Annotated in this window: 55 protein-coding genes and 19 tRNA genes (1 of these 74 running past the window's edge); 7 read left to right on the top strand and 67 right to left on the bottom strand. The window is 46.1% G+C overall.

Features of this window, described 5'->3' with window-relative positions:
• Together rnjA and DCM90_RS00365 are read left to right on the top strand one after the other, a co-directional pair.
• Positions 1-492: the 3' end of a ribonuclease J1 gene (rnjA, locus tag DCM90_RS00370; protein WP_165815161.1), read on the top strand. Its footprint begins 1,293 nt before the window's first position; only the last 492 of its 1,785 coding nucleotides appear in the window; its start codon lies beyond the left edge, outside the window; its stop codon occupies positions 490-492.
• Between the two features lie 225 nt (positions 493-717).
• Complete coding sequence (locus DCM90_RS00365) at positions 718-1,677, top strand: diacylglycerol/lipid kinase family protein (protein ID WP_109249377.1); 960 nt, start codon at positions 718-720, stop codon at positions 1,675-1,677.
• A gap of 100 nt (positions 1,678-1,777) precedes the next feature.
• Here DCM90_RS00365 and DCM90_RS00360 read toward each other — a convergent pair whose 3' ends face one another.
• The 36 genes from DCM90_RS00360 to DCM90_RS00185 form a co-directional block, all read right to left on the bottom strand.
• Positions 1,778-1,993 (bottom strand): hypothetical protein, encoded by a 216-nt coding sequence (locus DCM90_RS00360; protein WP_306419280.1) that lies wholly within the window; start codon positions 1,991-1,993, stop codon positions 1,778-1,780.
• 281 nt (positions 1,994-2,274) lie between these two features.
• Entirely contained in the window at positions 2,275-3,342 is a 1,068-nt protein-coding gene (locus DCM90_RS00355; RefSeq protein ID WP_109249375.1) for a DUF1002 domain-containing protein, read from the bottom strand.
• 209 nt (positions 3,343-3,551) lie between these two features.
• Positions 3,552-4,907, bottom strand: a complete 1,356-nt coding sequence (gene fucP, locus DCM90_RS00350; protein WP_109249374.1) for an L-fucose:H+ symporter permease — start codon at positions 4,905-4,907, stop codon at positions 3,552-3,554.
• 18 nt (positions 4,908-4,925) lie between these two features.
• Entirely contained in the window at positions 4,926-5,321 is a 396-nt protein-coding gene (gene rbsD, locus DCM90_RS00345) for a D-ribose pyranase (protein WP_109249373.1), read from the bottom strand.
• Between the two features lie 10 nt (positions 5,322-5,331).
• Positions 5,332-6,255, bottom strand: coding sequence for a ribokinase (gene rbsK / locus DCM90_RS00340; protein WP_109249372.1), 924 nt, complete (start codon positions 6,253-6,255; stop codon positions 5,332-5,334).
• Between the two features lie 155 nt (positions 6,256-6,410).
• Positions 6,411-7,418: a ribose utilization transcriptional repressor RbsR gene (gene rbsR, locus DCM90_RS00335; RefSeq protein ID WP_109249371.1), complete on the bottom strand. Its 1,008-nt coding sequence runs from the start codon at positions 7,416-7,418 to the stop codon at positions 6,411-6,413.
• Positions 7,419-7,531: 113 nt separating this feature from the next.
• Positions 7,532-8,521: an aldo/keto reductase gene (locus DCM90_RS00330; protein WP_109249370.1), complete on the bottom strand. Its 990-nt coding sequence runs from the start codon at positions 8,519-8,521 to the stop codon at positions 7,532-7,534.
• 72 nt (positions 8,522-8,593) lie between these two features.
• On the bottom strand, positions 8,594-9,520 hold the full coding sequence (murQ, locus tag DCM90_RS00325; RefSeq protein ID WP_109249369.1) for an N-acetylmuramic acid 6-phosphate etherase: 927 nt from the start codon (positions 9,518-9,520) through the stop codon (positions 8,594-8,596).
• Positions 9,521-9,759: 239 nt separating this feature from the next.
• Complete coding sequence (locus tag DCM90_RS00320) at positions 9,760-11,409, bottom strand: peptide ABC transporter substrate-binding protein (RefSeq protein WP_109249368.1); 1,650 nt, start codon at positions 11,407-11,409, stop codon at positions 9,760-9,762.
• Between the two features lie 166 nt (positions 11,410-11,575).
• A complete protein-coding gene (locus DCM90_RS00315) occupies positions 11,576-12,559 on the bottom strand; it encodes a ribose-phosphate diphosphokinase (protein WP_109249367.1) in 984 nt (327 codons plus the stop codon).
• 146 nt (positions 12,560-12,705) lie between these two features.
• Positions 12,706-15,210 carry an SF1B family DNA helicase RecD2 gene (gene recD2 / locus DCM90_RS00310; protein WP_109249817.1) on the bottom strand — a complete coding sequence of 835 codons (2,505 nt, stop codon included), beginning with the start codon at positions 15,208-15,210 and terminating at the stop codon, positions 12,706-12,708.
• 24 nt (positions 15,211-15,234) lie between these two features.
• Positions 15,235-15,900 carry a tetratricopeptide repeat protein gene (locus tag DCM90_RS00305; protein ID WP_109249366.1) on the bottom strand — a complete coding sequence of 222 codons (666 nt, stop codon included), beginning with the start codon at positions 15,898-15,900 and terminating at the stop codon, positions 15,235-15,237.
• A gap of 12 nt (positions 15,901-15,912) precedes the next feature.
• Positions 15,913-16,575 carry a histidine phosphatase family protein gene (locus DCM90_RS00300; protein ID WP_109249365.1) on the bottom strand — a complete coding sequence of 221 codons (663 nt, stop codon included), beginning with the start codon at positions 16,573-16,575 and terminating at the stop codon, positions 15,913-15,915.
• Positions 16,576-16,780: 205 nt separating this feature from the next.
• The gene (gene mnmA / locus DCM90_RS00295) at positions 16,781-17,908 is read right to left on the bottom strand and encodes a tRNA 2-thiouridine(34) synthase MnmA (RefSeq protein ID WP_109249364.1); all 1,128 of its coding nucleotides are present in this window, start codon (positions 17,906-17,908) and stop codon (positions 16,781-16,783) included.
• A 121-nt stretch (positions 17,909-18,029) separates the two neighbouring features.
• Positions 18,030-18,374, bottom strand: coding sequence for a DUF1831 domain-containing protein (locus DCM90_RS00290; RefSeq protein WP_109249363.1), 345 nt, complete (start codon positions 18,372-18,374; stop codon positions 18,030-18,032).
• Entirely contained in the window at positions 18,374-19,540 is a 1,167-nt protein-coding gene (locus DCM90_RS00285; protein WP_109249362.1) for a cysteine desulfurase family protein, read from the bottom strand. The genes DCM90_RS00290 and DCM90_RS00285 overlap by 1 nt, the downstream gene beginning before the upstream one ends.
• Before the next feature lie 39 nt (positions 19,541-19,579).
• Positions 19,580-20,269: a 5'-methylthioadenosine/adenosylhomocysteine nucleosidase gene (locus tag DCM90_RS00280; RefSeq protein ID WP_109249361.1), complete on the bottom strand. Its 690-nt coding sequence runs from the start codon at positions 20,267-20,269 to the stop codon at positions 19,580-19,582.
• A 40-nt stretch (positions 20,270-20,309) separates the two neighbouring features.
• Positions 20,310-20,612, bottom strand: coding sequence for a hypothetical protein (locus tag DCM90_RS00275; protein ID WP_109249360.1), 303 nt, complete (start codon positions 20,610-20,612; stop codon positions 20,310-20,312).
• 12 nt (positions 20,613-20,624) lie between these two features.
• On the bottom strand, positions 20,625-21,182 hold the full coding sequence (locus DCM90_RS00270) for an NUDIX hydrolase (protein WP_109249816.1): 558 nt from the start codon (positions 21,180-21,182) through the stop codon (positions 20,625-20,627).
• A 29-nt stretch (positions 21,183-21,211) separates the two neighbouring features.
• Positions 21,212-21,448 carry a cold-shock protein gene (locus DCM90_RS00265; protein WP_109249359.1) on the bottom strand — a complete coding sequence of 79 codons (237 nt, stop codon included), beginning with the start codon at positions 21,446-21,448 and terminating at the stop codon, positions 21,212-21,214.
• A gap of 166 nt (positions 21,449-21,614) precedes the next feature.
• Positions 21,615-24,431 carry an isoleucine--tRNA ligase gene (gene ileS, locus DCM90_RS00260; protein ID WP_109249358.1) on the bottom strand — a complete coding sequence of 939 codons (2,817 nt, stop codon included), beginning with the start codon at positions 24,429-24,431 and terminating at the stop codon, positions 21,615-21,617.
• Positions 24,432-24,750: 319 nt separating this feature from the next.
• Positions 24,751-25,467, bottom strand: a complete 717-nt coding sequence (locus tag DCM90_RS00255; protein WP_109249357.1) for a DivIVA domain-containing protein — start codon at positions 25,465-25,467, stop codon at positions 24,751-24,753.
• Between the two features lie 20 nt (positions 25,468-25,487).
• Complete coding sequence (locus DCM90_RS00250) at positions 25,488-26,273, bottom strand: YlmH family RNA-binding protein (RefSeq protein WP_109249356.1); 786 nt, start codon at positions 26,271-26,273, stop codon at positions 25,488-25,490.
• Between the two features lie 18 nt (positions 26,274-26,291).
• Positions 26,292-26,573: a YggT family protein gene (locus DCM90_RS00245; RefSeq protein WP_109249355.1), complete on the bottom strand. Its 282-nt coding sequence runs from the start codon at positions 26,571-26,573 to the stop codon at positions 26,292-26,294.
• Positions 26,574-26,589: 16 nt separating this feature from the next.
• Entirely contained in the window at positions 26,590-27,018 is a 429-nt protein-coding gene (locus DCM90_RS00240) for a cell division protein SepF (RefSeq protein WP_109249354.1), read from the bottom strand.
• A gap of 63 nt (positions 27,019-27,081) precedes the next feature.
• Positions 27,082-28,344, bottom strand: coding sequence for a cell division protein FtsZ (gene ftsZ / locus DCM90_RS00235; protein WP_109249353.1), 1,263 nt, complete (start codon positions 28,342-28,344; stop codon positions 27,082-27,084).
• A 25-nt stretch (positions 28,345-28,369) separates the two neighbouring features.
• Entirely contained in the window at positions 28,370-29,710 is a 1,341-nt protein-coding gene (gene ftsA / locus DCM90_RS00230; protein WP_109249352.1) for a cell division protein FtsA, read from the bottom strand.
• Positions 29,711-29,851: 141 nt separating this feature from the next.
• Entirely contained in the window at positions 29,852-30,700 is an 849-nt protein-coding gene (locus tag DCM90_RS00225) for a cell division protein FtsQ/DivIB (protein WP_109249351.1), read from the bottom strand.
• Positions 30,701-30,718: 18 nt separating this feature from the next.
• On the bottom strand, positions 30,719-31,813 hold the full coding sequence (gene murG / locus DCM90_RS00220) for an undecaprenyldiphospho-muramoylpentapeptide beta-N-acetylglucosaminyltransferase (protein WP_109249350.1): 1,095 nt from the start codon (positions 31,811-31,813) through the stop codon (positions 30,719-30,721).
• A complete protein-coding gene (gene murD / locus DCM90_RS00215) occupies positions 31,813-33,192 on the bottom strand; it encodes a UDP-N-acetylmuramoyl-L-alanine--D-glutamate ligase (RefSeq protein ID WP_109249349.1) in 1,380 nt (459 codons plus the stop codon). The genes murG and murD overlap by 1 nt, the downstream gene beginning before the upstream one ends.
• Positions 33,193-33,241: 49 nt before the next feature.
• Positions 33,242-34,204, bottom strand: a complete 963-nt coding sequence (gene mraY / locus DCM90_RS00210) for a phospho-N-acetylmuramoyl-pentapeptide-transferase (protein ID WP_109249348.1) — start codon at positions 34,202-34,204, stop codon at positions 33,242-33,244.
• 27 nt (positions 34,205-34,231) lie between these two features.
• Positions 34,232-36,388, bottom strand: a complete 2,157-nt coding sequence (locus DCM90_RS00205; RefSeq protein ID WP_109249347.1) for a penicillin-binding transpeptidase domain-containing protein — start codon at positions 36,386-36,388, stop codon at positions 34,232-34,234.
• Positions 36,385-36,768: a cell division protein FtsL gene (gene ftsL, locus DCM90_RS00200; protein WP_109249346.1), complete on the bottom strand. Its 384-nt coding sequence runs from the start codon at positions 36,766-36,768 to the stop codon at positions 36,385-36,387. The genes DCM90_RS00205 and ftsL overlap by 4 nt, the downstream gene beginning before the upstream one ends.
• A gap of 42 nt (positions 36,769-36,810) precedes the next feature.
• Complete coding sequence (gene rsmH / locus DCM90_RS00195) at positions 36,811-37,755, bottom strand: 16S rRNA (cytosine(1402)-N(4))-methyltransferase RsmH (protein ID WP_109249345.1); 945 nt, start codon at positions 37,753-37,755, stop codon at positions 36,811-36,813.
• A gap of 23 nt (positions 37,756-37,778) precedes the next feature.
• Positions 37,779-38,204: a division/cell wall cluster transcriptional repressor MraZ gene (gene mraZ / locus DCM90_RS00190; RefSeq protein ID WP_109249344.1), complete on the bottom strand. Its 426-nt coding sequence runs from the start codon at positions 38,202-38,204 to the stop codon at positions 37,779-37,781.
• Positions 38,205-38,415: 211 nt separating this feature from the next.
• Positions 38,416-38,766, bottom strand: a complete 351-nt coding sequence (locus DCM90_RS00185) for a DUF3397 family protein (protein WP_165815160.1) — start codon at positions 38,764-38,766, stop codon at positions 38,416-38,418.
• A 145-nt stretch (positions 38,767-38,911) separates the two neighbouring features.
• Between DCM90_RS00185 and DCM90_RS00180 the strand changes: the two genes are divergently transcribed.
• Positions 38,912-39,037 carry a DUF4044 domain-containing protein gene (locus DCM90_RS00180; RefSeq protein ID WP_109249815.1) on the top strand — a complete coding sequence of 42 codons (126 nt, stop codon included), beginning with the start codon at positions 38,912-38,914 and terminating at the stop codon, positions 39,035-39,037.
• A gap of 57 nt (positions 39,038-39,094) precedes the next feature.
• Here DCM90_RS00180 and DCM90_RS00175 read toward each other — a convergent pair whose 3' ends face one another.
• The 4 genes from DCM90_RS00175 to DCM90_RS00160 all read right to left on the bottom strand — a co-directional run bounded on the left by DCM90_RS00175 (position 39,095) and on the right by DCM90_RS00160 (position 44,168).
• The gene (locus DCM90_RS00175) at positions 39,095-41,458 is read right to left on the bottom strand and encodes a DNA translocase FtsK (protein WP_109249342.1); all 2,364 of its coding nucleotides are present in this window, start codon (positions 41,456-41,458) and stop codon (positions 39,095-39,097) included.
• Positions 41,459-41,488: 30 nt separating this feature from the next.
• Positions 41,489-42,001, bottom strand: a complete 513-nt coding sequence (locus tag DCM90_RS00170) for a tRNA (cytidine(34)-2'-O)-methyltransferase (RefSeq protein WP_109249341.1) — start codon at positions 41,999-42,001, stop codon at positions 41,489-41,491.
• A 143-nt stretch (positions 42,002-42,144) separates the two neighbouring features.
• Entirely contained in the window at positions 42,145-42,996 is an 852-nt protein-coding gene (locus tag DCM90_RS00165) for a methyltransferase domain-containing protein (protein ID WP_109249340.1), read from the bottom strand.
• Positions 42,993-44,168 (bottom strand): AI-2E family transporter, encoded by a 1,176-nt coding sequence (locus DCM90_RS00160; RefSeq protein ID WP_109249339.1) that lies wholly within the window; start codon positions 44,166-44,168, stop codon positions 42,993-42,995. Before DCM90_RS00160 ends, DCM90_RS00165 begins: the two co-directional genes overlap by 4 nt.
• Positions 44,169-44,246: 78 nt before the next feature.
• On the opposite strand from DCM90_RS00160, the gene DCM90_RS00155 reads away from it, so the two are divergent.
• Complete coding sequence (locus tag DCM90_RS00155; protein WP_109249338.1) at positions 44,247-44,876, top strand: copper homeostasis protein CutC; 630 nt, start codon at positions 44,247-44,249, stop codon at positions 44,874-44,876.
• 158 nt (positions 44,877-45,034) lie between these two features.
• On the opposite strand, the gene DCM90_RS00150 is transcribed toward DCM90_RS00155, so the two are convergent.
• The 3 genes from DCM90_RS00150 to yjbM are packed head-to-tail and all read right to left on the bottom strand — an operon-like array spanning position 45,035 to position 47,414.
• Complete coding sequence (locus DCM90_RS00150) at positions 45,035-45,946, bottom strand: RluA family pseudouridine synthase (RefSeq protein ID WP_109249337.1); 912 nt, start codon at positions 45,944-45,946, stop codon at positions 45,035-45,037.
• On the bottom strand, positions 45,943-46,749 hold the full coding sequence (locus DCM90_RS00145; protein ID WP_109249336.1) for an NAD kinase: 807 nt from the start codon (positions 46,747-46,749) through the stop codon (positions 45,943-45,945). The genes DCM90_RS00150 and DCM90_RS00145 overlap by 4 nt, the downstream gene beginning before the upstream one ends.
• 2 nt (positions 46,750-46,751) lie before the next feature.
• Entirely contained in the window at positions 46,752-47,414 is a 663-nt protein-coding gene (yjbM, locus tag DCM90_RS00140) for a GTP diphosphokinase (RefSeq protein ID WP_109249335.1), read from the bottom strand.
• A 379-nt stretch (positions 47,415-47,793) separates the two neighbouring features.
• Between yjbM and DCM90_RS00135 the strand changes: the two genes are divergently transcribed.
• Positions 47,794-48,447, top strand: a complete 654-nt coding sequence (locus tag DCM90_RS00135; RefSeq protein WP_109249334.1) for a DsbA family protein — start codon at positions 47,794-47,796, stop codon at positions 48,445-48,447.
• A 38-nt stretch (positions 48,448-48,485) separates the two neighbouring features.
• Here DCM90_RS00135 and pepF read toward each other — a convergent pair whose 3' ends face one another.
• The 5 genes from pepF to DCM90_RS00110 all read right to left on the bottom strand — a co-directional run bounded on the left by pepF (position 48,486) and on the right by DCM90_RS00110 (position 53,899).
• Entirely contained in the window at positions 48,486-50,297 is a 1,812-nt protein-coding gene (gene pepF, locus DCM90_RS00130; protein ID WP_109249333.1) for an oligoendopeptidase F, read from the bottom strand.
• Positions 50,298-50,365: 68 nt separating this feature from the next.
• Positions 50,366-51,472: a competence protein CoiA gene (locus DCM90_RS00125; RefSeq protein WP_109249332.1), complete on the bottom strand. Its 1,107-nt coding sequence runs from the start codon at positions 51,470-51,472 to the stop codon at positions 50,366-50,368.
• Positions 51,473-51,588: 116 nt separating this feature from the next.
• Positions 51,589-52,296, bottom strand: a complete 708-nt coding sequence (locus DCM90_RS00120) for an adaptor protein MecA (RefSeq protein ID WP_109249331.1) — start codon at positions 52,294-52,296, stop codon at positions 51,589-51,591.
• 226 nt (positions 52,297-52,522) lie between these two features.
• A complete protein-coding gene (spxA, locus tag DCM90_RS00115; protein WP_109249330.1) occupies positions 52,523-52,927 on the bottom strand; it encodes a transcriptional regulator SpxA in 405 nt (134 codons plus the stop codon).
• Between the two features lie 228 nt (positions 52,928-53,155).
• The gene (locus DCM90_RS00110) at positions 53,156-53,899 is read right to left on the bottom strand and encodes an MBL fold metallo-hydrolase (RefSeq protein WP_109249329.1); all 744 of its coding nucleotides are present in this window, start codon (positions 53,897-53,899) and stop codon (positions 53,156-53,158) included.
• Between the two features lie 127 nt (positions 53,900-54,026).
• Here DCM90_RS00110 and DCM90_RS00105 point away from each other — a divergent pair, with 127 nt between their 5' ends.
• Complete coding sequence (locus DCM90_RS00105) at positions 54,027-54,524, top strand: hypothetical protein (RefSeq protein WP_109249328.1); 498 nt, start codon at positions 54,027-54,029, stop codon at positions 54,522-54,524.
• A 111-nt stretch (positions 54,525-54,635) separates the two neighbouring features.
• Complete coding sequence (locus tag DCM90_RS00100) at positions 54,636-55,862, top strand: DUF2075 domain-containing protein (protein WP_109249327.1); 1,227 nt, start codon at positions 54,636-54,638, stop codon at positions 55,860-55,862.
• An 84-nt stretch (positions 55,863-55,946) separates the two neighbouring features.
• Here the strand turns inward: DCM90_RS00100 and DCM90_RS00095 are convergent.
• The 19 genes from DCM90_RS00095 to DCM90_RS00005 form a co-directional block, all read right to left on the bottom strand.
• A tRNA-Asp gene (locus DCM90_RS00095) sits at positions 55,947-56,021 on the bottom strand.
• A gap of 2 nt (positions 56,022-56,023) precedes the next feature.
• Positions 56,024-56,097, bottom strand: a tRNA-Met gene (locus DCM90_RS00090).
• A 36-nt stretch (positions 56,098-56,133) separates the two neighbouring features.
• Positions 56,134-56,205 (bottom strand) — tRNA-Glu (locus DCM90_RS00085).
• An 8-nt stretch (positions 56,206-56,213) separates the two neighbouring features.
• Positions 56,214-56,301: transfer RNA gene (locus DCM90_RS00080), tRNA-Ser, on the bottom strand.
• 12 nt (positions 56,302-56,313) lie between these two features.
• Positions 56,314-56,387: transfer RNA gene (locus DCM90_RS00075), tRNA-Ile, on the bottom strand.
• A 10-nt stretch (positions 56,388-56,397) separates the two neighbouring features.
• A tRNA-Gly gene (locus DCM90_RS00070) sits at positions 56,398-56,468 on the bottom strand.
• Positions 56,469-56,487: 19 nt separating this feature from the next.
• Positions 56,488-56,560 (bottom strand) — tRNA-Phe (locus DCM90_RS00065).
• A gap of 4 nt (positions 56,561-56,564) precedes the next feature.
• A tRNA-Asp gene (locus DCM90_RS00060) sits at positions 56,565-56,639 on the bottom strand.
• A gap of 2 nt (positions 56,640-56,641) precedes the next feature.
• Positions 56,642-56,715, bottom strand: a tRNA-Met gene (locus DCM90_RS00055).
• A gap of 9 nt (positions 56,716-56,724) precedes the next feature.
• A tRNA-Ser gene (locus tag DCM90_RS00050) sits at positions 56,725-56,814 on the bottom strand.
• A gap of 30 nt (positions 56,815-56,844) precedes the next feature.
• Positions 56,845-56,918 (bottom strand) — tRNA-Ile (locus DCM90_RS00045).
• An 18-nt stretch (positions 56,919-56,936) separates the two neighbouring features.
• Positions 56,937-57,010 (bottom strand) — tRNA-Met (locus DCM90_RS00040).
• 28 nt (positions 57,011-57,038) lie between these two features.
• Positions 57,039-57,112 (bottom strand) — tRNA-Pro (locus tag DCM90_RS00035).
• Between the two features lie 4 nt (positions 57,113-57,116).
• Positions 57,117-57,190, bottom strand: a tRNA-Arg gene (locus tag DCM90_RS00030).
• Positions 57,191-57,204: 14 nt separating this feature from the next.
• A tRNA-Leu gene (locus DCM90_RS00025) sits at positions 57,205-57,290 on the bottom strand.
• 10 nt (positions 57,291-57,300) lie between these two features.
• Positions 57,301-57,372: transfer RNA gene (locus DCM90_RS00020), tRNA-Gly, on the bottom strand.
• A 12-nt stretch (positions 57,373-57,384) separates the two neighbouring features.
• Positions 57,385-57,457 (bottom strand) — tRNA-Thr (locus DCM90_RS00015).
• A gap of 38 nt (positions 57,458-57,495) precedes the next feature.
• Positions 57,496-57,568: transfer RNA gene (locus DCM90_RS00010), tRNA-Lys, on the bottom strand.
• A gap of 3 nt (positions 57,569-57,571) precedes the next feature.
• Positions 57,572-57,644: transfer RNA gene (locus DCM90_RS00005), tRNA-Val, on the bottom strand.
• Positions 57,645-57,671: the final 27 nt, after the last annotated feature.

Genomic DNA, 57,671 nt, shown 5'->3' with positions numbered 1-57,671 from the left:
GCCCGGGTTGCCGGCCACTTCACTGCCGGTGACGTTTACGTTGATGGTACGGGCGTTGGCGATATTGGCAACGTTGTATTACGCGACCGCCAACTCCTTTCACAGGAAGGATTAGTCGTTGTGGTTGCAACAATTGACCTTAAGAAGCAGGAAATTCAAGCCGGCCCAGATATTCTATCAAGGGGCTTTGTCTACATGCGCGAATCCGGTGAACTTCTTAGCGAGGGTCGTCGCCGAGTCTTCCGCGCCATCCGTCGGGCAATGCGAAATAAAAAGGCTAACGAAGCTTCCATTCGGAACGCAGTCATTGATGACCTGCAAAGCTTCCTGTTTGAAAAAACGGAACGCCATCCGATGATCCTGCCAATGTTTATCATGACGGGCGACCAGACAAACTCAGAGGGGCAGACCCCTAAGAGGGACGTGACACCCGCTAAAAAGCGGCGGAACCGTTCCGAAAAAAAGGCTACCCCAGCTGAAAACTCAAATTAACTTCATTAGCGAAGTTTAACTAAGTGTTGAACTTTGGCCTAACTAAAACGATTCCCAATTCGGATTTTTAATCGAATTTGGGAATCGTTTTTTTGGGGTTAATATTATTAATTGTATTTACTGGAAATTCTAATTATTACAATTAATTTGCTGACTGGTTTCAAAACTTTATTTCCGGTATAATTGAAGAAGTTATTTTTAAAAGTATCGAGAGGAGAGCCCCCATTGAGTGTCAATTACAATATCATTTTAAATGAACATGCTGGCAGTGGACGCTCCGGTCAAATTTGGCCGCAAATCAAGGCGGAACTTGATGCCCAGCATGTTGCCTACTCCGTAATCTCGACTGACTATCCTAACCACGCAATGTTACTCGGCGAACAGTTGGCCAAAAAGACGCCGGATACGGCAAACGCAAATACCGTGGCCCTTGCTATTGGTGGCGATGGTACCCTACATGAAGTCTTATCCGGCATAAAAAAGGTCGTGCGCCGTTACCCCATTCCAGTCGCCTACGTTCCAGTTGGATCGGGTGATGATCTAGCCCGTGGTATCCAGATGTCTTTGGATTGGAAAAAAGCGTTGACCCAAATTCTTCAGTGTCAACGCCCCCACCTTTATAACATTGGAACATACGATGAAACAATTAAGCATCAGCGGGGGATTTTTACAAATAACTTTGGGATTGGGTTAGACGCCGCAATTATCACTAAAGCCAATCAATCAAAGACTAAAGTTTGGCTAAACCAACACCATATGGGGTCCCTATCCTACCTCGCTTCCGCCATCGGGGTACTGTACAACCAGGGCGGGTTTAACCTCATGGTTCATGTCAACCAGCAACGGGATATTTACCAAAAGGCCTTACTCGTTACCACTACAAACCATCCCTACTTTGGTGGTGGGGTACAAATTGCCCCACCGGCTACCATGTTAGACGATCAGCTTCACTTAGTGGTGATTGAAAAGCCGAACTTCTTTAAACTACTCTGGTTAGTTTTTCTTTTGGCCACGCATAAACACTTAAAGTCCCGGTTTGTCCATTACTATTCCGCCAAGAAAATTCATTTAATCGTTAACTCCATTGAATTTGGCCAGGTCGATGGTGAAGAACTGGGGGGTCGATACTACGACCTCTATATGAACGTTGACCAGTACCCCTTCTGGATTGATACCTCAGTTTAAAGAAAAGAACGCCATCACGACCGTGATGGCGTTCTTTTCTTTAAACATTAACTCAGTTAGCGCTTTAAAATGACTTAATTTCTGGATATCTTGATAGACTCTAATCTTCAGAAGCTTCCATCGCTTCAAGAATCATGTCAAGCTGAGCGCATTTGCTTGAAAGTTGGTTCATTTGCTTACCATACCGCGGTTGAATTGTAATGGTCTGGTTAGTTGGCTGAACCTCCTGAGCCTCCTGGTGTTTTAATCGTGACAGCTCCGTTGTCGCCTCACGATATTCCTCCAGAATTTCAAACCGGTTACTCACCTCAAACATCTCCCTTTCACGAAATTTATATTTTCTCGATAGAACAACACGAGAAATCATACCACTTCGGTTTACCTTTGTTAACCCCTTTTTCAAAAGTAAATCATTAAGTTCCCTTCGCCAATTTGAGCGTTAGCCATATCACCAAGTTGCGCCCTACACGTTGGCTTTTTAACCGCCTTCTTTAACACTATGTATGGGCCCCAATTGACCTTACCTAGATAATAGCATTATTTATCGTAAACGGTTCACTTTTTATTAAAAATTTTTAGCAACTCCGGTCGCTTCGCTTAGAGGCCCGTAGAAGCAACGAGACTTACCATCAACCAATAAAAAAGCCCCTGAAAGAAGTCAACAATTCGATCCCAAATAGAAGCGAACCAATTTTCGGCCTTCTTAGCATCGGCACTATTGGCGTAATCTTTTAAGCTGGCCATTTTGTCACCAACACTATCCTTTAAGTTATTAGCAACGTTCGACGCATTTTTGACGTAGTTTTTTGAAAGTGAAACGGGTGAATTTTGAACGTTCTTTAACGAGATCACAATGTTATTAATGGTGGTGTTAGAGGTTTGGCTTTCAATGCCCTCCTTCTTTAGCGCTGCTCTGAGCATCACCTCAATTTGAGTGTTTGACGTTGTCTGTCCACTTGATTGACGGTCCTCAGCCAGCTGTGATGACACATCCCCCACGGCTGACATCAGCTTTCCTGGGTAACTTTTATCGTCACTATTTTGGTCAATCGCCGACTGGGTGGCATCTAGAACGCCATTAGCAGCCTTCGTATTTTCGGCATCCATTGTTAGCCCATCGTTCGCTAGCGCCTTATATACGCCCGTTAAGGCCGATTCGCCGGAAACAGCCTTATCCGCCGTAACCGTAATAATCACGTCTTTGACCCCCGCCATAGTGGCAACCATCGCATACTGTTGGGAGGTCACCTTCGTAATGTTATCCTGGCCATCGTAATTAACAATGTTAACTTTAACTCCAGATCCGGGATCCGCAGGGGCCAAAGAAACGCAGCTAATCATTGAGGCATTAGAGGTTCCGTTGGCGTTTAAATATTTAGCGTAATCATCACCATCGACCGTTAAAGCCGTGTAATTTGATTTAACCCCTAGAGCATCCGCAACCTTCGCCTTATCCTCGCTGGCCAGCCCGGTTCCGTACACCACGTAAGCCTTACTTAGCGCCTTAGTTTGTGTGGTATCAGAACTGGACTGCGATTCAGAAGATGTCATGACTGATGAGTCACTGGCCTGGTCGTCTGCCAGAGCCCGATTAGAAGTTGCTGCCATACTGCCACCCGTTAATAACGCAATTGCGATAACCGGGATGATAAATTTCTTAGTCATTTATACCCACTCCTTTTAAGTGGTTTTATTATACCATGACTCAAAATATCCCGATTTTTATCCCATTAGTTCTTATTTATTTCTTGATAAAAGATTAATACAAAATCAAAGGGGTTTAAAACTAAAAACAAACCCCATAACCGAGGTTTCCGTTCGGTAATGGGGTTCGTTTTAATTAAATATGGATGATGTCTCGATAACCCAGTCGATTAATATTCGTCAACTAATTCTGGGTGCTTTTGATCGTAACGATATTCAAAGAAGAAGTAGACCGTTACAATCACGAAACAAAGTGCTGGAACGATGAATGAGAATTGCATGGTTGTCAGATCAGAAATCAATCCTTGGACTGCTGGAATCACAGCTCCCCCAACAATTGCCATCACAATGAAGGCCCCCGCAGTTTCCGTATACTTCTTATCCGTAACGGTATCGAGCGTATGGGCGTAAATCGTTGGCCATTCAGGACCGAAGAAGAAACTCGTCGCAATGGCAAGCCAAACGGCCGTCATATTTGGAATTAAAGTGGTTCCAATTAAAGTGAGGGTTCCTAACGCTGAGTAAACGGTTAAAACCTTAGTGATTGAGAAGTGGTTCATGAAGAAGTTAGCCACAACCTTACCCAGGAACCAGGCAACGTAACTATAAATCATGAAGGTTGAAGCAGCACTATCCGTTAATTGGTGGTTCACATTTAGAGCTAACCGAATCGTGAAGGACCAGACCGTCGTTTGCATCCCAACGTAGAAGAACTGAGCCATGACCCCCTTCTTAAACCGGGTATTGTGAGCCAGGTAACGGAAGGTTTCTTTTAGGCCCGGTTTTTCAACCTTTTCACCCGTCGCGGTGTCTTCCATCGCCTTCGCTGCTGGCATCGGGGTAAAGGCCAAGATAACTAAAATAATGACGAGGACGGCTAATAAGTACTTGTATGGCTGCAGGGTCAATTGCAGCATTTTTTCTCCGTAAGCGATCCGAGCAGCCCCGTGCATATGACTCATCTTTTCCGAAAGATTATCTACAGATCCAAAGATAAGGTACTTTCCTAAGACAATCCCTAGAATATCTCCTAACGGCGTTAAAGCCCCCGAAAAGTTAATCCGGGCGTTCGCCGTCTTTTGAGGCCCCATCATTGAACTATAGGTCTCACACGAAGTTTCAAGGAAGCTTAACCCAATGGCAATGGCAAAAATTGCCGCTAGGAACATTCCGTAGGTCGCCACGCGAGAGGCGGGAAAGAACAGGCCACACCCTACAATGTACGCAATAAGGCCCACCATAATGGCAAATTTATAGGACGTTTTCTTAATCACAAGTGAAGCTGGAATGGCAATTAAGAAGTAGCCCCCGTAAAATGCACTTTGAACAAACGCAGTGGCCACATCGTTTAACATGAAAACAGTCTTAAACTGGGTAATTAAAATATCGTTTAAACTGGCGGCTGCCCCCCAAAGTGGGAAAATCATGGAAACCAGTAAAAATTGGAACATTGGGGTTTTACTTAAGTACCCGTCTGATAGTTGCACGTACCCGTGCTTGTTTGTTGCCGTTTCGGTTGAATCCATTTTATTGTCTTCCTTCCGTTAGAAAGTAACGCCACTTTCTAAAATAATGTTTGAGAACGGAGTCATTTCTCCGGTTCGGACAAAGCCATGGGTCTGACTTAAATCCTGCTTAAGTTCAGTGTGTGGCACATAAGTAACTTCCACGTTGGGTAGGAGTTCAAGAATTGCCTTTAATTGCTCTGGATTTTCAGTCTTAATTTCATCCGCCAAGTAAATCCGTTGAACCTCCATTTCAGCCAACACATTCTTGAGGACATCGATAAAGCTAGGGAGCTGCTTTGTCACCGCTAAATCAATCTTTTTGGTTCCCATGGGCACTGGCATTCCAGCATCGCCGATGGCCATCCAGTCCATATGACCCATTCCAGCAATCAAACTGGATAATTCCGTATTAATCACGGTTGTCTTTTTCATGTGGTCCTCCTTATTGGTGATTAGCTTCCTTAACTTCAGCAATTGTTGGGATCGATGGCATTGCTCCAAGTCGTTGAACGGTAAGCGAACTAGCTCGTTGTGCAAACGTTAAAGCTTCTTCAACGTTACTCAAATCGGGGTTTAACTGCGAACTAAGGGCTCCGATAAACGTATCCCCGGCAGCGGTTGTATCAACGGCCTTTACCTTAAAGGCTGGCACAAACCCATGGCCGGCATTCTCCGTATTGTAGTAGGCTCCCTTATCACCAACGGTAATAATCAGGTTCTTAGCCCCCATTTCACGGAACTTAGCGGCATTTTCGTCCATTGAAGCTTCATCCGTTACATCAATTCCCGTTAATAAGGCACTTTCAGTTTCGTTAGGGATGACTAAGTCCGTTAAACTCAAGAGCTCGGAATCGATCGTCGTTGCCGGTGCTGGGTTTAAAATAGTAACGACACCGTTCTTCTTGGCCGTTTCAAAGGCCACCTTAGCCGTCTCCTGAGGCGTCTCAAACTGCGTAATCAAAAAATCCGATGCCGCAATGGTTTGCTCGGCAGCCGAAACCTCAGTCTCGGTTACCCGTTGGTTGGCACCACCGTACACTAAGATACTGTTTTGCCCGTTTGAATCCAGCAGGATCGTGGCACTCCCCGTCCCCGCCTTCGCATCAACAGCAATTGCAGCCGTATCGATTCCGTCAACCTTTAAGGCGTTAATCATCATTTCGCCTTCGCCATCTTGGCCAACCTTACCAATAAAGGCCGTTTTGGCACCGGCACGGACGGCAGCAACGGCTTGATTCGCTCCCTTCCCCCCCGCAGCGTTTGATTTTTCATTGGCTGAAAGTGTTTCACCGGGTTTTGGATTTCGTTCAATTTGTAAAATTGTATCTACGTTTAAACTTCCAAGAACAGTTACACGATTTGTCATATGGATTCCTCCTAAAATTTAACCTGTTAACATCTTGTAAAACGTTTTACAAGATGGCCAAAAAATAAAAACCTACCTGTAAAATAGGTTTCACTTTTGGCAACGTTTGAAATCATATCATATTTTGAAAGGGCATTCAACCCCTTTTCGTGAATTTAGTCACTTATTTCTCGTCGACGAGTACTCTGCCGAACGACCAGCGAAACGGGCAGCATCAAAGATTCATAGGGAGCGTCCGGTTGATGAATCCGATCCACCAGAAGTTTAGCCGCCTCGACTCCCATCTCGTAAATCGGCTGGTGAATGGTTGTGAGCATTGGTGTAACGTAGGCGCCCATTTCAACATCGTCATAGCCAATGACAGAAACCTGTTCAGGAACCGATACTTTGGCGTCCTTTAGCCCCTTCATCAGGCCAATTGCCATTTCATCATTAATGGCAAAGACAGCGGAAACCCCGAGTTTTCGAACCGTATCAGCAGCTGAGTATCCTGCCTGAGGTGTCATATCAGACAGGACTGTCTTGGGTAGTTCGCCAATCTTTTGAAATTCCGCACAAAAACCGGTGTAACGGGCCTGAATATTTAGCGTTGCCTGCTTAGGCATCATAATGGCGACTTGCCGGTGCCCGAGTTCAATGAGGTGTTGTGCGGCTAATCGCCCACCCTCATGTTCATTAATATCAACCCGATCACCACTTGTTAACGTATTTTGATCAAATAATATGTAAGGAATATGATTAGGCTTTAATAAGTTATCAATCGTATCCGATGTAATTGCCGCACTCGAAATAATAATTCCGTTGGCCGTTCTCTGAACGAGTTCCTGGACGTAATCCCGTTCTAACTCTTCATTCCGATTCGTCTCTAAAATTAGCGGAACGAATTGATCGACCTTTGCACGGGTTTGAATTCCCCGAATAAAGGACGTAAAAAAAGCGTTACTCAAGTCTGGCACAAGAACCCCAATGGTCCTTGTGGACTGGGAAACCAGGTTTCTAGCGTTGTAATTAGGCACATACCCTAAGTTTTGTTGAGCCTGCTTCACCCGCTCCTGAGTCTCGGGTGTAAATCGTTCCCCCTTCCCATTTAAAATTTGTGAAACGGTTGTTACCGATACGCCGGCAATTGCGGCCACATCCCGAATGGTTACTTTCCCTGCCATTTCTCATCTCTCCATGTCATCAATTATCATTACTTAACGTTTATTATACGTCACCTATTAGGCAAAGAAAAAGAGCATCCGACAAAAACCTGTCGAAAGCTCCCCGATTATGTTTATCCTTGAACGATCTTATCAATTGCGTCCAATTCATCCTGAGTAAAGTTAAGGTTATCGAGTGCCTTAAGATTATCATCCAGATGATCTGGATTGGTCGTCCCGGTAATCACACTGGTGACAACGGGATCATGCAGCAACCACGCCATCGCCATCTGGGACAGAGTTTGGTTCCGCCCCTCCGCAATTTGGTTTAACTCATTAATTTTTTTCGTTAGGGCTTCAGTGCCGCCATCTAGCAGATACTTGCTGGTAAAGTGAAGTGGAAAATCTTGTGGAACGCCGGTTAAATATTTATCCGTCAACAGTCCCTCAGCAAGTGGTCCATAAGCCATCATGCCAACGTTATCGTTTCGGAGTTCAGTCAGTAATCCGTCTTCCTCAACGCTACGGTTCAGCATATTATAGGAAACCTGATTAATGACAAACGGCGTTTTTAATTCCCGGAAAACTTTAACCATTGCGGCCGTTTGCTTAGCATCGTAGTTAGAGATCCCCGCATACAAAGCCTTGCCTTGCCGAACCACATGGTCCAAAGCCTGGGCAGTCTCCTCGGGCGCGGTGTTAGGATCGGGACGGTGACTATAATAGATATCAACGTAGTCTAACCCCATGTTGATTAAACTTCGATCAAGTGAGGCAACTAAGGTTTTACGTGAACTCATTTCCCCGTAAGGCCCTGGCCACATGTGGTAACCGGCCTTAGTCGAAATGACTAATTCATCCCGGTAGGGTTTTAAATCAGAGGCATAAACTTCCCCGAATAGTTTTTCAGCTGCACCGGAACCCGGACCGTAGTTGGCCGCTAAATCAAAACTAAAGATTCCAGCATCAAACGCGTGCAATAAAATCGTTCGGGTCGCCGCATAGTTGGCGGTATCGCCAAACCCATGCCACATCCCAAACGAAATGGCGGGTAACTGAAAGCCCGTATTGCCTGCGCGTCGGATGGGGATTTTGTTGTAACGATTTTCATCTGCAGAATACATTTCAACAACACTCCTCGTGATTAATAGATACAGCTAAATTTTATAAGACATCGCAGCTTGCGTCAAGAAAGGTTAATGACTGGCTGGCACCTGTTGGGCTTCATGGCTGAGCTTAACGGCTAAACTGACCCGCCCCCCGGCCGCCGCTAACATTTTTCTGGCTTCTGCAATGGTCCCCTTGGTTTCAATCAGCACAATAGCTAAGGGGACATCATTATTGACCCGATGAAGGGCACGCTCTGCTACCAGCGGCGTGGTTTGGGTGGCCTCAGCGATAATACGTTTCGCCCGGTCAAAGGTCTTCTCATTGGTTGGAACGACGTTAATCATCAAATTCTGATAGACCTTACCCGATTTAATCATAATTCCCGTTGAAAGCATATTTAATACCATTTTTTCAGCCGTTCCCGCCTTCATTAGGGTGGCACCAGTAATCACTTCCGGTCCAACAACGGGAGTAATGGGATAGTCGCAATTCTGTTCAATTGGGCTTTCAGCCACACAGGAAAAACCAATTCGTAATGTTCCTACCTGACCAGCATACTTTAGGCCCGCAACGGTATACGGGGTCTGCCCACTGGCTGCCATAGCAATTAAAATGTCCTGATCCGTTAACTTAATTTTTTGAAGGTCCTGTTCCGCCAGTTCCTCTGAGTCTTCCGCATCTTGAACGGTATGATCCATGGCTTCTGAACCACCAGCGATCAGCCCAAACGTCTGATCATCAGCTAAGCCGTACGTGGGTACGAGCTCAGTTGCATCCATGACCCCTAATCGGCCGGATGTCCCGGCGCCAATGTAAATTATGCGTCCCCCGTTGTCAAATTTAGGGTAAGCCGCATCAATCGCGTCCGCAATTTGTGGGAGTTGTTTTTGAACTGCTCTTGCAACCCGTTGGTCTTCATGATTCATGGTAGAAACCATTTCAAGCGTCGTTTCCCGGTCAATGTGAGTTGATCGGTGATTCCGTTGTTCCGTTAAAAGATCATCAATCTTCATTTTAACTTACCTCCTAATCAAAAATAACTGGTCTGATAGGACTTATTTCCCAGCCCAGCAGTTATGTATTCGCTTTCATTAACTACTTTAGGTATACCATTATTTTGCACATTTTTCAATTAAATTTTGTCCCCCGCCCGAAAATCATTCTAAATTATCATTATTCTCTCATTCCGTTGGGAGATTATTGCCAACCAACAAAAAAAAGCGGAAGCCTTCGCTTCCGCTTACACCGTTATTTACTTGGTGATATAAATTGACTTCCAGTCACGACTCATCCCGGCTGGATTCCAAATGTAGCCCTTAACGTGCTGATTCCACATTTCCACCGTTGCTGGCTGATAGAGGGGAATTAATCCCTGCTGGTTCATTAACTGTTTTTCAGCGTTAACCAGATCGGTATAGCGAGCGTCCTTATTATTGGCATCCTCACCCTCGGCCTTATCCAACAACTGATTATAAGTTGAATCGTTAAAGTCGCCGGCGTTGTTGCTGTTGCCCTTCTGCATTAAATCCAAGAAGTTAATGGGGTCAGCAAAATCGGCGCCCCAACTGGAAAGGACCATATCAAAGTCGCCCGAGGTTGAACGGGCTAACCGGGTCTTGTAAGTCGTATCCACAATGTTTACCTTAACGTTAGGCAACTTCTGCAGTTGGGATTGAACGTACTGCGCGGTTGTTTTATCAACGTCGGTATTGTCCGTCAATAAGTCAAAGGAGAGTGACGATTTGCCACTTTCCTTAAGCCCAGTCTTCAGCAAAGTTTTAGCCTTAGCTAAATCATATGATACCCCATCCTTAACGTAGGCGTCCTTAGCAAAATCCGTCTTCGTCTTGGGATTTTGGAAAAAGTTTTCTGAAACAAACCCGAGGGGCGCCTTTGAGCCGTTCCGGAGAACATTTTTAGCGAGCGACTCCTTATTGATGGCCAGACTTAGGGCCTGCCGAATCTTCACGTTCTTAAAGGCATCAACCTTCTTTTGGTTAAATTGCAGGTAGACCGTTGACCCGCCCACATAAGTTTTCATATCAGGGTTATTCTTTAACGACGGAATTTGAGTTCCGGAGAGCGGCGTTGAGTCTAACTTACCTGACTGGTATAAGTTAAGCCCAGTTGAGGCATCCTTAACCACTTCTAGGTTAATGGCATTTAGATGAACCCCCTTCTTATCCCAATAGTTTGAGTTCTTGGCTAGTTTCCAGTTATCGTTCGTTCCCGTCCAATTTTTCATGGTAAATGGACCATCGTAAGCCGTCGTTTCACTGGACAACCCATTCTTGCTGCCGTACTTTTCCACGGCTGATTGTTCCTGAGGAAAGAACACCGGAAAGGCCAGTAACAGCTTGAAATAAGGGACCGGTTTTTCTAGTGTGACCACTAACTTGTCGTTACCAACGGCCTTAATCCCTAAAGTATCTGGATTCATCGTGCCCTTTTGAATGGCACCATAGTTTTTAACGCCGTCAAATAGGTAAGCGTAGCTACTAGCGGTCTTAGGATTTACGGTTCGCCGCCAAGAATAAACGAAGTCCTTGGCCGTTACTGGCCTACCATCATTCCACTTATTGTTTTTCCGAAGGGTAAACGTGTAGGTTTTACCATCGGAACTGACCTTCGTGCTGGTCGCTAAAGCATTTTCAACCTTTTCCTTTTTCCCTAGTCGATACAACCCCTCTTGGGTGTGATACAACTGGGTTAAACTAATTGAATCAGCAGCCTTGGAGATATCCATACTGGTTACTTCAGACGTTGTGGATAGATTTAATACCTGTTTGTCGCTTAACTGATGACTCTCCCCGTTTTTTGATGACTGATTGGAGCAAGCCGCTAGGACTACCGCTGCTAGTGCAACCGTCCCAACCGTTATTATCCGCTTTAACCGACTCATCTTAACCTCTCCCTTTCCCATACTTACAAAAAGTAAAATCACTACGCTTATTTTACCATGCTCACCCTGATATTTCCGCCGTAAACCTTAAAAAAACGTAAATAAAGGGTTGTACCCTCAGAGTATCATCTCTCCGTAAGTACAACCCTTTATTTACAATAATGAGTTACTTCTTAATTGATTTATCAACCATCTTTTGAAAGAGGGAATCCACTGGTTCGTCATGGTAAATCAGGTCAATTGCTCGGCCAAATAACTCACCAACGGAAACAATCTGAAGTTTCTCAAACTGTTTATCCTCGGGGACGGGAATGGTATCCGTCACTAACACGTTGGTCAGTGGTGAATTCTGTAGGCGTTCGGTAGCTCCCGCTGAAAAAACAGCGTGGGTTGCCATCGCATAGATATCATTCGCACCCGCATTTTTGAGGGTTTCAGCCGAAGCGGCCATCCGCATTCCGGTATCAATGATATCGTCCGTTAAAATTGCCGTCTTTCCCTTAACGTCACCAATCACAGCTTCCGCCTGAGTCCGACTTTCATTTTCATCACGATTATCAATAATTGCGATGGGTGCATCCAGCAGTCCGGCTAATTCACGAGCCCGTGAAACCCCAGCATGGTCGGGTGCAACAATCACGAGGTCTTGGCTTTGGTTATGGTTAACAAAGTATTGAGCTAGTAAGGCAAGGCTCTGTAAATGGTCTACCGGAATATCGAAGAATCCTTGTAATTGCGCCGCATGTAAGTCAAGCGTAATTAACCGGTCTACCCCATCCTTTTCCATAATCGTCGCAACTAACTTAGCGGTAATGGGTTCTCTAGACCGCGCCTTCCGGTCAGCACGGGAATATCCGTAGTAGGGCATCACAACGTTAATCGTTCTAGCGCTTGCCCGCCGTGCAGCATCAATAAAGATGAGCAATTCCATTAAATTAGTATTAACGGGATCTGAAACGGATTGAATGACAAACACATCGGCCCCACGAATACTTTCATCAATCTTAATCTGAATTTCTCCGTCGCTAAAATGTTTAACGGTCCGCTTCCCTAATGGAATTCCCGCTGCCTTAGCAATTTTTTCAGCAAGTGGCATATTTGAATTCAACGCGAACAGTTTTAGTTCGCTACCCTCGGTTTTTTCGTCCATGACGGCCTCCTGGTTCCTTTTCGTCAACAATAATACTCATATTATTACAATTATTAAAAAAAATCGCAAGTAACGGTCGCGCTCACCAATTAAATGAAATCGGATCCAACCGCTATAACAGAACGGTTTAACCCACTAAAATTTATTTAATCACGACCGGCCGGCGTCATAAAATCACTTGGTTTAATATTACTCATTCCGATCATTGGATCAATCCGTTGGCTTAAGATCAGGTCCGCCGTTAAAATTTTGGGTCCCTCCGCCGTAATTTCAGGATCTGGTTCAGTTGCCTGGATGGGTTCATCCTGAGTAATTTCTTGTTCGTTTGCCGCTAATGCCCCGTTAGTTTCAGTAGGAGCCTGCCCCTGAATAACCTGGGCTAGCCGCTGCCGCAACGTCGTCTTCCGGTTAATCGAGACGTTGTCGACGCTAGCCTGAAAGGCCTGCTGATCACCTAGCATAATCAACATTTGCGAGGCCCGCGTAATTGCGGTATAAAGTAAGTTTCGCTGTAACATTCGGGAATACTGCATGACCATTGGAAGGATCACCATGGTAAACTCGGAACCCTGCGATTTATGAATCGACATGCAGTAGGCCAGCGTTAAACGATTCCAGTCATTCCGGCTATAGGTGACTTCCGTTTGTTCAAATGCAATGGTAAGCTTATCCGTTTTATCCTTGTTGCCCTTATCCTTAGCCAACTCGATTCCGACCACCTGACCAATATCCCCGTTAAACACGTTATTTTCGGGACTATTTACTAGGTGTAAAACCTTATCACCAATCCGAAAGTGTTGGTCATGGAATAAGACGTCCTTTTGGCGGGGCGAAGTTAATGGGTTCATAATCTCTTGGATAACGGCATTTAACCGGTTAATCCCAGCGGCCCCCCGATAAATCGGGGCTAAGACTTGAATCTGCTGAGCCGTAAAGCCCTTAGCCTTTGCCCGTTCAATAATTTGGCGAATAACGGGTTCGATTTGGTTTAAATTACACGAAATAAACGACCGATCCCGTTGGTTCATACTAAAATCAGCCGGTAACTGCCCCTCCTTAATTGCGTGGGCTAAGGGAATAATTGAGGAACCGTCACCCTGCCGATAAATGGTCGAGAGTTCAATGGCGGGCACCGACTTGGAGGCCAATAAATCCGAAAAGACTTGCCCTGGCCCAACGGACGGTAGTTGGTCTTTATCGCCCACCAATATCACCTGCATACCGCTTGGAATTGCCTTTAAAAGGGAGCGAAACAGAAAAACGTCCACCATCGACATTTCGTCGATGATCAACAGTCCGCCCTCTAAGTCGTTCGTTGTTGCTTCCGCTTCATTTTTTTCACGGCCCGTTAGTCCGAGTAACCGGTGGATGGTACTGGCCGGTAAGTTCGTCGTCTCGCTCATTCGTTTTGCGGCCCGACCGGTTGGGGCTGCAAGTAGCACGGGGAAGGGTTGGTCCTTATATTCGTTGACGTCTAGTGACACCCCATGTAATTTGGCAAATAAGGCGACCAGGCCCCGAATGATCGTCGTTTTTCCGGTTCCCGGCCCCCCAGTCAGCAGAAAAACCTGGGAGCTAATGGCCGCCGATAGCGCCTGCTTTTGCGAGTCATCATAGGTAATTCCCAGTTGCTTTTCAACTATCCGAATCTGTTTGTCAATCGCGTCCGGGGAGTACCGTTGTGTCTGTTCGGGGATATCCTTTAATAGGCGGTTAAGGTGTTCCGCAATGCCCCACTCGGCATCGTATAATTTCTTCAGGTAGATTCGGTCCTGATCCCCGACGACCTTCTGCTCCTTAGCCAATTCAATGAGCTGAGTGGCCACCGCATCAGGGGCGATTTGGGTTGGCCGTGCGGATTCTAACAGTCCCAGCGTTTGATTCATCAGGGGCTTCGCACTGGTATAGATATCCCCGTTGGCCATCGATAGATCCGTTAGGGTTTGCAGCAAGCCTGCGCGAATTCGTTCGGGAGCTGTATCTTGAAACCCCAGGTCCTTGGCAATTTGATCGGCCCGTTTAAAGCTAATATGGTCAATATCTTCCGCAAGCTGGTAGGGATTTTCATGAATGACGTCTAACGTCTTACCCTGATACTTATCGTAAATGGCTGCGGCCAGTTGACTCCCAAATCCGTAGCCGTTCAACCCAATAATTATCTGTTCCATCCCGTTATTTGCCTGCAGGGTTTCCACAATCATTTTTTGCGTGGGGGCCTTCAGGTTTAAGGGCGCTAACACCTGGGGGTTACTTAAAATCTCATCAATCGCATCTAGGCCTAAAAGATCAACAATTCGCTCGGCCGTTTTCTTTCCGACCCCGGGAAACTCATCCCCGGATAAATACGAAATAAGGCCAGATCTAGAGGTTGGGACCGCAGCTTGATAGTTTTGCGCCTGGAATTGAGTGCCGTACTTAGGGTGATCCACCTTTTTTCCCGTAAAGGTATACGTGACTTCCTCTTTAACGTCCGCAAAGTTCCCAGTCACTACGAGTTCGTCTTCATGCCAATCTAAGCTAGTTTCCGACACCTTAACCAGCAAAACCTTATAAAAACTGTCGGGGCTGCTGAAAAAAATGGCAGAAATTTTTCCGGTCACCGTATCTGCCGTTGGTTCTTGGTTTACTGAGTCCTCAGCAAATAAATCCATGGATTCTGCCACATTTACCCTCCTCTATTTCCGACCGTCCTTTGCCTGTAAGAACCGTTCAATCTCTGCTAATCGTTGTTGACCCGCTTCAAAATACTGGGGATCCGTTTGTTCAGCCATCTTAAAGTAGGCCTCAAAGGGTTCGCCTAACACCATCGCCGTAATTCCCCGATCAAAGTTGGCTTTGCCATTTTGTGGGTCCACGGTTAACACCCGGTCGTAAAAATCCGCTGCCTCTTGATTATGACCGAGGGCCAATAAATTATCAGCAACGAGTTGATTGGCCTCAGCGTCCTGCTGGCGGTGAGCCTGCGCCGTTAGTGCAAAAACTAGGGCTTGTTTATGGTTACCCTGTGCCATATAACTTTGGGCTAACATCATATACGCATCCGACTGTAAGTTTTGGTCTTTTATCTGCTGAAATTGGCGGATTGCTTTGTCAAATTCTTCTGCCGCGTAGTAAACGTTCCCTAAACCATAAATCAAGGCATTTTTAGCCTCTTCGTCCTGATCAAACATGCCCAGGGCCTTCATAAATAATTCTTCTGCCTGAGCGTAACTTTTAACTTGAACTAGGAGTGTCCCCAGATCGTAGTAGTGGTGCCAATTAGTTGGTTCCTGATCAATCGCTAAAACCAATTCATGAAGGGCCTGATTCATTTGGTCTTCTTGTTCGTGTGTATCACTCATTTTTTCGCCTGCCTAAATGGTGTCTGTCTTCGTTGGCTGAGCCCGTAAAAAGCCGGTCTCATTCCAAACGTTTAACGTAAATGTTTTCCCGTTATCAACGGTTTCTAAAACGGTTAAACTAGTATTACTTAGGCCGCCCCGCTTTCTTAACTCCGCCAGCGGGACGCCGAGAAGTGCGTTAATTTCTGCATTCAGGGCTGCCCCGTGACTCACAACCATCACGTTATCAGTCTCGCCGGGATTAGCCGCAATAATTTGTTGAATCCCCGGTGTCATCCGGTGAATGACGTCGGTAAAACTCTCGCCCCCAACTTCAGCGGCCTGATACTGATCGGGATGATTTCGAAATGCGTCAAAGGCCTTAGGAAACCGTCGCTCAACTTCCGCAAACGTCTTTCCTTCCATCTGGCCGAGATCAAATTCTTGCAATCGGTTCATCAGGGTCAAGGGCACCTGAGGTTGATCAATTCGTTGCTTAATTCGGCCCGCGGTAATTCGAGCCCGCTTAATTGGACTCGAATAAATATGGGCAAACGGCGTTGACTTTAAAAAGTCCCCAATTTCGTCCATTTGCTGAAAGCTTTCGGGAAGCAAGGGAGAATCTCCCCCGGACCCTTGATACCGGGACTCTAAGTTCCACTGCGTCTTACCATGACGAATAAAGTAAAGTTTCAACTTTAGCACTCCCTTAGTTTCCCAGTGACGGGTTCAAATAATCTTCATCTATTATGCCAGTTTTAGGGTTAAAATTCAAAACGGCGGTCACCTTTTTACCGGATCTCTATCTCATCGATTAACTAAGTAAGAAACCCAGTACCTTCGACTGAATGTCCGAAGGTACTGGGTTTCTTTTAACGTTGAGAATCTAGCAATCAGCCATCTAAACTAATTGCAGTTCCCGGTCTTTATTGTAAGCCGCATCAATAATGGCACTTCCTAAGCACTCTGCGCCATCGTAGAAGACAACGGCCTGACCCGGCGTAATTGCCCGAGCAGGTTCATCAAACGTCACCGTTACTTTTTGCCGGTCATCGCTCAAATGAACTGCGACTCCGACATCCTTTTGCCGGTACCGGAACTTAGCTGTCACGTGGAAGTCCTGACCCCGATCAAGATCGTTAACCCAGTGAATGTCAGAGGCATCCAAGTGGGTCGCATAGAGGTTAGGATTCTCGTATCCCCGTCCCACATAAAGGACGTTCTTCTCAAGATCCTTCCCAATGACAAACCACGGCTCATTACTTTCCTGATCGCCGCCAATACCTAAGCCTCGCCGCTGTCCAATCGTGTAGTACATCAGGCCAGCGTGCTCGCCCTTCACTTCACCATCTAGCGTCATCATCTGACCCGGTTGAGCCGGTAAGTACTGGGCTAAGAAGTCCTTGAACTGACCCTTTTCACCAATAAAACAAATTCCAACGGAGTCCTTCTTATCGGCGGTTACCAGTCCTGCATCCTGCGCCATCTGACGGACCTCAGGCTTAGTCAAATCCCCAATGGGAAACATGACCCGGTCCAATTGATCCTTGTCTAGCTGACTCAGGAAGTAAGTTTGGTCCTTGTTCTGGTCAACGGCCCGCATTAAATGCATGTGCCCCGCTTCATCACGCTGAAGTTGGGCGTAATGACCCGTAGCATAGTAGTCGGCACCTAAGTCCATCACGTAATCCATAAACGCCCGGAACTTAATTTCCTTGTTACAAATAACGTCCGGATTAGGTGTCCGATCTTTCTTGTACTCCGCTAAGAAGTACGTAAATACACGATCCCAGTACTCTTTTTCAAAGTTGACTGAGTAGTAAGGAATTCCAATTTGTGACGCAACCTTTGCGACATCTTTGTAATCCTCCGTGGCCGTACAAACCCCGTTTTCGTCGGTATCATCCCAATTTTTCATGAATACCCCAACGACATCGTACCCCTGCTGCTTCAGCCGCAAGGCGACGACAGAAGAGTCTACGCCACCACTCATTCCAACAACGACCCGAGTATTGCTGTTATCCTGCATGGTATCACCATCATTTCTGTAAGATTCTGGAGCTCCTACGATTTGAAGGTCGTACAAATCCAGTAAGGACTAGTGTACAGGTTCTTCACCAATTTTGCAACACCCCGGGTGTGTCTTCATCCTAGTTAACCTGACTCAGAATATCACGATCCAACAAATTTTGAATGATGTAATGGTATTGCTCAGCGTGCTCCTCACCCTTGTCACCGGTAAAAATGTTCACCTGATTGTTACCACTCGCCGTCGTCGTAACCATCTTAAACCCGGTCAACTCTTTATTAACCGTTACCTTTAACAAAAAGTTGCGGTTGTACGGAGAAGTCGGATCAACGGAACGTTCCAGTTGGTAATTACCGGCGTTCGTCACCGTAAACCCAGTATCCTTTAAGGCAAACGCCTTAATATTAGGACTCAGCCGATACGTATTAGGATCACCCTTCACGGTCATTTCTGACTTAAATAGCATTAGTGCACCTCATTTTTCTTGGTTAACCGCTGCGTAATTGCCGCAATCGTTTGAACTAACGTTTCAATATCCTCGCTGGTGGTATACCGGCCAAAGGAAACCCGCAAGGACTCCGCAATTCGAGGGCTCTTTTCCCCGTACATCGCCGTCAAGACATGCGAGGGTTCTAAGGATCCCGCTGTACAAGCCGACCCGCCGGAGACGGCAATTCCTGCCAGATCAAGGTTGGTCTGCATAAGGTAGGTGGAAATTCCCTTTAACCAAATGTTAAACACGTGGTTCAACCGGTTTTGACTCATGTCGCCATTAACTTCAAATTCAACCCCAGCCTGGTTTAAACCTGCAACAATCTGCTGCTTAAACCCATAGTATTTGGCTTGCCGGTTCGCCTTTTCTTCCTTCGTTAATCCTTCGGCTGCCTTCGCCATCCCAGCAATACTGGGAATATTTTCGGTCCCAGCCCGGCGCTTCGTTTCCTGGTCGCCGCCCTTCATGAAACTTGGGAAGTTAATGCCGGCTCGCCGGTAAAGAAAGCCGGTGCCCTTTGGCCCGTTAATCTTATGCGCCGAGGTAGAAAGCAGATCAATATGATCACGCTTCACATCAATGTCCTCTAACCCGTAAGCTTGAACAGCATCCGTATGAAACCAGGCCTGGTAATCCTGCAGGAGTGTCCCAATTTCGTGAATCGGATTGAGTGACCCCACCTCATTATTTCCGTACATAATTGACACTAAGATGGTATCCTCACGCAGGGCCGCCTTTAAGTCGGTTAGTGAAATATTTCCTGCCTCATCAACGGGTAAATAGGTCACGTCAAAACCCGCTTCTTCTAGCGCTGCCATCGGCTTCAAAACGGCCTCATGTTCAATCGCGGTGGTAATGATGTGTTTACCTTCGCCCCGTCTGGCCCGGGCCGTCTGCATAATGGCGGTATTGTCGCTTTCTGTTCCTCCCGAGGTAAACACAATTTCATCGACGTCCGCATTGATACTCGTTGCAATCACGTGCCGCGCATCTTCCAATACGGTATGAGCCGTCCGACCATACTGATACAGCGTGGAAGCATTGCCCCATACGTTTGCCAGCTTATCCGTCATCTCGGCCAAAACCTCGGCCGAAATCGGCGTTGTTGCCGCATTATCTAAGTAAATCTCGTTTTTCATTTTTTGTAAAACCCTCCGAAAAATCGCAGGTGTTACGAATCACTCCGCAGCAAAGAGCGCGAGCAACATTTGGGCGCTCTTCTTTCCCGCATCAATAATAAAATCATCAAAATCAACGCCTGAGTTGCCGTCGGCGTTGTCAGACATTGCCCGAACAACAACGTACGGAACCGCAAACTGGTTAGCAACTTGGCCAATCGCAGCCCCTTCCATTTCACTAGTTAGGGCATCCGGGAAGTAGTGCCGAATCCGGTCAATTTCATCCGTACTATTAATAAACTGATCACCGGAAACAATTAATCCCTTTTTCGTCGTTAATCCCGTCCCCTGGGCAGCATCAACAATCTTATTTCCCCAATCTACCGAGGCGTTAAACCGGGCTGGCTGCTGGGGAAGCTGACCGTATTCATAACCAAAGGCCCTGGCATCAGCATCATGGTAGGCGGTTTGGGTCGAAACGACAACGTCCCCGATATTCAGTTCTGGATCAATGGCTCCGGCTGAACCTGAATTAATCACGATATCGACGTTAAATTCAACAATTAATAGGGCCGTGGTCAGTCCGGCCTCAACTTTACCAATTCCGGAACGGACTAAAACCACTTCTTGGCCTGAAATTGTCCCCTGATAAAATTGAATTCCGTTAATAATCTTAATGTCTTCATGTTCTAAATTTTCCGTTAAATCTTTAATTTCCTCTTCCATGGCACAAATGACACCAAATCGCATAATAATTTCCTCGTTTCTCATCTCTTTAAGTTAAAATCACTTAGCCAACAAAAAATAAAATCAAGTAGACGATAACAATTAAGATGCAGACGCCTAAAATTGCCCAGTTTAATTTACGGGCCAGTCGTTTTGATTTTTCGTTTGAGGCTTCCAGTTGTTCGGTGGGGTCGACGTAGGTATCAGTAGTTTGATGCCGTTTCGCATAATCTTTTTCCACCCGAACCCTTTTTTTATCCCGCTCCAAGTCATCCTTTTGTAACTGTTCACGCTGACGGCGGTAATCCGCCCGCGTTAACGGTTCATCAGAATCGGATTGGGGCGTTCGTTTTTCTTCCTCGTTCAAACACTCACCCGCTTACTTTTTGGTCATTAACTGCCAGTACTGAATGGCCATAATGGTCTTCGCATCCTCAATTTGACCATTTTCAATCAGTTGAAGTGCCTCATCCAAGGTCGGCGTTAATACTTCCAGGTTTTCACCTTTGTCCCGGGGGAGTTCGGTAGTTACGGGGGTCAACTCAGTCGCAAGATACAACGTCATGTATTCGTCACTAAACCCCACCGAGCTGTAAAACCCATACAGGCGCTCTAAATGCCCTGGTTGTAACCGAACCTCTTCATTCAACTCACGAATGGCGGCATGTTCGGCGCTATCCCGATCATTTTTATCCCGGGCATCTAACTTTCCCGCTGGAATTTCCAATGTGGTTTGTCCGATCGGAGCCCGCCACTGCCGTTCCAAAATCATTCGATTATCGGTCGTTAACGCCAAAATTCCAATGGCGGGTGCGTGCCGAACAATTTCTCTTGTGGCCGTCTGCCCGTCAGGCAACTGGACCGTCTCCCGTTCGACATCCATAATGTGGCCGTGAAAAATGGGTTCTGTCTTCTCAACCTTTTCTTCAAAGTTCAAAACTAACATCCCTTTTCTACGTTAATTAATCAATCTTCCGTGGCTGCAGACGGACGCTCTGGATCTTCAACCCGGGTGACCTTTGCCGCCTGTGGCCCGTTTTCGCCCTCTGCGATCACAAACTGAACGTGATCACCGACCTCTAATGATTTAAAGCCGGTACTCAAAATGGCCGTGTAATGAACAAAAACGTCACCATCGGTTTTGGTTTTAATAAACCCAAAGCCGTTTTTAGAATTATAACTTTTAACCGTTCCTTCAATCATGATGATCCTCCGTTCTCAATAGTCAAATTATACTCGAATCCAGCATAGGAAGCAAAACGACCCCTGAACAACGTAGGCAGTGCGACCAGCTTCGATTGAAGCCGGCCGCACTGCCTACATTTTATGATCTGGAAATCCATTCCAGACCTTAGTTTATCTCACCAACTTAGTTAGCTGGTTTTTCATCGTTAAAGCCTTCGGTTGCCGTTTCCGGGAACTCAGTTTCCACAATGTGGGCACAACGTTCACAGAACTCTGGGTACGCGGGATTGGCCCCAACGTCCTTCTTAATCAACCGACACCGTTCACAGGTTTCTCCCTCTGCAGGCTTAACCACTAGGGCTAAACTATCCTCGTCAAATTGTTCAGAGTTAGCGGGCGCATCTGCAATGTCAGCCACCTGAAGGTCGGAAACCATTAAGATTTGGCGGACGTCAGCATGGAGCGAATCGAGCATCCTTTGAATTTCTGGGGTGGCGTAAACGTCTAATTCAGCGTCCGCCGACTTCCCAATTAACTTATTATTCCGAGCTTCCTCTAAGGCCTTTAAGACGTGAGTCCGGAATGCCAGGAAGTTCGTCCACTTGTCGTTAATTTCGGCAGCTCCGTCAATCGCCACTGGTTGGGGCATTTCAGCGAGTTGAACGTACTCCTCCGGTTCCTTTAAGAAGTCCCAAATTTCTTCCGCCGTATGCGGTAAAATTGGCGTCATCAGTTTCGTCAACGCCACGGTAATTTGATAAAGTACCGTTTGCATTGACCGTCTGGTATGACTGTTTTGAGCGTCAATGTACAAAACATCCTTGGCGTAGTCCAGGTAGTATGCGGACAGGTCATTAATGATAAAGTTCATTAATTCCTTGTTTACCGTCAAGAAATCATACTGATCATAGTGAGCCGTTAAACTAGCAATCAACTGGTTTAACCGTACCATCATAAATTGATCGCCGGCTTCCAGCTCGTTACTTGGCACCGTCATCGTTTCTGGTTCAAAGTCAGCGGTGTTGGCTAACAGATACCGCATCGTGTTCCGAATTTTCTTGTAAGAATCCGAAACCTTGACAAAGTTTTCGGTTGATACCCGGACATCGGCAGAGGTGTCAACGGTCGTGACCCAAAGCCGGACAATTTCGGCCCCCATTTTATCGATAATGTCGCTGGGTGCAATTGTATTGCCCAAGGACTTGCTCATCTTGTGACCGTTAGCGTCTAGCGTAAAGCCTTGCGAAATCAACTGTTTGTAAGGAGCATGGTTAGCCACAGCGACACTCGTAATTAAGCTGGAGTTAAACCAGCCGCGGTACTGATCAGATCCCTCTAAAACTAAATCAGCGGGATACGTGAGGTATGGCCGGGCTGCTAGGACTCCCTGATGTGAGGTCCCGGAATCAAACCACACGTCCATAATGTCCGTTTCCTTAGTAAACTTACCGTTTGGTGAATGTTCGCTCGTAAACCCATCCGGTAATAAGTCCTTTGCATCCCGGTCAAACCACACGTTTGACCCGTATTGTTCCACTAAGTCAGCAACGTGGTTTACCGTTTCATTCGTAATAATGGCTTCGCCGTCTTCGCCGTAGAAAATTGGCAGCGGCACACCCCAGACCCGCTGACGCGAAATTACCCAGTCACCCCGGTCCCGAATCATGTTGTAAAGCCGGCGTTTACCCCAGTCAGGGCTAAATGAAACGCCATCAATGGCATCCAAAATATTCTGACGAATCTTATCCACCGACGCAAACCACTGAGGGGTTGCCCGGTAAATAACGGGTTTCTTAGTCCGCCAGTCAAACGGATAACTGTGTTCATAAGGCATGTAATTTAACAGTAGCCCCATGGCCTTCAACTTATCCAGTGCAATCTGATTGGCGTCCTCATAAAAGACACCCTCAAAGTCAGGCCCCGCTTCAGCGGTCATAATTCCTTGATCGTTGACCGGAACCAGAATTGGTAACCCGTATTCCATCCCAACGTTGAAGTCATCTTCACCTAACCCAGGAGCCGTATGAACTAGCCCGGTTCCACCGTCAAGCGTAACGAAGTCCCCGAGCATTGTTACCAACTTGCGGTCTGGATAGAAAGGATGTTCAGCCAAAACATGCTCTAAATCGGCCCCCTTAACGGTTTTCAGGGTCTTAACGTTGTGCCAGCCAAACCGATCAGCACTCTGGGCCAATAAAGCCTCAGCAACGACATACTTCTTGTCTTCGCCCTCGGGCTGAACAACCGCATAGTCAAAGTCAGCCCCTAGCGTAATCCCTTCCGATGCTGGAATGGTCCAAGGCGTAGTCGTCCAGACCACCATGTAGGTGTTATCATCTAAAATGCCCTTCCCGTCAACGACATGCTCCGCATAAAAAGCGGATGGAGAGGTAACATCATGATAATCAACTTCAGCTTCCGCCATGGCTGATTCGGATGACCATGACCAATAAACTGGTCGCTTACCCTTATAAATCAGGCCTTCATCGTTCATTTTACCGAAAACCCGAATTTCAGCTGCTTCAAACTTAGGGTCCAGCGTTAAATAGGGATCATCCCATTCTGCTGCCACCCCTAACCGTTTAAACTCGGCCTTTTGCCGCTCAACTTGTTCTAACGCATACTGACGGCAAAGATCCCGAAATTCGGACGTCTTCATCTTTTTACGGTCGTATCCCATCTTGGTCAATTGCTGTTCGATTGGCAATCCGTGGGTATCCCATCCCGGAACGTAAGGGGCCCGAAACCCGTTCATTGATTTGTAACGAACAATGATATCCTTAGAGATTTTATTCATGGCATGGCCCATGTGAATGTCTCCATTGGCATAGGGTGGTCCATCATGAAGGACAAAGGACGGTTTGCCCTCGTTTAATTTTTGGCGTTGTTCATAAACCTTATTTTCCTGCCAAGCTTTCTGCCGGTCAACTTCCTTAACGGGTAAGTTACCACGCATCTTAAACTTAGTTTTGCCAAGGTTAAGTGTGTCTTTAACTCGCATCAAGTTTCCTCCTTAGGTTATGGGTTGGTAGTCATTGGACCAACGAGCTCAACCTAGGGTTTAGGCTCAGCTCATTGGTCCAAAAAAGACCCCGTCCGCAAGGGACGAGGTCTAATCGTGGTACCACCCAAATTCAGAATTCCTGGGAATTCTCTTAGTATGGCGTTAACGGACCACGACCGAATAAACTTACTTTCGTTCACTTTATTCATCACAAAGAGGATCTGCGACTCCGCTAGGGACCATCGACCTTTCACCGGCTGCCGACTCGCTAACGTATAACGAAGTGCTTTCTGTTCTTTGGGGTTGTTAATTGGCTTTACTTGTCGGTTGCGGCTGGTTTTGATTTAGAATTTTTCTTATCTTCGTCATCTGGGAAAATAATAACCGTCTGTCCGCTTGAAACTTTACCGTCATCGGCATCAATAATATCTGCCGATGAACCATTAACCGACTTCTCTGAGTTTACAGCGTTCGCCTCATCATTGTCAAGTTGGTCTCCGATCACCCGTTGAATTTCTTCGTAGCTGGAGGCAGAACCCTCCTTCAACAGATCATCCCAGTCCTTACTGTTAACAACATCTAATTGGCTTTCCAGCATGATTTTCAACCGTTGCCGGAACGAGCGGGTCCGCTTCTTTAAGTCGTCGGTTTCAACGGCTAATTTTTTGGCCCGGTCTGAGGCTTCCGCAATAATGTGGTTCCCCTTATCCGTTGCTTCACTAACAATATCCGAAGCCTGTTTTTGTGCTTCGCGGAGAATGATTTCGGATTCTTTTTGTGAATTAGCCTTAACTTTATCGGCCGCTTCCTGAGCAACTAAGATGGACTGATTCAAGGAATCCTTTAAGTCATTAAAGTACTTCAGCTTTTCGTTAGCTGCATCTAATTGTTGTTGAGCGTCATCCTTTTGGTTAAGCGTAATCTGATAATCCTTAATGATTTGATCTAAAAAATCATTAACCTCATCAACGTTATAACCCCGCATTTTTGTTCCAAATTCTTTATTATGAATATCTTGTGGACTCAGTACCATAATCGTTGTTCCCTCCGAAATCATTTCTTTAATATTGATAACGTAACACGCAATTTATCCTTTTTGGTTTGGCCATCAATTGAATCTAACCGAATTCGACCAAACCCGCGGACGGAAATAATATCTGCTACGGCTAGCTCATAGTCGGGTTTATCAATTTCACCCCAGTTAACCCTAATACGTCCAGCCTCGATTAGCTCCTTAGACCGGTGTCGGGACAGATGGAATCCGGAACCGACGATTGTATCTAACCGGAGCGACGTTAAAAACACCGACTCGGGTTCCCATTCGTTAATGGGCGTTACCACTTGATCGAGTCCCACAGGTTCTAACCGAACCTTAACTTTACCAACGTGAGTAATTTGTGACTCAAAGTAGTCAGCCATACCCGCTTCCGTGATAATCTGCCACGTTTCACCATCCGTTAAAATATCACCTAGAACGTTCCGATCGGTTCCCCCCTCACCTAGGAGGGTTCCCAGAATGGTGCTATGGTGAAGTTCAGCAAACTTAACGGGGTAGTTCACGTTGAGTGCCGCTAGGTTGAAATCTCCCAGGACTGGTTCATAATAATTAGGGTACACTAGGGCCCGTTGCATTTCAGCATTGAAATGACCCCCATTAAATTGAACGTGGACGTCATCATTCCGGTTAATTAAGGTTTTAGCAATATAAACCTGCCGTGGATTTAAAAAATGAGTCAGGACTGGCCGATACTGATCCTCGGCCTCACGAATCCATTCGTCTACGACATCGATAAAATTGGCCTCATCCGACCGAAAATGTTGTCTAACATTATCATTCAATGGTGTCACCCCCTCTTCTTACTGAACTAATTGGAGAAAAATCGTCTGTAAGTAAGTGAGCCCATATTGCACAATGGTTAACACGATGATGGCAACGATGGGACCAAAGCCGAGCACGCCGACGTGAATAAATTCAAAATAATTTAGAAACGGCTGAACAATTTGAACCAGCAGCTGGCCAAACCGAGATTGATATGCCCCGGGGAACCAACTTAGCAAAGCGTAAATGACGATTGCCCAGATATAGACATTGACCAACCAAATTAAGATTTGAAAAAAGTAATAGATCCCAATTCCCACGGTGTCACTTCCTCGTCTAAAGTTTAAATTGTGTCTTAACGTCGGAACCTAACTCACCACTAACCTGAAAGTTGTGCGGTGTGCATAAAAACATTTCGTTTCCAATTCGCTGAATATCGCCATCGATAGCAAAAATGGTCCCGGTTAAAAAATCGACAATGCGTTTAGACTGTGCTTCATCTACGCGAGAAAAATTAATAATTACCGCTTCATTCTTCATTAACTGGGTCGCGATTGATTTAACGTCCGAGTAAATTCGGGGTTCAAATAGTGAAATATGGCTAGCAGATGCTTTAGGCCCATTAATGGAGACCACTTTATCACTGCGCCCAGTTACGGGTGCCGCTTGAGTTGTCTGCCGTTCAACATTATCCCCAACCGGAGCTTCAGACCCCATATCATCCGTCATTCCGAAGAACTTACTGAAACTAAACTTTTCTGCCATCACATTTTCGCTTCCTTCTTTATTAACTCTTATCCAAGTTAATTCTACAATAGTTCAGCAAAATTAGTCGTCATTACGCTTGTTACGCCGGCGTCGTTTAAAGAAAGCAGGTGTATCCATGCCCGAATTATCATCCTTAGATGAGTCAGACTCATCCGGATTAAACACGTTAAAGTCTGGCTTTTGAACACCAGCAAATTCATCGTTGTTAGGAGTGGACTCTACGTTGGGCCGGTTATTTGGTTCGCGTCGGATGTCCCAGTCGTTGAACGGGTCTTGATTAGTCGAACCGGTTGACGCAGTCTGTTGTTCAGACATGCTACTAGTCCGGTGGGACTGACGGTTTTGGTGCTGAGCCATTTCTTCACGTTTCTTATCGATCCCAGTGGCAATAACTGTTACCCGCACTTCGTCACCTAAGCCCTCGTCAATTGAGGTACCAAAGATAATGTTCACATCGGACGTCGCCGCCTGCGACACAATCTCTGAAGCAGCCTGGGCTTCGAACAGAGATAAATCAGGGCCACCCGTAATGTTTAGGAGGACCTGTTCGGCACCGTCGATGGAGACTTCAAGCAATGGTGATGAAATGGCCTTCTTAGTGGCATCTTCCGTCCGGTTTTCGCCACTGGCACTGCCAATTCCCATGAGGGCTGAGCCTTGATCCTTCATCACAGTCTTAACATCGGCAAAATCCAAGTTAACGTAACCTGGGCTAGTAATTAAATCGGAAATTCCTTGGACCCCTTGACGAAGAACGTTATCAGCTTCTTGGAAGGCCTCCATCATCGGTGTCTTCTTATCAACAATTTCCAATAGTCGGTTATTAGCAATGACAATTAACGTATCAACGTTTTCTTTCATTTTCGCCGTGCCTTCTGCGGCATACCGACCCCGCTTAGGACCTTCAAAACTAAACGGACGGGTAATGACACCAACGGTTAAGGCGCCGCTTTCCTTAGCAATTTTAGCGACAATTGGGGCAGCCCCATTTCCAGTTCCGCCCCCCATACCAGCCGTAACGAAAACCATATCGGCACCGTCTAAGGCCTCTTGAAGGGCTTCTTCACTTTCTTCCGCCGCTTTTTCGCCAACTTCTGGGTTTGATCCGGCCCCTAATCCGCGTGTCAGCTTCGGGCCTAACTGAATTTTAGTTTCTGCCTTTGATGCCTGAAGTGCTTGAACATCGGTGTTTGCCACGATAAATTCAACGCCCTTAACGTCTTCAGCAATCATTCGATTGACAGCGTTGCTTCCGCCGCCACCGACACCAATTACCTTAATTGTTGCCCCGTGATTTTGGGCCGAGTCTAGTGAGTATTCCATTATCTATTATCCCTCCGTATTGTCACTAATCGAAGAAGTCACTGAAGAACTTCCGAATCCCATCAGTACGATTCTTTTTATTTCGTGGTTGTTTTTGTGGTCGTTGCCGAGTTGATCGTTCCGTTACCTGTTGTTGACTAGCTTCTTCAACTTGATGAGCTTGGGCAACCCGTTGCTCATCAAGCGTATCCACAAGATCTGTCTGCCCGGTTAACGCGGATTTTACGATCAGATCAATTTCATTTAAGCTGCTAAAGTAGCTAACCAGTGAAAGTGGAAGTGTAAACGACGGATGACGCAACCCCATTTGATCGGGAATAAATTCCCGGACGGTTACGCCAAACCGGTCAGATACTAAATCAATCATTCCCGGTAAAGCGGCGACTCCTCCGGTGATGACTACCCCTCCAGGTAAGTCAAGCGCACCGATTTTATCGAGCCGTTCACCGATTTGACCAAGAATTTGATCCAGTCGGGCCTCAATAATTTCAGCTAAGTACCGTTCTGAAATCACCATGGGTTGACTTTGACCCACGACATCTACCGGAAATTCCTCATCATCAGAGGCTTCCTCAGCAAAGGCGTAGCCATAATCCCGCTTTAACTTCTCTGCGCTATCTAGTGACGTATTCAGGACGACCGAAATATCCTTAGTGATAAATTGGCCGCCCTCTTGATCAACGTCCGCGTACTTGAGCTGGTGATCATGAATGACAGAGGCGCCGGTTTGTCCTCCACCAAAATCGAGAACAACGGTCCCAAAATCCTGCTCACCATCGTTTAAGACGGTGTGTCCCTCGGCAAGCGAGTTAATTACCGTTCCACGAATATGTAACCCGGCCTGTTCGACTGCCTTTTTAGTATTATGCATAATTGTTTTAGGCCCGGTGAATAAAGTTCCGGTCATTTCTAACCGGACCCCTACCATTCCCCGGGGATCTTTGATTCCATCAAATCCATCTACCGTAAACTGTTGCGGAATGATATCCAGCACTTGCCGTTCGGGCGGTAAATTCTGGGTGAGGGCTGAGAGGGCAACATCACGGACGTCACTACTTGTAATTTCACGGGATGAGTCGGCCAAGACCATCATGCCACTACAGGATTCGATTTTTAATAAGTTGGCTGGTAAGCCGACGATAACATCATGAATTTGAATGCTTGCTTTTTCTTCAGCCTGTTTGACAGCACTGCGAATTGCGTTAGCAGCCTTATCGATATCGACAATGACTCCCCGACTAATTCCGTCGGAGCGTTCATTTCCCACGCCAATAACATTCACTTGTCCCTTAACACTTTCAGCAACAATGACTTTTATTGAGGTAGTCCCTATATCTAGGCCAACGTACATACCTGAATTATCCATTTAATGAAGGAACCTCCTAATTGATTTCCACATCAATAACAATAACGATTTCTTTTTCCTTAATAATTTTAAGTTTACCACACATAAACCCCGTTGATAAAGCCATTTTAAAGGGTTTCATGAATTGTAATGACTCTTTAATTATTTAAAGGGGTAGGAATAAGCACCCACTTCTAAGTTTACAACCCCGTTTGCCTTCATTTTATTAGCAATACTAGGGTAATAAGCCATTTTCTTAGCAAAGGTGGGGATCGTCGCATAGACCTCATTTCCATCGTTCATAAAGACATGAACCCTAGTTTTATCAGTCTGAGTTGGGTCGAAACGAATATCTGAGATGCTGCTTTTAACGTCCGACGGCAGCTGAGCGTATTGCTTAATCATTGACCGCAACGTTTTCGTTGATTTAAAACCGTTATAGACGGGCGCCCCTGCTTGGGGCTGATTAATCCGCTTAGTAGAAATCGTCCCATCCTCCAGAACCTCAACGTAATGGTTTCCCACTTCTGCATATCCGGCGGTGGCGTATTCTTTCAGCTTAATTTCGACCTGATTAAAATGAACGACCCGAACCGTTAACCGTTCAATCCGCGGGGTTCGTTTTTCCGCACGATCAGCAATTGCGGCCGTGCTTCCCTGGACTGTATAAATGGAAGCTCCCCGCTTAATTCCCGTATAGTGAATCACCTGATTCTTACTGAGGACCTGATTACCCATTACTGAGATTTTTTCAACGTGGCTTAACGGCAGCAAAAAATAGACCATCACTAGAATTACCAGGATAAAACTGGTAAGAAGTATGGTCATTTTTTGGACCAATTTTCGGTTTCGCTGGTGTTTAAACTTGGGCAGCTTATCCCCAATTCGTTTCTTCTGCCGTCCGGCTGCGGATTGTTTCTGGTTAGCGGCGGATTCTTTTTGGTAGGCCTCCCACGGGGTAAGAACCTGCTGGTGAGCCCGTTCATTTTTTCTATTTAAGTGGAAGTTCATTCCGCCGCCTCCTTTCAATTAACGTTGGCGCAGCTGTTCCAAAACATCCAGCACCTGGTCAGCAGCATCTGGGGTCCCAAGGTCTTTCGATGCCTGAGCCATCTTAGCCTGTTCAGCAGGATTATTCATAATTTCGTCCGCATTTCTTAACAGCGATTCAGAATCTAGTTCCGTTTCGGTTAGTAACTTAGCGGCGCCGGCGTTAACTAAACTCATGGCATTCTTAGTCTGGTGATCCGCCGTAACGTACGGGCTTGGAATCAAAATTGATGGAATCCCAATTGCCGTAATTTCAGCAATGCTAGTGGCCCCCGCCCGACCAACGATTGCACTGACCCGGGGCAAAACTTCCGGCATGTTCGGAATATAATCTTTAATGACAATATTATCAGCGATGGTGACGTTGTCTAAGTGACTCATAACGTCCTCGTAACGCTTTTGACCCGTCACAAAAACCACCTGATAATCCCGCTTGCCAAATTCTGGGATGGCCCCCACCGTTGCGGAGTTAATCTTCAGGGCTCCCTGAGAGCCGCCAAAAATTAAAAGCGTTGGGACATCGTCCTTCAACCCGTATTCTGACCACTTAAACGTGGAGATAACGTTAGCGGCTTCCTGAGCCCGAGGATTTCCCGTCTTGACTAACTTATCCTTCGGGAATTGTTGAGCTGCATTGTCAAAAACGTAGGCCACTTTGTCAACGTAACGGCTAAGGAACTTATTGGTCATTCCGACAACCGAATTTTGTTCGTGGATTAAAGTCGGAACGTTCATGCGACTGGCGGCATACACGACTGCCCCAGAAACATAGCCTCCGGTGCCGACCACTACGTCAGGCTTAAACTGTTTAATCAGTTTTCGGGCTTCCCGAACACTCTTTAAGAATAAATAAACCGTTTTAAAGTTTTCGAGTGAGAGTGACCGTTTAAACCCTTGAATTTCAAGGGCCCGAAAGTCAATCCCCTTTTCGGGAACGATTTTACTCTCTAGTCCCCGGGTTGATCCGACGTATAGTACTTCGGCCTGTGGGTCACGCTTCTTTAGGGCGGTAATTAAGGCTAAGGCGGGATAAATATGCCCGCCGGTGCCCCCGCCTGAAATCATTAGTCGCATTAATCTTCCTCCTCTTTACCCGTTAGTTTTTCCACCGCCTGAATATAGCGATCGCCCCGAACTTCAAAACTCGGGTACTGATCCCAACTGGCGTTAGCGGGTGATAATAAAATAACGTCGCCAGGTTCACTCAATTCGTAAGCAATTGGTACCGCACTCTCGGCATTTTCAGTCCGTTTAATGACGGGAACGCCGGCAGCCTTAGCGGCATCAGCCAATAGATCGGCAGTTTCCCCAAAGAGAACCACCGCTTTAACATTTTGTTGGAGGTACGGAACCAGTTTTTCAAAGGTATAACCCCGGTCGAGTCCGCCAGCAAGTAAAATGACTGGCTGTTTGAACCCTTGGAGGGCCATTTCCGTGGCTTCCATGTCCGTTGCTTTGGAATCATTGTAGAACAACCGTCCCTCAGATTCTAAGACAAATTGGGTCCGGTGCCGAACCCCGCCGAACGTGGTTAAGACGTGCGTAATCGCTTCATTACTTCGGCCCTCAATTTTAGCAACGGCAATCGCGGCCAGGGCATTTTCAATATTTCCCGTCCCAGGTACTTTAACATCAGCAGCATCCATGATGTAGTCGCCCCGATAATAAAGTCGTCCGTCCAGTTCATACGCACCCTCCTGGGTCGTATTAAGCCGGGAAAACGGGACGACTTGGGCCCGACTTTGCCGACTTAGTTTTTGCCATTCTGGATTATCAAAATTAACCACAAAATAGTCATCGGGCGTTTGATTTTCCGTAATCCGCATCTTTGCGGCGACATAATTTTCCCGGGTTTTATGGTAATCGAGGTGGTTCGAAAAAATATTAGTTAATACTGCGATATGCGGGTGAAAGGTTGTGATGCCACAGAGCATAAAGCTGGAAACCTCAAGGACTAGCGTGTCCTCTGGCGTGGTTTTCTGTGCGGTGTCACTGGCCGGGACCCCTATGTTGCCCGCATAGTAGGCCTTCCCTGCTGGTCGGTCCTGGTTCAAAATCTTAGTGATCATCGTGGTCGTGGTTGTTTTACCGTTACTGCCCGTGACCGCAATGAGTTCGGCGTCGTTAACCTCACTTGCGAGTTCAACTTCAGTCACAATTGGAATTTGGCGTTTGATTGCCTCAGCAATAATCGGAACGTCGTAGGCAATTCCCGGGTTCTTAACAATGAGGTCAAACCCACGGTCTAAGAGGATGGGATCCTGGTTGCCCGAAATAATCGTTATCCCGCTTGCTCCAAGAGCCTTTGCGGTTTGATCCTGGCTCAGATCCTGACTATCATTCACCGTTACGTTAGCTCCTAACTGCTTGAGCAGTTTAGCAGCCGTTGCCCCGCTCATGCCAAGGCCTATGACTAAGACCCTTTTATCCCGGTACGTTTCTACATTCTTCATGACTTAGATCGCTCCCATTTGATCTGACATTAATTTTTAACGTTTAGTTCTACTTTAACATGGCCCACAATCCAGTGATAGCTGTAAACAGACCAACACCCCAGAATGTATAGTCAATCCGCCATTCACTCCAGCCCTTCATTTCGAAGTGGTGGTGAATTGGGCTCATTAAGAATAACCGTTTCCCGGTTAATTTAAATGAAGCCACCTGCAAGATCACACTGGCGGTCTCAATAACAAACACAATCCCAATCCATAGCAGTGAAAGCTCGTGGTGAAGCAGAATTGAAACGGCTGCTAAGGCTCCCCCTAGCGCCAGTGAACCCATATCACCCATAAAAATCTTGGCCGGCTTATGGTTATAGGGGAAGAAACCGATCATTCCCCCCACTACGGCAGCACAGAAAATCATGACGTCGTACTGATGCTGAGCGTAGGCTAAAATGGCGTATGCTCCAAAAGCAATGATAGTTAACCCTGTGACTAATCCGTCCAACCCATCCGTAAGATTGACCGCATTAGAAAAGCCGACCAACCAAAAAATGATAAATAGGGCGTACCATACGCCTAGGTGCCAGTCACCAACGCCAGGAATCCGAAGTGCAGACGGCATCCCCTCGTGAACGTATACGAAGTAGAATAAAACGGCGCCGATGACTTGAGCCGTTGCCTTTTGCCAGGGTTTTAGCCCTTCGTTTTGGCGGTGAAAGAGCTTGATGCTGTCATCCCACATCCCCACAATACCGTAAAGGACTAGGATAAATAATAGGATCAAAAGTGACGGTGTCTCTAAACCAACTAACGGCGGATACCATAAACAGGCAATTACATCGGCCGCGATAAACATCAGGCCACCCATAGTTGGTGTTCCGCTCTTTTTTTCATGCCAAGACGGCCCCTCTTCTCGAATCATCTGGCCTTCGTGATGCGAACGGAAGTAGCGAATTAAAAACGGCATTCCTATGGCCGTCACTAACAATGAACTAAGAAGCGGTGCAATCCAATCTAACATTCTAAAATCATTCCTTACCCATTTATTCTACTTTAATGTTACTACTAATGTCTCATTTTTGGTGAGCGATTGCCCCGCAGAAAGACTTTGTTTCTGAACGAAGCCGTCCCCACTGACCTTAACCTTCAAACCAACCATATCCGCAAGATTTAAGACATCGCCCTTTGACCAGCCCTTAATATTAGGCATGGTCACCTGGCCCGATGTTTGCAATAAAATCCGCTGGTTTTTATACAGGGAAGTTCCCGTTGCGGGGTGCTGACTCGTTATTACCTTACCCGATCCCAACGTTGTCACCTTCACGTTTAATTTCTTTAATTTGTCTTCCGCTTTGGCACTTGATAGGCCGGTCACATTTGGCATCTTCACCGTGGCCACTTGGTCAGCCGTCGCCGTTGAGGCTGCATCTTCTGATAGGGCCCGTTCCATTACCGGTTTCATAATTGAAGAAGTTAACTTGGTGGCCGATTTATCGCCTAACGTTGGTTGTTTCATTGTAATGTACATAATGTACTTGGGGTGATCCGCCGGAACCATTGCAGCAACGGAGTAAAGATAGCTATTATCCCCCGTTAGATACCCGGAGGCCCCATTACTAACCTGGGCCGTCCCAGTTTTAGCTGCAACCTTATAGCCGGACATTTTAAAGTCGCTTCCAATTCCATAACTCTTGTAAACGACGTCTTCCATATGTTTTCTAACTTCCTTAGCCGTCTTAGCCGAGACGGGATGCCCAACAACCTGTTTCCCGTACTGCTTAACCGTTTTGCCGTCGGAATTAGTCACCTTGCTAACTAAGTAGGGCTTTAACATGGTCCCGTTATTTCCGATGGCGGACAACGCCTGCATCATCTGCATGGCTGAGACCTGAATCCCCTGGCCAAACGCCGTATCCGCCTGTTCAATTGGGCGTTTAAAGACAATACTTCCCGCCGTTTCGTTCGGCAGCCCAATGTTCGTGCTCTTAAGGAACTTAAACCGGTCAATGTATTCCTTCCACTTCTTGGCCCCCATCTGCTGTTCAAGGTGAGCCATAGCGACGTTACTGGAAAGCGCAAACCCTTTATTGTAACTAATGGTTCCCCACCCGTTCGTATTCCAATCGGGAACCGTTTGATTACCAATTTTGTATTTTCCGGATTGGTAGGTCGCGTTTCCGTTATAGTTGCCACTATCAATTGACGACGCCATAGTGAAAATTTTCATCGTTGATCCGGGCTCGTAGGCATCCTCGACAAGGGTATCCCGCCAAATTGAATTTAAACCGTCCTTCGTTTGGGCATCAAACGTTGGCCGCTGGCTAGCCGCTAAAATTGCACCCGTCTGTGCGTTCATTAGCACCGCATTCATTGACTTAGGGTGAACCTGTTTGTACACGGACGACATTTCTGATTCAAGCAACGTCTGAAGCCGTGTGTCTAACGTTGTGTAGACATTATCGCCGTCCTTAGCCGGCTTATAGTCCTGCTTCGTATTGGCCAGTTGATAACCGTATGAATCCTGACTGACCTTTTTCTTACCGTTTTTTCCGGTTAGTTCAGAATTAAAGGCCTTTTCAATTCCCATCGTTCCAACTAACTTGGTCCCCTCACGCGTATTCGTGGCGTCCGCCTGCCCAATGATGTGGGAGGCAAACACTCCGTTAGGATAGAGACGGGCTTCCTGCTGAACAAAGTCTAATCCGGTAAGATGATACGATTCGATCTTATTTTTAGTGGTTAACGAGATGTTTTGCCCGGCCGCCCCAAACTCAACCTGAAAGGGTTTCCCCTTAGGCGAGAGATATTGACGGGCCTTTTTTTCTGACATGGGTAAGTACTTGGCCAAAACTTTGGCGGCCTTCGCCTTATCAGTGACGTACAACTTTTTGCCATTGGTCGACTTTTGGCTTGTATCTAACACTGCGTAAAGGGAATATACACTCGTATCTTCAGCGATCGCCTGTCCGTTATCGTCGTAGATGGTCCCCCGTTTAGCCTTCAGGGTGGTGTTATCCGTATAAAGCTTCTGCGCAGAGGCCGATAAGTTAACGTTTTGAACCTTTTTTCCTATTGAAATATACGAAAAGCGACAAATGATTATGGCAAATACCCCGATAAAAAGGAAGAACAACATTTGACCGAAGTACTTTCGGTTCTTACGGGATTGCTGATTAATCATCAGTCGCTTATTTGGGTCTTTCATTTATTAACATTCCTTATTTTTTCGTTTGATAATGACAGGCCCTCTTGTTTAGCAACGGTATCTAGCCGGCTCTTGCTTTGTAATTCACTGATTTGCTGGCGAGCATTGCTGTTTTTACCCTGAAGCGTTGTCACCTCTTGTGCCATTCCTTGCAGGTTGCGTTGTGCACCTGACATGGCAATTTTAGCGGAAACAATGCTAATCATCAAGACCGTCAAAACTAAACCGCAGACGACCATTAAACATTTTTCAAACTTAGAAACTGGCAGTTTCTCTGGCTTTGTAAGGGATTGGTTTTTATGTAGAGGAGCAACCACGGACCGACTTTTGGGTTCGGGTTGAAAGTCAGGAATCTGCTGTGCAAGGTTATTTTGCGCCATTTGTTATCATCATCCTATTCAACATTTTAAATTTTAATGAAGCTACTTAATTTTTTCAATAATCCGTAACTTTGCGCTATGTGCCCGGTGATTGACCGATAACTCATCTTCAGATGGCGAGATGGGTTTTTTAGTGACTAACTGGTAGTCAGGTTCTAACCCGTCCGGAATGACTGGCAGGTTAGGCGGTAAATCCGGGAGACTTGTTTTTTCTTTAAACATTGTTTTTACCAATCGATCTTCTAACGACTGGAAGGTTATGACGCTCACCCGGCCCCCGGTGTTAATCAGGTTAAGGGATTGTTCTAATGAGCTCTCCAAGGCCCCGGCCTCGTCGTTTACCGCAATCCGAATGGCTTGAAAGACCTTCTTAGCAGGGTGGCCGCCATGCCGTCTCGCCGCCGCAGGGATGGCATCCTTAATCACCTCAACCAATTGACCAGTCGTATCAATTGGGGCCGTAGCACGGCGCTTTTCAATCAGCCGTGCAATTGGTTTAGAAAATTTTTCTTCCCCGTACCGATAAAAAATTCGAATTAAATCGGAATACGACCATTCATTGACAATGATCCAAGCCGTTAATTCCTGACTTTGATCCATTCGCATATCAAGCGGGGCATCGTGCTGATAGCTAAACCCCCGGTCCGCATTATCAAACTGTGGTGATGAGACCCCTAAGTCATATAAAATCCCATCAACTGAGGAAATTCCGAGGTCAGCTAGCCGATCGGTGATGTTTCGGAAGTTGCTCTTGATAAAGGTAACCTGACCGGCTCCAACGTACGATTTCAAATGCTCCTGATTATAGTCAATCGCCGTTTGGTCTTGATCAAAGGAGTACAGGTGCCCGGAACCGAGCTGCTTTAAAATTTCTTCACTGTGCCCTCCGCCACCTAAAGTACAATCAACGTAGAGGCCATCGGGTTTAATGTTCAAACCGGCAACTGCTTCATGCAGTAAAACCGTGGTGTGGTTAAATTCGACCATTGCAGCTCCTTTCCGTTGACATGTTATAGATCCAAGAGGTTTTCGGCAATTTCATCAAAGTTTTCCTCAGCATCGTTTGAGAATGAGTCCCAACGATCCTCGCTCCAGATTTCAAACCGGTCAGCTACCCCAACGATGACGCAACCCTTTTGAATTGCGGCATGATCAATTAGGGGTTCAGGAAGGTTAATCCGTCCCTGCTTATCCACTTGACATTCCGTTGCTGCCGAATAAAAAAACCGTACAAATGCCCGGGCATCCTTTTTGTTGAGCGGCAATTGATTTAGCTTATCCTCTAAATCATGCCAAGCACTCATTGGGTACCCGAATAAACACCCATCCATTCCACGGGTCACGACAAACTCGCTGCCTAATTGCTCGCGAAACTTAGCGGGGATGATCAGACGCCCCTTGCTATCGATCGAATGTTTAAATTCGCCCATAAACACTGGGTATCCGCCCCCTCACTGGCATTTCATAGTATAAGCTTACCACACCCTCCCACTTTCTACCACATCGTTTCCGAATTTTTATTTATTTTAATAAACAAGCTAGAAAAGCCCTTCGAACGTGTGTTCGAAGGGCTTTTCTAGCTTGTTTGAATCTGTATAATAATTTATTTTCACGGTTAATAAATGCATGATAATGGATTAATTCCCGTTATCTATACATAATGACCAGACTTACCCACATTGCCCATAGGTAAAGGTCTGAAATCCGCCAGAATGACTTTAAAAAGGCGCCCATCAGGATTTCTCCCTTGCGAAACCCAGCGTAAAGCGTTAGAAATACCCCGATCAGCATCCAAATAATAACCAGGATGGGGAAAAGTGGGGGAAACTTTGCCTCCACCCAAATTACTAGGCTGCCAAGCAATAGAAACGGGGGGAGTAAATCTAGGGGGTATAATCCAGCCGGCCAGCTTATTCGATCCGACCGTTTGATCCCCCACCCCACAATAAAAATCAAAATAAAACTGATTGCCTGAATGGTTGGTGTCCACCATGCCATAATTGTCATTCCTCCTCGATCACATTAAAGAATTAGAACCGCCATTTCTACCCCAACCTCAAGATTTCATTTATCCGTCCGTTGCAATTATCGGAAACACACGTTACACTAATTGAGACTCTTAATGAAAAGTGGTGTCTCAAACTTGGCAAAGAAAAAGAAGTCGACCTTCCAACGGATCGTCAACGTGTTTGTATGGTTAATGATCCTTGCGACCCTTGGATCCCTCATTTTCACCGCTCTTTCAGCGTTAGGCTTATTGGGAGCCTAAATATCACAACTTAAGTTATTGATGTCCGGCTCTGCGCTAATTTTAGGCAGGGCCTTTTTAGTCCTCTTCGGTCGGCTTCGCTTTATAGACTTGCCGGGGTTTACTACCCTCTTGTGGTCCAATGTACCCTCGCTGCTCTAAGTCATCGATAATTCGGGCGGCCCGGTTGTAACCAATTCTAAACCGCCGCTGGAGTAGCGACGTACTTGCTTTTTGTTGATCAATCACGAAGTCTAACGCTTCATCAAACAAGTCATCCTGGTCTTCTGAGGATTCCTCGGCTGAAATATCCTCGTCGGTCACAATCATATCTTCATCATAATGCACAGTTTCCTCGCTCTTAATGAAATCAACGATGCTTGTCACATCCTGATCGGATATAAAGGCGCCCTGAACCCGAACTGGTGAGTTTTGATCAATTGGCAAGTAGAGCATATCACCACGCCCTAATAATTTTTCGGCCCCGTTAGAGTCTAAAATCGTCCGCGAATCGATCCCACTGGAAACCGCAAAGGCAATCCGGGATGGAACGTTGGCCTTAATCAAACCAGTAATCACATCAACTGACGGCCGTTGAGTGGCCAAGATCATATGAATCCCAGCCGCCCGGCCCATTTGCGCCAATCGAATGATGGCATCTTCAACTTCACTAGAAACGGTCATCATTAAATCGGCTAATTCATCAACAACCACAACGATATAGGGCAAAGTCGGCCGCGCTAAATTATCCTTCGCGTTTTCCTGCTTAACGTAGTCGTTATACCCAGAAATTTTTCGTTGACCGCATTGGGCGAACAATTCATACCGGTGTTCCATTTCCGCAACAACTTTATGTAGCGCTTTGGCCGCCTTTTTAGGTTCCGAAACAACCGGCGTAAGAAGGTGCGGCACCCCATTATAAATTGATAATTCAACTTTTTTGGGGTCAATCAGCATCAGTTTAACTTCATTTGGTTTCGCCTGCATTAAAATACTGCTAATGATACCGTTGATGGCGACTGACTTCCCACTCCCGGTCGACCCTGCGATCAATAAGTGGGGCATCTTGGTTAAGTCCATCATAATCACCTGGCCGGAGACATCCCGACCTAATGGCACGTCTAACAATTGGCCCGGATGTTTGGGCGCAGACTCGAAGACATCCCGGAATGAAACGGTTGCCACTTCCCGGTTAGGAACTTCAATTCCAATTAACGACTTCCCTGGAATTGGGGCCTCGATCCGAATATCCTTAGCAGCTAAGGCCAGCGCTAGGTCATCAGCTAAATTCACAATTTTAGAAACTTTAACCCCAACGGCCGGGTGCAGTTCGTATTCCGTCACCGATGGCCCTAAGCTGACGTTTTTAATCTCTGCATCCACCCCAAAGCTTGCTAGGGTATCCCGTAATACCTGGGTGTTATTCTTAATCGCATTAAATTCTTCAGTTTGATCTTCCTTAGGAATGGCCGTTAGCAAACTGGTGGTAGGCAACTGGTAATTTGGATCATCATCATTCCCTACCCCAGATAGGATGGGTTCCTCTACCACCGGAGCTTCACTTGCGGCTGAGGTTTGGGAAGCCACCGTAATGTGGTAATCTTCCGCTTCGCTTTTAGGCTGGTGACTGTCACGTTCCCGAACTGGGGTTGGCAGCTCCTTTTCTGTTGGTGTCACCAGGGTCTGCTTACTGGCCGGTTTTTGAGTCGCTTTTTCCGGTTGTGCGACGGGCTGCTTTTCTGCTAACTGGGCCCGTTTGTCCCGCTGCTTGGCTACCGCCGTTTGAACTCCAGTAACCGTACCGCTAACTAACCGGCCGACCAATTTGGTTAGGTTTTGCACCCCCGCTTTAGCTTGACTGGCTAACGTTTCGAGCGGTAAATTCATAAAAATCGCTACCCCTAATAGGATGAGCAAGGCGGCTACCACCAGCGATCCGGCAATTGCGACGAGAAAACTGGTAACGGTCAACAATCCCGCCCCAATCATACCGCCGCCAACGTTCAGGCCTTGGGCCCCGCTGATTAAATTGTTTGCCAGGCGGTTCCAGGTTACGGTCCAGAAGTGGGCGTGCTGATTACCGGATAAAAACAATGTTGCTTCTAACCAAAGTAGCCATCCGACGTAAGCAATGGCGCCCCCTATAATAAAGCGGCGTTTAATAACCGGAATGGTCCCAGTGAAGGCTAAGGCCACTCCCATGGCTCCCACAATCACTAACAGGACTTGATAGGTTTCTCCGACCAGAATTCGCCCTAAATTTGCGACTAACATTCCTAAAAAGCCTAAGTTTAAAATTCCTAAAACGGCAAGTGCTCCGATCACGGCGCCAATAACGTTGATCGTATACGGGAATGGTTGCGATCTGGCTTTGCGTTTTGCCGCTGACCGCCGGCGCTTAGTTGTTGTTTTTCGTGCAGCTGGTTTTCGTTTTGTGGCCAATACCACCGCTCCCTTCCTAATATCCTGCCATTATTTAAGCTTATCCATCGGGTACTTATGGGTCCGAGCTAAATTAGGAAACCCTTGCTGCCTTAACACCTCATAGATCACGATGGCACAACTATTGGAAAGGTTCAGGGCCCGAATATGATCGTCATCTTGAGGAATACGAATGGCCTGTTCACTATGTTGGCGCTCAAAACCTTCGGGAAGGCCTGTGGTCTCCTTTCCAAATAAGAAGTAGCTGTCTGCCCCGGCTTCCGTATAGTTAACGTCGGTATAATCTTGCATGGCAAACTTTGAAACTAAGTACAACCGGGTCATATCAGGAACCGTTTTTAAAAATGCTGGTAAAGTCTCATGAACGTGCACTTCTACCTTGTCCCAGTAATCTAAGCCCGCCCGTTTAAGGTGTTTATCGTCAATTGAAAAGCCCAGCGGCTCAATTAAATCGAGTACCGTATCCGTTCCAGCACAGGTCCGGGCAATGTTTCCTGTGTTAGCAGGCATTAAGGGTTCAAATAATACAATATGATTTTTCATTCTAATCCTCTTTTTCTCTTCCAGTTAAAACGCATGTTCGTTCTTATTAACCCATTATAGCGGGTCAAACGCCCCTTTGACAAGGACGGTCAAAGATTAGTAAAAGGGCTCAACCAGCCATCTTGCCTGATTGAGCCACAACTTTAAGCATTTGGACGGGCCACCAAAACCGTTACATCCACCGTAATTTGAGATAGTCCCCGACTTTTGGCACCCGTAGGATCCGCATTGGTTCCCCAATGCAGCGGCGTCATCGTTAACAGGTCATCAAACCACCCGGGTTGAAGTGGAAAGGTATACGCAACCTGACGCACATCAGCATCCGGATAGTGCGATAAAAACAGGTCAAGCACCCGCTGATTACTGTAATCGTGGTGCGGGTCGTCCGATCCAAACAGTAACCGTCGCAGTTCACCCAGATAATTAGCGTTCGGAATAACCTTAATTAGGGTCCCTGACTGGGTAAGAACCCGTTCAAATTCCTGGTAGGCCGACGGAGAAAAAAGGTCCGTTACAACGTCAAATTGACCGGTCGCAAACGGTTCGTTAGCTAGATCAGCCACACAGAAAAATAACCGTTCCTGGTAATCACTCGCCAGTGCAATACCCGGTTTTGAGATATCAAACCCAATGGCCGAACTCAGTTGGGGTGATAAATTCACGAGCTTCGCGAGTGGGGTCCCTTCGCCGCATCCGACGTCGAGCAAGGTTTTAGCCGTTTCAGGGATGGCTTGAACCATCGCTTGAACAATGCCATCAAACAACCCCCGCTGCAGCATTCGCCGCCTAGCCGCCAGCATGTCTCCATCGTACTCGGTTCCCGCCGGCTTCATAAATAAATACAGGGTCCCCTTTTTTGACAAGTCAAAGGTATGTCCGTTGACACAAGTCAGGGTATGGTTCGCAACGGTCACTACCTCTGCTTGACAGGATGGACAGCGAAATAAATTTAAGGTCCGCTCTAAAAAGGTCTGGGCGTAGTCGATCTTTTTCATGCTTGTTCCTCCCCCGTTGACTGATTATCGGTTTTAGGTGTGCCATACAGCCCGGAAAATCCTTTATACCAGTCGAAAAATTCCGAAAAGACTACTTTTAGGACGGCATACCCGGGAATTCCCAGAATGACACCGGGAACCCCGAAGGCACTCCCGGAAAACAATAGAATAAACATAATCGTTAAGGGATGAATTTTTAGCGAGCTACCCAGTACTAACGGGGAAATTACCCGGCCTTCGATGGTTTGTTCAATCATAAAAACAATGAGGACCTTTACCAACATCCACGGTGACATAAAAAGTGCAATGACGACCACTGGAACCATGGCAAAGAAGGAACCAAGGTACGGCACTAAATTCAAAATTCCGGCCGAGATCCCCAGCATCAGACCAAAGGGCAACCCGACGATCGTAAACCCAATGGAAAACATGACCCCAACGCAAAAGGCCACGATAATTTGTCCCCGGACGTAGTTAGAGACCTGCTGATTCATTTCCACTAATACCCGAACAAATGAGTGACGGGAACGAGTTGGAATCAACTGAGCTAAGTAGTTTGGCAGTTTATGTCCGTCACGCAAGAGGTAAAACAAAATGAAGGGGGCAGTAATTAAGGCCACAACGATGGACGTAATCCGACTCACAACGGTTCCGACTGATGATACCGTTGTCCGTAAGGCAGATGAGGTTGCTTTTGAAGCCTGACCCTCTATTTCACGGTTTAACTGTTCAAGTTGATCACGAATGCCATTTAACCGGTTATCATGAAGCCAAACCGTTCCCTCGCGTGAAATTTCACGCCAATAATGCGGCCAATCCTTCATAAACCCAACGAGTTGGTTTTGAACCAGCGGGATTAGACTTGTAATCCCCCAAATTAGAAACAAAATTACCACTAAAAAGAGGCCGAGAATGGTCCACGTTCGCTGAACGTGCCATTTTCTTTCAACCCAATCGACCACCGGATTTAACAGATAATAGAGTAATCCCGCAATAATCAAGGGTAGCCCAATGACATCTAAAATTAACTTAACGGGGGTAAATAACCAACTCACTTTACTTAAGACCAATAAAATGAGTAAAATAAGAAGCGTTACCGTAAGAATTGAAACAAGACGGTTATTGACCACCCAGTTCCAGAACCATGAACGGCGGTTTGATGTGTTCTTCACAACTTTCCCTCCTTAATGTTCTGGGATTCATTGTACCATATCTCATCCCAAGGTTTGACAGACGAAAGGAAGACCGATATGAATATTTTAGAACCCGTTATTGAGAACTATACTTACCTTCCAAGGGCGGCCCAAGCCGACGTTAAGCGTGTGGAAATTGCGGATAATTTAGCGGTTGGTGGTACCACGACCAGTCGTGGTGTCATGAGTGAAGCCATCCGATATGCCCGTGAGAACCAAATTCACTTAGACCTTTTAATCCGCCCTCGTGGGGGAAACTTCATTTATAACGATACCGAAATTAAGATTATGGAAGCTGATATTTTTCAGGCCCAAGAATTGGGCGTAGATGGGATCGTACTCTCCGCCCTAACTCAAAATAATACGTTAGACACCGAGGGACTTGAGACCCTTATTGCAGCAGCCAACGGAATGGAATTAACCTTTGGGACTGGTTTTGACATAATCCGGCCCCAAGACCGCGGAGAAGCCGTTGACTGGCTGGCAGATCATCAATTTGATCGCATTCTTTCCTCCGGTTCGGCCGCAGAGAACGCCCTGACTGATTGGCAGGCGTCTGCCCGACTAACCGATAGCGTTAATATCACGTTAGTCCCAACTGGATTAACCGAACCCGAGGTAAATGATGTCGCTCAAAAACTGAACTTAAACCAGTTTAACGGCGTCGAATTAATTGATTTCAACTAGTACTTACAACTAATTATCGACCAGTATTGGAAGTCCGTTAGGTATTTGACGCCATGGATCTCCAGAACCACTAAATAGCGGTAGAACTCTTATCCGGGTAAGGACGCTCGGATTGAGTTCTACCGCTATTTAGTATGAGCAAAGCGTTAAGTCCCCGATTATCTCACCCGACTTGGATAGACCTCATGGTTAATGAGACTGGCCAAATCCGCAGGTAAGGGAGCGTAACACGTAATCTTTTTCTGGTCAAACGGGCTATAAAATGACACTCGGGCACAATGTAGCGCTTGACGGTGAATATAGGGATCAGTCTGTGTCCCATATAACCAATCACCGATCAACGGAAATCCCAAATTGGCAAGGTGCACCCGAATTTGGTGGGTCCGCCCCGTGTGAAGTTGGATGGCTAATAGTGAGGCTGTTTGACTTGCCGCCAGTCGCTGAACCTGAGTTTGAGCTTCCCGACCATCCGGGCGAACCATCCGTTTAATAAACGACCCGGGCTGCCGACCAATGGGCTGATTAATCATTAGCTGACGTTCAGGGAACAGACCGGCGGCTACCGCGACGTACCGTTTAGATAGTTCATGATTTTTTAATTGCCAATCCAAAATGGAATGGGCGTAGTGATGTTTGGCGAAGACGACTGCCCCACTAGTCTCCCGGTCTAACCGGGTAACGATATGGGTAACGTGACTGTCGGCGCCCTCTTTCAACAAATGCCCCTTAACCCGGTTAGCCAAGGAATCATTCGGATAAAGGTGTGACGGAACTGACGCCACACCCGCAGGTTTGTTTACCACCAAAAAGTGGTCATCTTCATACAGGACCTCAAGTGGGATATGCGAGACAGCAACGTTTGGATTATCAGGTTCTGGCGGCAGCGTGAGTTGAACGTGATCTCCAGCTTCAACCATATCGGTAACCCGAACTTCCCGTCCGTTTTTTCGAACGATTCCACCGTGAAACTTAATTCTTTTCATAAAACTCCGGGTTATTCCGTGAGCAGTTAAAAAGGTCCGCACGTGTTCACGCGACGGGCCCTTCATTTCCCAATTGAACGTTGTCATGCATCGTCTCTCCCAATAAAAGAATCTTCAACCCGTTTCCAAAAGTGAGTATGCCGGTAAGCCGCAAAGGAAATTCGCTGCTTGGCTACCCGATAAATAATGGATTCTACCGGTCGGCCCTCAACCATTAGCTGGTCACACATTAAGATGTTATTAACCGTATTAGCGGGTTCAATCCGAATCCATTCATTAGAAGCAATAATGAGCGGAGAACCTAACGTCCGAAACACCCTGTTATTAATGGACGAAATTTCTGACATTTGAATAGCGTTAAACTGGGGGTTTAAAATTGCGCCTCCAATTGATTTATTGTAGGCTGTTGACCCCGTGGGAGTCGAGATACAAAGGCCGTCGCCACGAAAACTTTCAAAAAATTCATCTTTGATGTAGACGTTAGCAACCATCGTCCCCGAAACCTTTTTTAGGGTTGACTCATTTAACGCCAGTGCATGGTCTGGTTGACCCATCCCATCCGCATAATTAACCTGAATATCCAATAAGGGATAGGAAACACTCTGGCCGTTGTCATGAACTAAGCTGTCAATCAGTTCGTTAACCTCATAGTCTCGCCAGTCCGTGTAAAATCCCAAGTGGCCGGTATGTATTCCCACAAACCGAACCTTATCCAAAAGGTCACTATAGTGGTGAAAGGCGGATAGAAGTGTCCCATCGCCACCAACGGTAATGACAACTTCGGGATTCAGTCCATCAATTGTTATTCCCCGTGCCACTATCCCAGAGCGGAGCGCTAAGGCCACCCGTTGAGAGGCTTCGCCGTTATTACTAAAAACCGCGACCCGCATAATTAGTCCTCCTGATCGTTATGACTTGCTTGAGAATCATTTGGTCCCCGCAATTGAGTTGCCATTGATGGCTGTGCTTCTAAAATTTCTTCGCGAATTTCTGACATTTCTTCATCCAGCTTAAAGGCTGCTTCGGCAGCTCGCTGTAGTCGACGACTAAGCGTCTCAGGAAACGCCCCCTGATACTTATAATTTAATGAATGTTCAATTGTCGCCCAGAAATTCATCGCCAACGTTCGAACTTGAATTTCCGCTAAAATCTTTTTTTCACCCGTTACTAATTGCACGGGATATTCAATCACAATATGATAGGACCGGTAACCACTGGGCTTTTCATTATGAATGTAATCACGTTCTTCTAAAATGGTCATATCAGATCGGCGTCGTAAAATATCCACCACTTCGTAAATGTCTTCAACGAACTGGCACATGATTCGGAGCCCCGCAATATCCTGCATATCCTGTTCGATTCGTTCTTCCGAAACGTGCCGCCGTTGCATTTTTTCTTGAATGCTGTCTACCGGTTTTACCCGGCCAGTTACAAACTCAATCGGGGAGCGCTGATTTTGATTTAAATACTCTTGTCGAACGCCGCGCAGCTTTACCTTTAATTCGTCAACAGTTTGCTTATACGGCAACAAGAACTGATCCCAATCTTGAATCATATCTACACCCCATTTCTATTTCCATTCACTATATCCATTTTACTCAATTTAGTCACCAGACACCATTAATTTTACCATAGTTCAAAACGAGATTGGGTTGCCACCCCGGAAGATTTACCCAATAAATAAATCAACCATATGGCTCACAAAAACGCAAAAAGTCTTAAATTTTAACTATTTTATTAACAATTAGACACATTTAAACATATGGCTTTACCTTCCTGCAAAAAAGTTGCATTATAATGTTGATAAAGTTATAGTTTGTGCGTTAAACAAACTTGTTAGGCGAATTTCACAAATTTAACTTTTTACGACTTATATCTGTTGGATCTTTGCCTACTGTGGGTCATTGTCGACAACTTTTGATATTTGTGCGGACATGGGAGGAAGCATTTTGTTAGAAGTTTATTTATTTATTAATCCCCTCAGCCCTAAATGCCTGAGCTCGGAAAAAAACATTATTAATTTAGTTCATCACCTTAGTGAAGACGTCTCATTTCAATTCATCCCCCTTTTGAATATGCAGATCGTTAGTGACACCATGATTCAACTGTCCTTAAATAAAAATGATTTGGCAACGCGCAACCGGCAGTTTCAGCTTCACTACAACATCATTTTGGACTACAAAGCTGCGTTATTTCAGGGTAAGAAAAAGGGCCGCGAATTTTTAATGGCCCTTCAAGATCAAATCATGAACAACACCCAGCCCTATTCAGAGGAACTAGCAGTTTCAGTTGCTAACCAGGTGGGTCTAGATCTTGATATGTTCAAGGAAGATCGTCGTTCAGATTTAGCTAAGCGGGCATTTCACGCTGATCAAAAATTAGCAGCAGAAATGAAGGTCGTTCACTCCCCTTCAGCCGTTATTTATAACTATGAAGTTTCTGATTACGGGTTGTTGCTGGAAGACGTTTCTTACGAAGCACTTCTAGACGTTTGTGAACAACAGGGAATTACCGTTCACGCCCCCGTTCATTCGGTGCCGGCCGACGCTGGCACAGGTAAATCTTTTCCAAACTTAAGGAGCCTCTAGCATTAAAAGCCGTCCGTTAATAACGGGCGGCTTTTTTGTTACTTCAACTGTTGACTTAAGGTTTCAAATTCATTCAACCGGTTCTCAAAGGTTTCAAACGCTTTATCTAGATAGCCGGTTTGGGTCATATCTACCCCTGCCCGCTTCATAACGTTAAGCGGTAGATCTGAACTCCCCGCTTTAAGGTAATCAAGGTAGGCCGATACTTTTTCTGCCTGGCCCGTCAGGATCTCACCGGATAACGTCGTTGCCGCAGCAAATCCAGTTGCATATTGATAGACGTAATAATCATAGTAAAAATGAGGAATCCGGTCCCACTCATCAAAGATTTGCGGATCTGAAACCACTCCGTCACCGTAGTACCGTTCGTTTAGGTGTCCGTAAAAATCACTCATATTATCTGCAGTCAGGGGCTGACCTGCAGCGTCCTGCCGGTGAATATAATCTTCAAATTCTGCAAATTGAGTTTGGCGGAATACGGTACCCTTAAAACCATCCAGGTAGTGGTTTAACACATACGCACGAACTTTTGGATCTTTCTCCGTTGCCAATAGGTGTTCGGTTAACAAATTTTCGTTGGTTGTTGAGGCAATTTCCGCTACGAAGATGGAGTAGTCACCGTAAACGTACGGCTGATTATGCCGGGTATAATAGCTATGCATGCTGTGACCCATCTCGTGGACTAGCGTGTAGAGGCTTTCCAGCCCCTGATTCCAATTCAGTAGGATGAAAGGATTGGTATCGTACATCCCCCCTGAATAAGCTCCACTACGTTTTCCCTTATTTTCAACCACATCAATCCAACTTTGGTCAAAGGCCTCTTGGACATGATGAGTATAGTCCGGCCCCAAAACGGCGAGGGCTTCCAGGGCCTTTTGTTGGGCCTCTTCATAGGTGAACTTCAGGGTCGGTTTTCCGGTAATTGGCGTATATAAGTCCCACATATGCATCGTATCCAACCCCAAAATTTGTTTTCTAAGGTCGACATACCGGTGCAGTAAGTCTAGATGGTCATTAACACTCCGGACTAAACTCTCATAGACGGTAGCCGGAACGTGGTTGGCACTCATTGCGGCTTGTCGGGCACTCTCGTAGTGACGAACTTTAGCACTGTAATTGTGGACCTTTACTTGACTTGCCAACGTTGAGGCCAGGGTATGCCGAAATTGTGAATAAACCCGGTAAAGCGCCTTGAACGCCCCTTCACGGACTTCGGGTTTCACGGACTGAATTAAACGTTCGTAGACGCCTTCAGTGAGCTGAACATCATTGCCTTCGTCATCCTGAACGACGGGAAACGTTAAGTCAGCATCCGTTAAAACACTAAACGTGGTGGCACTTGCGCCAAAGATATCTGCAGCCCCTGCCAATAATTTTTCTTGATCTGGTGATAGAACGTGTCCCCGTTGTTCGCCTAATTCATCAAAAAACTGTTGGTACAGTTGTAAACCAGGGTTTTGGGCGATCATCAGATCTAAATCAGCTTTTGCGATCTGTAAGACTTCTGGTTCAAACCAGGCGGTTGCCGTTTGAACCTCCGCATCAAGTGAACTAACCCGGGCATTCATGGCTTGATAGGTAGCATTGCTGGTATCCTGATCATTTTTCAAGGAACCATAGACGTAAACCCGTTCTAAATGCCGATACAAACTAAAGACGGCCTTAACCCCCGTCAATAGTTGCTCTGCGTTGGTTAGGGTGCCCTTTAATTCGGCCACCCGGGCGGCTTCTCCTTGGACAGCCTTAAAGGCTGACTCAAATTCCTCATCAGTTTTGAAAATGGTTGTTAAGTCCCACTGGTACTCGGTTGGGACTTCGTTTCTCGTTGGTAGCTGCTGAACATCACTCATCCATTAAACCCCGTTTCCTTATCATCATTGAATTTAGTGTACCACGCTAAAAACCACCACGGAAATAATTAGCCGGTTTGTTTAAACCAATCGTTAAAATCTGTATACCAAGTCGGTAAATGACACGAATAACCGGTGGCTTTTTCATTTAAACACCGGGTCTGCAGTAACCATTGCAGCTCAATTTTCTGCCACCGTCGTTCACCTAACCGGGCGGAACGTTGGACGTAATTATAGGGCTTAGCAAGGGCATTTGCCCGTTCGATGAGCTGCTGGAACTCCGGGTTGGTAAGGCGCTCATTGCCCGCTAGCTGAACTAAAATGAGGGCTCGGGTTAGGTAGGCCCCAATTCCCGTCAACGGTAACGATGTTAATAGGGGCGTAAAAACAGCGTCTGGCATTCCAATGAGGTTAAGGTGTTTCGGGTAGCATTGCCGCTGTAAGGCCTGCCACCGTCGATCTCCCGAAAAGAGTTGGCGCTGAAGACGCAGCCGAAATCGCGTGGCATCAATTGGCCACTCTGAAACTGAGTGAGCCCGCCTAAATAACTGGCAGAACGTCGACCAACTACGACAAGTTTGGGTCATATAGGTTAGCGTGCCATCCCCTCTATCCCGGATATGATAACGAATAATGATCCCCCGCTCACGAGTTGACCAGTAAAGACAGTAAAGGCCAACGGCGGGATGAAACCGGGCGAACCGCTCTAGAACCGTTTGTTTTAGCCGTTTAACCTGATAGCGTGGGCCTAAGAGCCACAGGACTTGAAGTCCATGATTTTCGTAGCCGGACGTTCGTTTTAAAACGCTGGCATGGCTGATGGGACTGCACTGATATTCAAAGATAAGGTCTGGCCTGGTTGCCCGCGGAAGGACAACATCAGCCCGCTGATTAAATTCCGGATAGACCCGTTCAAAGACCGGTTGAAACTTAGCCACCCGGGCAAAATGGGCAAGTTGACGTTTACCTAGTAGGTGTTCCCTGGATTCCGGCTCCGAAGACACCGAGCAACGACTATGAGGTTGATGCGCAAAATGAGCGAGGTAACATTTCCCCCGCCGTAAAATAAGCCGTTCATGACAGGCAGGACAGTAATAATCTTCCTTTGGTTTAGCATCCTTTGCGTCCACCAATCGCTGGTGAAATTCCGCAATAAACATTTTCTCACTCCCCATCCATACCTAATATCCGTAATTCACTCCCTTTTTGTCGAAAAAACCGATTAACGCCCCTAACTTGAGGATTCGTTAATCGGTTTTTAGCCTTAACTCTGTGTTCTTTTCGGTGAAACTTAATCGTTAAAGTAATGCCGGATCAGTTCTAAAGCTGAATCAGCCATGACTTTCTTCCCGTGCTCCTTTAAAACATCTTCCGTTACGTTGGTTTTATCCGCATATTCATATGCAATGGCTAATTCAGCCCTGATTCGGTCCGTAGAAGCTACGGCAACGAAGAAGATGAGTTCTAAATAGTAGTCGTTCTGATAAGAATATAGGGATGACGCCCCATTCTCTAAAAATAGAATTCGTGAGAGCTGCACCATATTTTCAAAGGAACCCAGCTTTAAGATAAATTTCTTCTGTTCTGTTTTACCGTCCTGCAGATAATCGTCAACATTATTTGTGTCTGCATCTAAATGATGGGGCGTGGAAACACCATCAGTCTGCATGAGTTGACGCTTAAGTTGATCAGACACTTCATCTGGATGGTCTAAATCAACGGTTGCATCGGCCAAGTCATCCAGCTGAGAGTCCCCGGCTAAATTATTTTTACTAATAAAGAGCTCTAACCCATCCTTATTGGGCAACACTTGAAAGGTCACGGCATCATTTTCTTGAAATTGATGATCAATATCAACTTCATCTAAGATACTATAAAAAAACGTTTCGATTTGTTGGTGATCCCCTAACAGATCTAAAACCGTAATTCCCCGAGCCGTCAAGTCATCATTTCCAATCAAAACCCGAATCGTATTTTCATTAATGCGTTCCATTTCCATGCCTAACACCTCTTTTCCCGTACTACGCCTTATACTGTTTATTATTCTAACGGTTTTAAATTTCTTGTAAAGTAGAATTTGTCACTTTCGCCCGAAACTGGGACAACAACGTCAAAATTATCCCTCAATAGGAACTAAATAAGCAGACCAGCAAAATTCAATTGGTTGCAATCAAACTTTGCTGGTCTGCTTATTTATCTCAGTTGCTCGCTTAAATTGCGGGAAATTAGAAATCATTGGCTAGCTTCCGGGCCCGTTCAAGTTCTAATACCCGAACGTAGCGTGGGAGAAACCGGCCCATTTCTTCATCGTTATAGCCCACTTGGAGCCGCTTATTATCCGTCATAATTGGTCGCCGAAGAATTCCAGGTTCATCATGAATCAACTGATAAAGTTCCTTTAAGGACATTTCATTAATGTCGCGATCTAAGTTTTGGTAGGCGTTTGATCGTTTGGAAATGATCTCCTCGGTTCCGTCTTCGGTCAAACGTAAAATCCGTTTAATCTCTTCATTTGATAGTGGTTCTAAAAAGATGTTTTTTTCAACGTAATCAATTTCATGCTCATCCAACCATTCACGAGCTTTACGGCAGGATGTGCAGCTGGGAGATGTATATAAGAGTACTGTCATTTTAATTCCTCCTAAACCATTATGACTTGGTGTTCGTTCAACACCTTAGAGTATACGCCATAAAGTTTGAAAATGAAGGAAATTCACAAAATATTCCAGCATTTTTAATAAACATAATATAACAATATGTTTATTTTCATACTTTAGACACGCCAAAAACACCAATTAAAGTCTACTATTCAATTTTGCACAATTTATTTTTTAATTTTATTTATTATTAGATTCATATTATTCAGATAGGTTCACTTCAAGATATTTTTCTGCCCGAATAACCGGAATGGTCCCGGCAGCTGTTTGGGCTTCCGTCACTAATTGATCTAAGTTGCCATTCTGAGGCAGGTGCGTGAGTAACAGCCGATCGACCTGAGCTCGTTTTGCAAGTTCCCCCGACTGAGTTGAAGTCATATGCCACGCCTGTCCGACATGATCCGCAAAAAAATTAGTATCCGTCATTAATAAATTGGCTCCCCGAGCAAAATCAATGAGCGCCTCAAAGTAAGCCGTATCCGACGTAAAAACAAACGTCTGATGCGTTTTCTTTTCAACAAACCTCATGGCGTACGCCGGAACGGGATGATGGGTTGTTAAAAAAGTCACTTGGAACGGGCCTAAATCAAGCTTACTGTCGGCTGTATACCCCACTCCCCTTGTTGCTTCCGGCCAAGTCAACGCCGCAAAGTTTAAGGGGTCACTTGTTGGACCATAAATCGGTAAAACGGGTTCTTTCTTTGCCGATTTCCCAAGCTGCCAATTATATTGAAGAACCCCAACATCAGCTGTGTGATCGTGGTGATAGTGTGACAGAATAACCGCGTCGAGTTGCAGCGGATCTAACCGCTCCTCTAAACTTAAGAGGGCCCCACTGCCACAGTCTAAAAGCAGTTGGTATCCCCCACTACTTAATAAGTAACTGCTGGTCCCAACGTGATTAGCCGGGTAGCCCCCATAGTAACCAAGTACCGTTAATTTCATTCAGATAACTTCCCTTTTTATAATATTTTCGTTACCCTTAGTTTAGCCTTAAAAATTCTTAGAGTAAACGTTATCTATTTCGGAAATAAACTTCTATAATGGAAGTGAAGAAAGAGGAGGGACAGAAATGATCAATCAAATTTCAGTCACGTTCGGTACCGAACCCATCTTAAAGAAACTGATCACTCAGAATCCTGACCGCGAGTTACTTTTATTGCGATCTTCCACCGAAACTGAAGGGTTGCAATTACTGGATGTCTCTGGTGAGCCGACAATTTTTAAAAACCCAACGGTCTTCAACGTCAAGATCCATAGTGGTGAGAATGACTGGCGCGGCTACTTTAACTTTATGTACTTCAATATTACCGGTGACGATGTCAAAATCTTTGCCGCCAAAGTGAACGCTTTGGCAAATAATATGCCCGATGGGATGATTGGACTATATGGTTTAGCTGATAATTCCAATACCGCCAAGGTTTGTTTGTTAACCCTATGGGAAAGTCATAAAGAATTTGCAACCTGGCAGCGAAGCGACTCCTACGCTAAGTTTAGTCAATTCATGCAAACTAACTACCATTACTTCCAATCTGGTTACCAATTTCACGCCCTAAAGGAAACGGACTAGTCACCATTAAGTAAGGGATCCACACAGTTAATTGTGGGTCCCTTTATTTTGGCATAGTGACGCCATTTTAACCCGAAAATCAACTTTAATCAGGACAAAAGGAGTTATCCGATGACCAAATCAAACGCAGCAACCGATAAATTATCTCCACTTCTCCCCTTATCGGACGTTCAAAACCAACTAGTTAACCGCATCAGTCACTTCATTAAGAACCACCTTAAACAGCAGGATTCTCCCGCTATCTTCACCGTTCTAGGTGATGCAGGGACGGGAAAAAGCATTATCCTTTCCCACCTCTTCTCACAAATACAAACCCAGGCGCGAACTGATCCTCAGTCACCACTCTATCACTCGACAAATTACTTTTTAGTCAATCATCCCGAGGTTTTAAAGGTTTATCGCAATATTGCTGGAACCAGTAAGGTCCTCTTAAAAAAGGATTTTGAACGTCCCACCACCCTCATTAACCAACTTGAGCAAGGCCGGACATCTGCTGACGTCGTTGTCATTGACGAAGCTCACCTCTTACTTTCGAAACCAGATCACTATAATAATTTTTACGGTACGAACCAGTTAGAATCCCTCTTACACCACGCCAAGGTCATTGTCCTGGTCTTTGATGAGACCCAAGTCTTACGAATGAAAAGTTGGTGGAGCGAGGCCCGACTGATAAAACTGCTTGCCCCCTACCCCCATGAAGCTTACCGGTTAACCCAACAATTTAGAATGACGGCGAATGATGAATTAATTACTTGGATCAACCATTTTTGTCAGGGTCAGCTAACCCCCGTTCCTAAATTGGTGGGAGAAAACTTTGATCTGCGAATTTACACCGATGCTGAAAAAATGCGTCAAGCAATTGTTGTCCGTAATAAACAAGTGGGGCTATCCCGCATTGTATCCACTTCTGGCTATCCCTCTACCCTAGATGGCGGGAAACATTACGTTACCGAAGGCAATTTCCACCTGCCATGGGACCAGTATAATTACACCACCGTTCCATGGGCCGAAATCCCCGAAACAATTAATGAGGTTGGCTCCATCTACACGTGCCAAGGCTTTGATTTAAACTACGTGGGCTTAATTTTAGGGCCACCCGTTACCCTACGACATCAACAAGTTCAGATCGATCTCAACCAATTTACCGACGTTGAAGCCTTTAAAAAACGGAAAGATCTCACTGATCCCGCCCAAATTCGTCAGATTCAATGTCAGATGGTGTTTAATTCAATCAATGTATTAATGAAACGTGGGGTCCATGGCCTTTATCTATTTGCACATGATGCTAACCTCCAACAGTATCTTGTATCTCACAATAACGGTCACTTGGCCATATAGAAAAAAAGTGTTCTAACTTCAGTTAGAACGCTTTTAATTTTAGTAGGCACAAAAAAACACGTCATCAACATGACGTGTTAGTAACGGTCCGTACGAGACTCGAACTCGTGATCTCCTGCGTGACAGGCAGGCGTCCTAAACCAACTAGACCAACGGACCAATTGCGGGGGCTGGATTTGAACCAACGACCTTCGGGTTATGAGCCCGACGAGCTACCAGACTGCTCCACCCCGCGATAATATAATAATATAAAAACCAAAAACTGGTTAAATGACCCGTACGGGATTTGAACCCATGTTACCGCCGTGAAAGGGCGGTGTCTTAACCACTTGACCAACGGGTCATATAAAACGGAGACAGAGAGATTCGAACTCTCGCGCCGCTTGCGCGACCTATACCCTTAGCAGGGGCACCTCTTCAGCCACTTGAGTATGTCTCCATATTGTGACAATGGGCCTAAATGGACTCGAACCATCGACCTCACGCTTATCAGGCGTGCGCTCTAACCAACTGAGCTATAGGCCCATATTGCTTAAGCGGGTGACGAGAATCGAACTCGCGACAACAGCTTGGAAGGCTGTGGTTTTACCACTAAACTACACCCGCATATTAAACTAAGTAACAATGGCGCGGGACGGAATCGAACCGCCGACACACGGAGCTTCAATCCGTTGCTCTACCGACTGAGCTACCGAGCCAAAACGGTCCGTACGAGACTCGAACTCGTGATCTCCTGCGTGACAGGCAGGCGTCCTAAACCAACTAGACCAACGGACCAATTGCGGGGGCTGGATTTGAACCAACGACCTTCGGGTTATGAGCCCGACGAGCTACCAGACTGCTCCACCCCGCGATAATAAAAAGGAGGATGGGAGATTCGAACTCCCGCGTGGTTTGACCCACCTGACGGTTTTCAAGACCGTTCCCTTCAGCCAGACTTGGGTAATCCTCCGTAACAATATAAGTATAACATAAAAGCTGATGGACCTTGTAGGACTCGAACCTACGACCGGACGGTTATGAGCCGTCTGCTCTAACCAACTGAGCTAAAGGTCCAGGTAGTCCAAGAGCTAATCGCGGCAGGGGGAATCGAACCCTCGACCTCCCGGGTATGAACCGGACGCTCTGACCTGCTGAGCTACACCGCGATGTAAATAAAATGTCAAAAACATTCTATCGGGAAGACAGGATTCGAACCTGCGACCCCCTGGTCCCAAACCAGGTGCTCTACCAAGCTGAGCTACTTCCCGAAAATGCACCCAGTAGGAGTCGAACCTACAACCTTCTGATTCGTAGTCAGACACTCTATCCAATTGCGCTATGGGTGCGTATTTAATTAATATGCCGAGGACCGGGCTTGAACCGGTACGGTCATCACTGACCGCGGGATTTTAAGTCCCGTGCGTCTGCCAATTCCGCCACCCCGGCAGATTGACAAAGCGGAAGACGGGATTCGAACCCGCGACCCCCACCATGGCAAGGTGATGTTCTACCACTGAACTACTTCCGCATATTAAATTAATGCCGACTAGAAGATTCGAACTTCCGACCCCCTGTTTACAAGACAGGTGCTCTACCAACTGAGCTAAGTCGGCATCGTTGATGTGATGTTACATCATTACCCTTCGGGTAATGAGCCGTGACGGGCTCGAACCGTCGACCCTCTGATTAAAAGTCAGATGCTCTACCAACTGAGCTAACGGCTCATATGGAGGATACAGGGCTCGAACCTGTGACCCTCTGCTTGTAAGGCAGATGCTCTCCCAACTGAGCTAATCCTCCAAATATATGAGCGCGGCAACGTCCTAT

Origin of the sequence: Levilactobacillus bambusae, from assembly GCF_003124125.1 — a bacterium.
GTDB lineage: Bacteria > Bacillota > Bacilli > Lactobacillales > Lactobacillaceae > Levilactobacillus > Levilactobacillus bambusae.
The sequence above is the reverse complement of the archived record's forward strand: the minus strand, read 5'-3'. Positions and strand labels throughout refer to the sequence as shown.

Coding starts and splice junctions, on each gene's coding strand:
- DCM90_RS00165 (WP_109249340.1), bottom strand. CDS start 42,996: ATGAAAAAGATCGACTACGCCCAGACCTTTTTAGAGCGGACCTTAAAT.
- DCM90_RS00240 (WP_109249354.1), bottom strand. CDS start 27,018: ATGGCAGAAAAGTTTAGTTTCAGTAAGTTCTTCGGAATGACGGATGAT.
- DCM90_RS00255 (WP_109249357.1), bottom strand. CDS start 25,467: ATGGTACTGAGTCCACAAGATATTCATAATAAAGAATTTGGAACAAAA.
- DCM90_RS00100 (WP_109249327.1), top strand. CDS start 54,636: ATGACCAAATCAAACGCAGCAACCGATAAATTATCTCCACTTCTCCCC.
- DCM90_RS00120 (WP_109249331.1), bottom strand. CDS start 52,296: ATGGAAATGGAACGCATTAATGAAAATACGATTCGGGTTTTGATTGGA.
- yjbM (WP_109249335.1), bottom strand. CDS start 47,414: ATGATTCAAGATTGGGATCAGTTCTTGTTGCCGTATAAGCAAACTGTT.
- DCM90_RS00105 (WP_109249328.1), top strand. CDS start 54,027: ATGATCAATCAAATTTCAGTCACGTTCGGTACCGAACCCATCTTAAAG.
- ftsA (WP_109249352.1), bottom strand. CDS start 29,710: ATGGATAATTCAGGTATGTACGTTGGCCTAGATATAGGGACTACCTCA.
- DCM90_RS00225 (WP_109249351.1), bottom strand. CDS start 30,700: ATGAACTTCCACTTAAATAGAAAAAATGAACGGGCTCACCAGCAGGTT.
- pepF (WP_109249333.1), bottom strand. CDS start 50,297: ATGAGTGATGTTCAGCAGCTACCAACGAGAAACGAAGTCCCAACCGAG.
- DCM90_RS00290 (WP_109249363.1), bottom strand. CDS start 18,374: ATGCTATTTAAGTCAGAAATGACCGTGAAGGGTGATCCTAATACGTAT.
- DCM90_RS00330 (WP_109249370.1), bottom strand. CDS start 8,521: ATGTATTCTGCAGATGAAAATCGTTACAACAAAATCCCCATCCGACGC.
- DCM90_RS00125 (WP_109249332.1), bottom strand. CDS start 51,472: ATGGGGAGTGAGAAAATGTTTATTGCGGAATTTCACCAGCGATTGGTG.
- DCM90_RS00360 (WP_306419280.1), bottom strand. CDS start 1,993: ATGTTTGAGGTGAGTAACCGGTTTGAAATTCTGGAGGAATATCGTGAG.
- spxA (WP_109249330.1), bottom strand. CDS start 52,927: ATGACAGTACTCTTATATACATCTCCCAGCTGCACATCCTGCCGTAAA.
- ileS (WP_109249358.1), bottom strand. CDS start 24,431: ATGCGAGTTAAAGACACACTTAACCTTGGCAAAACTAAGTTTAAGATG.
- ftsZ (WP_109249353.1), bottom strand. CDS start 28,344: ATGGAATACTCACTAGACTCGGCCCAAAATCACGGGGCAACAATTAAG.
- rsmH (WP_109249345.1), bottom strand. CDS start 37,755: ATGGTCGAATTTAACCACACCACGGTTTTACTGCATGAAGCAGTTGCC.
- mnmA (WP_109249364.1), bottom strand. CDS start 17,908: ATGCAGGATAACAGCAATACTCGGGTCGTTGTTGGAATGAGTGGTGGC.
- DCM90_RS00265 (WP_109249359.1), bottom strand. CDS start 21,448: ATGATTGAAGGAACGGTTAAAAGTTATAATTCTAAAAACGGCTTTGGG.
- rbsK (WP_109249372.1), bottom strand. CDS start 6,255: ATGACAAATCGTGTAACTGTTCTTGGAAGTTTAAACGTAGATACAATT.
- DCM90_RS00205 (WP_109249347.1), bottom strand. CDS start 36,388: ATGAAAGACCCAAATAAGCGACTGATGATTAATCAGCAATCCCGTAAG.
- ftsL (WP_109249346.1), bottom strand. CDS start 36,768: ATGGCGCAAAATAACCTTGCACAGCAGATTCCTGACTTTCAACCCGAA.
- recD2 (WP_109249817.1), bottom strand. CDS start 15,210: ATGGATTTATTTGCTGAGGACTCAGTAAACCAAGAACCAACGGCAGAT.
- murQ (WP_109249369.1), bottom strand. CDS start 9,520: ATGAAGATTGATGATCTTTTAACGGAACAACGGAATCACCGATCAACT.
- DCM90_RS00305 (WP_109249366.1), bottom strand. CDS start 15,900: ATGAGTGATACACACGAACAAGAAGACCAAATGAATCAGGCCCTTCAT.
- rbsR (WP_109249371.1), bottom strand. CDS start 7,418: ATGGCAGGGAAAGTAACCATTCGGGATGTGGCCGCAATTGCCGGCGTA.
- DCM90_RS00355 (WP_109249375.1), bottom strand. CDS start 3,342: ATGACTAAGAAATTTATCATCCCGGTTATCGCAATTGCGTTATTAACG.
- rbsD (WP_109249373.1), bottom strand. CDS start 5,321: ATGAAAAAGACAACCGTGATTAATACGGAATTATCCAGTTTGATTGCT.
- mraY (WP_109249348.1), bottom strand. CDS start 34,204: ATGTTAGATTGGATTGCACCGCTTCTTAGTTCATTGTTAGTGACGGCC.
- DCM90_RS00145 (WP_109249336.1), bottom strand. CDS start 46,749: ATGCGGGTCGCGGTTTTTAGTAATAACGGCGAAGCCTCTCAACGGGTG.
- DCM90_RS00135 (WP_109249334.1), top strand. CDS start 47,794: ATGGGAGGAAGCATTTTGTTAGAAGTTTATTTATTTATTAATCCCCTC.
- fucP (WP_109249374.1), bottom strand. CDS start 4,907: ATGGATTCAACCGAAACGGCAACAAACAAGCACGGGTACGTGCAACTA.
- DCM90_RS00155 (WP_109249338.1), top strand. CDS start 44,247: ATGAATATTTTAGAACCCGTTATTGAGAACTATACTTACCTTCCAAGG.
- DCM90_RS00320 (WP_109249368.1), bottom strand. CDS start 11,409: ATGAGTCGGTTAAAGCGGATAATAACGGTTGGGACGGTTGCACTAGCA.
- DCM90_RS00110 (WP_109249329.1), bottom strand. CDS start 53,899: ATGAAATTAACGGTACTTGGTTACTATGGGGGCTACCCGGCTAATCAC.
- DCM90_RS00170 (WP_109249341.1), bottom strand. CDS start 42,001: ATGAAAAATCATATTGTATTATTTGAACCCTTAATGCCTGCTAACACA.
- DCM90_RS00185 (WP_165815160.1), bottom strand. CDS start 38,766: ATGGCATGGTGGACACCAACCATTCAGGCAATCAGTTTTATTTTGATT.
- DCM90_RS00150 (WP_109249337.1), bottom strand. CDS start 45,946: ATGACAACGTTCAATTGGGAAATGAAGGGCCCGTCGCGTGAACACGTG.
- DCM90_RS00285 (WP_109249362.1), bottom strand. CDS start 19,540: ATGAAAAACGAGATTTACTTAGATAATGCGGCAACAACGCCGATTTCG.
- murG (WP_109249350.1), bottom strand. CDS start 31,813: ATGCGACTAATGATTTCAGGCGGGGGCACCGGCGGGCATATTTATCCC.
- DCM90_RS00280 (WP_109249361.1), bottom strand. CDS start 20,269: ATGCGATTTGGTGTCATTTGTGCCATGGAAGAGGAAATTAAAGATTTA.
- DCM90_RS00315 (WP_109249367.1), bottom strand. CDS start 12,559: ATGGACGAAAAAACCGAGGGTAGCGAACTAAAACTGTTCGCGTTGAAT.
- murD (WP_109249349.1), bottom strand. CDS start 33,192: ATGAAGAATGTAGAAACGTACCGGGATAAAAGGGTCTTAGTCATAGGC.